49 protein-coding genes are annotated in these 45,214 nt (G+C 52.5%); 19 read left to right on the top strand and 30 right to left on the bottom strand.

Annotated features, from left to right (window positions below):
• Positions 1-371: 371 nt before the first annotated feature.
• The 4 genes from yqaB to luxS all read left to right on the top strand — a co-directional run bounded on the left by yqaB (position 372) and on the right by luxS (position 3,657).
• Positions 372-938 carry a fructose-1-phosphate/6-phosphogluconate phosphatase gene (gene yqaB / locus AC07UY_RS12175; RefSeq protein ID WP_494660854.1) on the top strand — a complete coding sequence of 189 codons (567 nt, stop codon included), beginning with the start codon at positions 372-374 and terminating at the stop codon, positions 936-938.
• Positions 935-1,363, top strand: a complete 429-nt coding sequence (locus tag AC07UY_RS12170; RefSeq protein WP_192613202.1) for a YqaA family protein — start codon at positions 935-937, stop codon at positions 1,361-1,363. Before yqaB ends, AC07UY_RS12170 begins: the two co-directional genes overlap by 4 nt.
• A gap of 72 nt (positions 1,364-1,435) precedes the next feature.
• Positions 1,436-2,992, top strand: a complete 1,557-nt coding sequence (gene gshA / locus AC07UY_RS12165) for a glutamate--cysteine ligase (RefSeq protein WP_494660855.1) — start codon at positions 1,436-1,438, stop codon at positions 2,990-2,992.
• Positions 2,993-3,141: 149 nt separating this feature from the next.
• Positions 3,142-3,657 carry an S-ribosylhomocysteine lyase gene (luxS, locus tag AC07UY_RS12160; protein WP_494660856.1) on the top strand — a complete coding sequence of 172 codons (516 nt, stop codon included), beginning with the start codon at positions 3,142-3,144 and terminating at the stop codon, positions 3,655-3,657.
• Positions 3,658-3,784: 127 nt separating this feature from the next.
• Here luxS and emrB read toward each other — a convergent pair whose 3' ends face one another.
• From emrB to AC07UY_RS12100, 12 genes are all read right to left on the bottom strand, one after another.
• On the bottom strand, positions 3,785-5,323 hold the full coding sequence (gene emrB, locus AC07UY_RS12155; protein WP_494660857.1) for a multidrug efflux MFS transporter permease subunit EmrB: 1,539 nt from the start codon (positions 5,321-5,323) through the stop codon (positions 3,785-3,787).
• Positions 5,324-5,339: 16 nt separating this feature from the next.
• Positions 5,340-6,512, bottom strand: a complete 1,173-nt coding sequence (gene emrA / locus AC07UY_RS12150; protein WP_203360263.1) for a multidrug efflux MFS transporter periplasmic adaptor subunit EmrA — start codon at positions 6,510-6,512, stop codon at positions 5,340-5,342.
• A gap of 129 nt (positions 6,513-6,641) precedes the next feature.
• Positions 6,642-7,172 (bottom strand): transcriptional repressor MprA, encoded by a 531-nt coding sequence (mprA, locus tag AC07UY_RS12145; RefSeq protein WP_203360264.1) that lies wholly within the window; start codon positions 7,170-7,172, stop codon positions 6,642-6,644.
• A gap of 460 nt (positions 7,173-7,632) precedes the next feature.
• Positions 7,633-8,817 carry an MFS transporter gene (locus AC07UY_RS12140; protein ID WP_494660858.1) on the bottom strand — a complete coding sequence of 395 codons (1,185 nt, stop codon included), beginning with the start codon at positions 8,815-8,817 and terminating at the stop codon, positions 7,633-7,635.
• A 133-nt stretch (positions 8,818-8,950) separates the two neighbouring features.
• Positions 8,951-9,946 (bottom strand): glycine betaine/L-proline ABC transporter substrate-binding protein ProX, encoded by a 996-nt coding sequence (gene proX / locus AC07UY_RS12135; protein ID WP_494701266.1) that lies wholly within the window; start codon positions 9,944-9,946, stop codon positions 8,951-8,953.
• Between the two features lie 68 nt (positions 9,947-10,014).
• Positions 10,015-11,070, bottom strand: a complete 1,056-nt coding sequence (gene proW, locus AC07UY_RS12130; protein WP_494701267.1) for a glycine betaine/L-proline ABC transporter permease ProW — start codon at positions 11,068-11,070, stop codon at positions 10,015-10,017.
• Positions 11,063-12,265 (bottom strand): glycine betaine/L-proline ABC transporter ATP-binding protein ProV, encoded by a 1,203-nt coding sequence (gene proV / locus AC07UY_RS12125; protein WP_203360268.1) that lies wholly within the window; start codon positions 12,263-12,265, stop codon positions 11,063-11,065. Before proV ends, proW begins: the two co-directional genes overlap by 8 nt.
• Positions 12,266-12,621: 356 nt before the next feature.
• The gene (nrdF, locus tag AC07UY_RS12120; protein WP_494660861.1) at positions 12,622-13,581 is read right to left on the bottom strand and encodes a class 1b ribonucleoside-diphosphate reductase subunit beta; all 960 of its coding nucleotides are present in this window, start codon (positions 13,579-13,581) and stop codon (positions 12,622-12,624) included.
• A 10-nt stretch (positions 13,582-13,591) separates the two neighbouring features.
• Entirely contained in the window at positions 13,592-15,736 is a 2,145-nt protein-coding gene (gene nrdE / locus AC07UY_RS12115; RefSeq protein ID WP_494660862.1) for a class 1b ribonucleoside-diphosphate reductase subunit alpha, read from the bottom strand.
• Positions 15,709-16,119, bottom strand: coding sequence for a class Ib ribonucleoside-diphosphate reductase assembly flavoprotein NrdI (gene nrdI / locus AC07UY_RS12110; protein ID WP_494701268.1), 411 nt, complete (start codon positions 16,117-16,119; stop codon positions 15,709-15,711). Before nrdI ends, nrdE begins: the two co-directional genes overlap by 28 nt.
• A complete protein-coding gene (nrdH, locus tag AC07UY_RS12105; protein ID WP_494701269.1) occupies positions 16,116-16,352 on the bottom strand; it encodes a glutaredoxin-like protein NrdH in 237 nt (78 codons plus the stop codon). Before nrdH ends, nrdI begins: the two co-directional genes overlap by 4 nt.
• A gap of 269 nt (positions 16,353-16,621) precedes the next feature.
• Positions 16,622-17,053: a carboxymuconolactone decarboxylase family protein gene (locus AC07UY_RS12100; RefSeq protein WP_203360273.1), complete on the bottom strand. Its 432-nt coding sequence runs from the start codon at positions 17,051-17,053 to the stop codon at positions 16,622-16,624.
• 91 nt (positions 17,054-17,144) lie between these two features.
• Between AC07UY_RS12100 and pdxR the strand changes: the two genes are divergently transcribed.
• On the top strand, positions 17,145-18,482 hold the full coding sequence (pdxR, locus tag AC07UY_RS12095; RefSeq protein WP_494701284.1) for a MocR-like pyridoxine biosynthesis transcription factor PdxR: 1,338 nt from the start codon (positions 17,145-17,147) through the stop codon (positions 18,480-18,482).
• A 50-nt stretch (positions 18,483-18,532) separates the two neighbouring features.
• On the opposite strand, the gene AC07UY_RS12090 is transcribed toward pdxR, so the two are convergent.
• A complete protein-coding gene (locus AC07UY_RS12090; RefSeq protein ID WP_203360274.1) occupies positions 18,533-18,859 on the bottom strand; it encodes an ElaB/YgaM/YqjD family protein in 327 nt (108 codons plus the stop codon).
• Positions 18,860-19,020: 161 nt separating this feature from the next.
• Between AC07UY_RS12090 and AC07UY_RS12085 the strand changes: the two genes are divergently transcribed.
• The gene (locus AC07UY_RS12085; RefSeq protein ID WP_192613190.1) at positions 19,021-19,377 is read left to right on the top strand and encodes a DUF2002 family protein; all 357 of its coding nucleotides are present in this window, start codon (positions 19,021-19,023) and stop codon (positions 19,375-19,377) included.
• Between the two features lie 35 nt (positions 19,378-19,412).
• Here AC07UY_RS12085 and alaE read toward each other — a convergent pair whose 3' ends face one another.
• Entirely contained in the window at positions 19,413-19,850 is a 438-nt protein-coding gene (alaE, locus tag AC07UY_RS12080; RefSeq protein WP_203360275.1) for an L-alanine exporter AlaE, read from the bottom strand.
• Positions 19,851-20,546: 696 nt separating this feature from the next.
• Between alaE and stpA the strand changes: the two genes are divergently transcribed.
• Positions 20,547-20,948 carry a DNA-binding protein StpA gene (gene stpA / locus AC07UY_RS12075; protein ID WP_203360276.1) on the top strand — a complete coding sequence of 134 codons (402 nt, stop codon included), beginning with the start codon at positions 20,547-20,549 and terminating at the stop codon, positions 20,946-20,948.
• A 94-nt stretch (positions 20,949-21,042) separates the two neighbouring features.
• Here stpA and AC07UY_RS12070 read toward each other — a convergent pair whose 3' ends face one another.
• The gene (locus AC07UY_RS12070; protein WP_494660866.1) at positions 21,043-21,570 is read right to left on the bottom strand and encodes a rhodanese family protein; all 528 of its coding nucleotides are present in this window, start codon (positions 21,568-21,570) and stop codon (positions 21,043-21,045) included.
• A 9-nt stretch (positions 21,571-21,579) separates the two neighbouring features.
• Complete coding sequence (locus tag AC07UY_RS12065; RefSeq protein WP_203360278.1) at positions 21,580-21,879, bottom strand: ArsR/SmtB family transcription factor; 300 nt, start codon at positions 21,877-21,879, stop codon at positions 21,580-21,582.
• A 183-nt stretch (positions 21,880-22,062) separates the two neighbouring features.
• Between AC07UY_RS12065 and AC07UY_RS12060 the strand changes: the two genes are divergently transcribed.
• Positions 22,063-22,221 carry a YqaE/Pmp3 family membrane protein gene (locus AC07UY_RS12060; protein ID WP_192613185.1) on the top strand — a complete coding sequence of 53 codons (159 nt, stop codon included), beginning with the start codon at positions 22,063-22,065 and terminating at the stop codon, positions 22,219-22,221.
• A gap of 105 nt (positions 22,222-22,326) precedes the next feature.
• Here the strand turns inward: AC07UY_RS12060 and csiR are convergent, their stop codons facing one another.
• The 10 genes from csiR to AC07UY_RS12010 all read right to left on the bottom strand — a co-directional run bounded on the left by csiR (position 22,327) and on the right by AC07UY_RS12010 (position 33,739).
• Positions 22,327-23,019 carry a DNA-binding transcriptional regulator CsiR gene (gene csiR, locus AC07UY_RS12055; RefSeq protein ID WP_203360279.1) on the bottom strand — a complete coding sequence of 231 codons (693 nt, stop codon included), beginning with the start codon at positions 23,017-23,019 and terminating at the stop codon, positions 22,327-22,329.
• Positions 23,020-23,070: 51 nt separating this feature from the next.
• The gene (gabP, locus tag AC07UY_RS12050) at positions 23,071-24,471 is read right to left on the bottom strand and encodes a GABA permease (RefSeq protein ID WP_494660867.1); all 1,401 of its coding nucleotides are present in this window, start codon (positions 24,469-24,471) and stop codon (positions 23,071-23,073) included.
• Between the two features lie 121 nt (positions 24,472-24,592).
• A complete protein-coding gene (gabT, locus tag AC07UY_RS12045; protein ID WP_494701270.1) occupies positions 24,593-25,876 on the bottom strand; it encodes a 4-aminobutyrate--2-oxoglutarate transaminase in 1,284 nt (427 codons plus the stop codon).
• Positions 25,877-25,911: 35 nt separating this feature from the next.
• Positions 25,912-27,360 (bottom strand): NADP-dependent succinate-semialdehyde dehydrogenase, encoded by a 1,449-nt coding sequence (gabD, locus tag AC07UY_RS12040; protein WP_494701271.1) that lies wholly within the window; start codon positions 27,358-27,360, stop codon positions 25,912-25,914.
• 23 nt (positions 27,361-27,383) lie between these two features.
• Positions 27,384-28,652 (bottom strand): L-2-hydroxyglutarate oxidase, encoded by a 1,269-nt coding sequence (lhgO, locus tag AC07UY_RS12035; protein WP_494660870.1) that lies wholly within the window; start codon positions 28,650-28,652, stop codon positions 27,384-27,386.
• Positions 28,653-28,675: 23 nt separating this feature from the next.
• Positions 28,676-29,653: a glutarate dioxygenase GlaH gene (gene glaH / locus AC07UY_RS12030; RefSeq protein WP_301699744.1), complete on the bottom strand. Its 978-nt coding sequence runs from the start codon at positions 29,651-29,653 to the stop codon at positions 28,676-28,678.
• Between the two features lie 290 nt (positions 29,654-29,943).
• A complete protein-coding gene (locus tag AC07UY_RS12025; protein ID WP_494701272.1) occupies positions 29,944-30,702 on the bottom strand; it encodes a DUF2272 domain-containing protein in 759 nt (252 codons plus the stop codon).
• Positions 30,675-31,295, bottom strand: coding sequence for a chitosanase (locus AC07UY_RS12020; RefSeq protein WP_494701273.1), 621 nt, complete (start codon positions 31,293-31,295; stop codon positions 30,675-30,677). The genes AC07UY_RS12025 and AC07UY_RS12020 overlap by 28 nt, the downstream gene beginning before the upstream one ends.
• Before the next feature lie 41 nt (positions 31,296-31,336).
• Positions 31,337-32,284, bottom strand: coding sequence for a hypothetical protein (locus AC07UY_RS12015; RefSeq protein ID WP_494701274.1), 948 nt, complete (start codon positions 32,282-32,284; stop codon positions 31,337-31,339).
• A gap of 543 nt (positions 32,285-32,827) precedes the next feature.
• On the bottom strand, positions 32,828-33,739 hold the full coding sequence (locus tag AC07UY_RS12010) for a LysR family transcriptional regulator (RefSeq protein ID WP_192613174.1): 912 nt from the start codon (positions 33,737-33,739) through the stop codon (positions 32,828-32,830).
• Between the two features lie 153 nt (positions 33,740-33,892).
• Between AC07UY_RS12010 and speB the strand changes: the two genes are divergently transcribed.
• From speB to AC07UY_RS11960, 10 genes are all read left to right on the top strand, one after another.
• Entirely contained in the window at positions 33,893-34,870 is a 978-nt protein-coding gene (speB, locus tag AC07UY_RS12005; protein WP_192613173.1) for an agmatinase, read from the top strand.
• 90 nt (positions 34,871-34,960) lie between these two features.
• Entirely contained in the window at positions 34,961-36,472 is a 1,512-nt protein-coding gene (locus AC07UY_RS12000; protein WP_494701275.1) for an aldehyde dehydrogenase family protein, read from the top strand.
• A gap of 142 nt (positions 36,473-36,614) precedes the next feature.
• Positions 36,615-38,156, top strand: a complete 1,542-nt coding sequence (locus AC07UY_RS11995; protein ID WP_494701276.1) for a purine-cytosine permease family protein — start codon at positions 36,615-36,617, stop codon at positions 38,154-38,156.
• 2 nt (positions 38,157-38,158) lie between these two features.
• Positions 38,159-39,847: a choline dehydrogenase gene (betA, locus tag AC07UY_RS11990; protein ID WP_494701277.1), complete on the top strand. Its 1,689-nt coding sequence runs from the start codon at positions 38,159-38,161 to the stop codon at positions 39,845-39,847.
• 389 nt (positions 39,848-40,236) lie between these two features.
• The gene (cspG, locus tag AC07UY_RS11985) at positions 40,237-40,449 is read left to right on the top strand and encodes a cold shock protein CspG (protein WP_192613158.1); all 213 of its coding nucleotides are present in this window, start codon (positions 40,237-40,239) and stop codon (positions 40,447-40,449) included.
• Positions 40,450-40,459: 10 nt separating this feature from the next.
• A complete protein-coding gene (gene ymcF / locus AC07UY_RS11980; RefSeq protein WP_192614395.1) occupies positions 40,460-40,648 on the top strand; it encodes a cold shock small protein YmcF in 189 nt (62 codons plus the stop codon).
• A gap of 80 nt (positions 40,649-40,728) precedes the next feature.
• Entirely contained in the window at positions 40,729-40,956 is a 228-nt protein-coding gene (locus AC07UY_RS11975; RefSeq protein WP_192613157.1) for a hypothetical protein, read from the top strand.
• A gap of 84 nt (positions 40,957-41,040) precedes the next feature.
• On the top strand, positions 41,041-41,160 hold the full coding sequence (locus tag AC07UY_RS11970; protein ID WP_192614394.1) for a hypothetical protein: 120 nt from the start codon (positions 41,041-41,043) through the stop codon (positions 41,158-41,160).
• A complete protein-coding gene (locus tag AC07UY_RS11965; RefSeq protein ID WP_203360291.1) occupies positions 41,150-41,323 on the top strand; it encodes a GnsA/GnsB family addiction module toxin in 174 nt (57 codons plus the stop codon). Before AC07UY_RS11970 ends, AC07UY_RS11965 begins: the two co-directional genes overlap by 11 nt.
• A gap of 135 nt (positions 41,324-41,458) precedes the next feature.
• Positions 41,459-41,632: a YnfU family zinc-binding protein gene (locus tag AC07UY_RS11960; protein WP_255565741.1), complete on the top strand. Its 174-nt coding sequence runs from the start codon at positions 41,459-41,461 to the stop codon at positions 41,630-41,632.
• Positions 41,633-41,725: 93 nt separating this feature from the next.
• On the opposite strand, the gene AC07UY_RS11955 is transcribed toward AC07UY_RS11960, so the two are convergent.
• A complete protein-coding gene (locus tag AC07UY_RS11955; protein ID WP_490469991.1) occupies positions 41,726-42,082 on the bottom strand; it encodes a hypothetical protein in 357 nt (118 codons plus the stop codon).
• Positions 42,083-42,263: 181 nt separating this feature from the next.
• Here AC07UY_RS11955 and AC07UY_RS11950 point away from each other — a divergent pair, with 181 nt between their 5' ends.
• A complete protein-coding gene (locus tag AC07UY_RS11950; protein ID WP_494701278.1) occupies positions 42,264-42,620 on the top strand; it encodes a DUF1294 domain-containing protein in 357 nt (118 codons plus the stop codon).
• Positions 42,621-42,656: 36 nt separating this feature from the next.
• Here the strand turns inward: AC07UY_RS11950 and AC07UY_RS11945 are convergent, their stop codons facing one another.
• The 3 genes from AC07UY_RS11945 to AC07UY_RS11935 all read right to left on the bottom strand — a co-directional run bounded on the left by AC07UY_RS11945 (position 42,657) and on the right by AC07UY_RS11935 (position 44,636).
• A complete protein-coding gene (locus AC07UY_RS11945; RefSeq protein ID WP_494701279.1) occupies positions 42,657-43,355 on the bottom strand; it encodes an RluA family pseudouridine synthase in 699 nt (232 codons plus the stop codon).
• Between the two features lie 88 nt (positions 43,356-43,443).
• Positions 43,444-43,830, bottom strand: a complete 387-nt coding sequence (locus tag AC07UY_RS11940; protein ID WP_494701280.1) for a DUF7079 family protein — start codon at positions 43,828-43,830, stop codon at positions 43,444-43,446.
• 299 nt (positions 43,831-44,129) lie between these two features.
• The gene (locus AC07UY_RS11935; RefSeq protein WP_494701281.1) at positions 44,130-44,636 is read right to left on the bottom strand and encodes a hypothetical protein; all 507 of its coding nucleotides are present in this window, start codon (positions 44,634-44,636) and stop codon (positions 44,130-44,132) included.
• Positions 44,637-45,214 lie beyond the last annotated feature (578 nt).

Here is a 45,214-nt window from a genome sequence, read left to right as displayed (position 1 = left end):
TAGCTCAGCTGGATAGAGTACTCGGCTACGAACCGAGCGGTCGGAGGTTCGAATCCTCCCGGATGCACCATCTTCTCGGAAATAACAGTCAATGTGTTGTTTCATGGTCTGCGGACATACCGCAAGTACCAGGGAGGATAACGTTGCTTTAGCAACGGCCCGCAGGGCGAACACCAGTGAGTCATCCTCCCGGATGCACCATCTTCTCAGAAATAATCCTCCCGGATCCCCCATCTTCTACAAAACACTTCATTTCTTCACACAAACACTTCTTTGCTTCACACACTGAACAATCCTCACTATCTCCATCAGCGACAAAATCAATCAATTACGATAAAGTAACGTCTGGTCATTAGGCTGGTGAGAACGCAATGTACGAACGTTATGCGGGTTTGATTTTTGATATGGATGGCACCCTCCTGGATACTGAACCGACGCACCGTAAGGCGTGGAGTGAGGTATTAGGACGCTACGGCCTGCATTTTGATCTTCAGGCAATGGTAGCACTCAACGGTTCTCCAACCTGGCGCATTGCTCAGTCGATCATTGAACTCAATCATGCCGATCTTGACCCCCATTCGCTGGCGCGAGAAAAAACCGATACGGTAAAAAGTATGCTGCTGGACAGCGTCGAACCGTTGCCTTTAGTTGAGGTGGTGAAGGCCTGGTATGGCCGTCGCCCGATGTCAGTGGGAACCGGTAGTGAAAGTGCCATCGCTGAAGCGTTGTTGGCTCACCTGGACTTACGTCGCTATTTTGATGCGGTCGTCGCGGCTGATCATGTTCAGCATCACAAACCCGCGCCTGATACGTTCTTACTGTGCGCGGAACGCATGGGCGTGATTCCAGCGCAATGTGTGGTGTTTGAAGATGCTGATTTTGGTCTGCAGGCGGCACGTGCGGCGGGAATGGATGCTGTGGACGTTCGATTATTGTGAGTGATGGACTGTCGCTCCTGTCACTGTTTGCCAGTAGTTTTCTCAGCGCCACGCTATTGCCCGGAAATTCAGAAGTTGTTTTAGCGGCGATGTTAGTTTCTGGGGTAAGTCATCCCTGGGTCTTAGTCTTAACAGCAACAATGGGTAATAGCCTTGGGGGGTTAACTAACGTTATCCTTGGGCGTTTCTTCCCGTTACGTAAAACGTCGCGCTGGCAAGAAAAAGCCACGGGCTGGCTTAAGCGTTATGGCGCAGTCACACTGCTATTAAGCTGGATGCCGGTCGTGGGGGATTTACTGTGCTTACTGGCGGGATGGATGCGCATCTCATGGGGGCCAGTGCTCTTTTTTTTATGTCTTGGTAAAACGTTGCGCTATGTTGTGGTCGCAGCGGCTACTCTTCAGGGCATGATGTGGTGGCACTAATTGTAGATTGACACACATGGTCACCATTACAATTATGCTAAATAAAACGATTTTGACAGGCGGGAGGTCAATTTGATCCCGGACGTATCACAGGCGTTGGCCTGGCTGGAAAAGCATCCTCAGGCATTGAAGGGGATTCAGCGCGGGCTAGAGCGCGAAACACTGCGTGTTAATGCTGATGGCACATTAGCAACGACGGGTCATCCAGAGGCGTTAGGCTCTGCGCTGACGCATAAATGGATAACGACCGACTTTGCTGAAGCGCTGCTGGAGTTTATCACTCCGGTCGATGGCGATATTCAACATATGCTGACATTGATGCGCGATCTGCATCGTTTCACGGCCAGAAACCTGGGCGATGAACGGATGTGGCCGCTGAGCATGCCTTGCTATATTGCCGAAGGGCAGGATATCGAACTGGCGCAGTATGGAACCTCTAACATCGGTCGTCTGAAAACGCTGTATCGCGAAGGGCTGAAAAACCGCTACGGCGCGTTGATGCAAACCATCTCTGGCGTGCATTACAACTTCTCGCTGCCGATGGCGTTCTGGCAGGCGAAGTGTGGCGTAACGGAAGGCGAAGATGCGAAAGAAAAAATCTCCGCCGGTTATTTCCGTCTGATTCGTAACTATTACCGTTTTGGTTGGGTGATCCCGTACCTGTTTGGCGCGTCCCCGGCTATTTGCTCTTCGTTCCTGCAGGGAAAACCGACCACGCTGCCGTTTGAGAAAACGGACTGCGGCATGTACTACCTGCCGTATGCAACGTCTCTGCGCCTAAGCGATCTCGGTTATACCAATAAGTCGCAAAGCAATCTCGGTATTACGTTTAACGATCTGCATGAGTATGTGGCAGGATTAAAGCGCGCGATCAAAACGCCTTCCGAGGAGTATGCGGAGATTGGGCTGGAGAAAGACGGCAAGCGCCTGCAAATTAACAACAACGTTCTGCAGATTGAAAACGAACTCTATGCGCCAATTCGTCCGAAGCGTGTAACGCGTAGCGGCGAATCGCCGTCAGATGCGCTTTTGCGCGGCGGTATTGAGTATATAGAGGTGCGTTCGCTGGATATTAACCCGTTCTCGCCGATTGGCGTGGACGAGCAGCAGGTGCGTTTCCTTGATCTGTTTATGGTCTGGTGCGTATTGGCGGATGCGCCGGAAATGAGCAGCGACGAACTCCTGTGTACGCGTACTAACTGGAATCGGGTGATTCTGGAAGGGCGTAAGCCAGGCCTGACGTTAGGTATTGGCTGTCAAACGGCGCAGTTCCCGCTGCCGAAAGTCGGTAAAGACTTGTTCCGCGATCTAAAACGTGTGGCACAAACGCTGGACAGCATCCACGGCGGAGAGGAATATCAGAACGTCTGCGATGAACTGGTAGCCTGCTTCGATAATCCGGAACTGACGTTCTCGGCACGTATTCTGCGGTCTATGATTGACACAGGAATTGGTGGAACAGGCAAAGCGCTGGGCGAGGCCTATCGTAATTTGCTGCGTGAAGAGCCGCTGGAAGTATTGCAGGAGCAGGACTTTATTGCTGAACGCGAGGCATCGAAACGTCGCCAGCAGGATGTCGAAGCGGCGGATACCGAGTCGTTTGCAGAATGGCTGGAAAAGCACGCCTGACAGAAAAGAAAAAGGCCACTCGGGAGTGGCCAAAATTTCATCTCTGAAAACAGGGATGATGATAACAAATGCGCGTCTTTCATATACTCAGACTCGCCCCGGAACAAAGAGTTCAGTTTATTTTTAAAATAATTATCGGAGGTGGCGAAATGCCGTTGTTAGATAGCTTCACTGTCGATCATACCCGGATGGAAGCACCTGCAGTCCGGGTCGCGAAAACGATGAACACCCCGCATGGCGACGCCATTACCGTGTTTGATCTGCGTTTCTGCATCCCAAACAAAGAAGTGATGCCGGAAAAGGGCATTCACACGCTGGAGCACCTGTTTGCGGGCTTTATGCGTAATCACCTTAACGGTAACGGCGTTGAGATCATCGACATCTCCCCGATGGGCTGCCGTACAGGTTTCTATATGAGCCTGATTGGTACGCCGGACGAGCAGCGCGTGGCGGATGCCTGGAAAGCGGCGATGGCGGACGTGCTGAAAGTGCAGGATCAAAACCAGATCCCGGAACTGAACGTCTACCAGTGTGGTACGTATCAGATGCACTCGCTGAGCGAAGCGCAGGAGATTGCGCGTCATATTCTGGAGCGCGATGTTCGCGTGAACAGCAATGAAGCGCTGGCGCTGCCAAAAGATAAGCTGCAGGAACTGCATATCTAGTTGCTGTGCCGAATGGCGATGCTGACGCATCTTATCCGGTCTACAATGAGAAATGTCCTCGTAGGTCGGGTAAGCGAAGCTGCCACCCGACACAAAAAAAGCCAGTTCAAAAGAACTGGCTTTTTTACTAGTGCGCACCGCCGCTGCCGCCACCCGCGCCAAAGGGTGGTTTGGCGAACCAGACCAGTCCGAGCAACACCAGAAATATCCCCGCCGACATCCAGAAAATTTCATTGGCAGAGATAATCAGCCCCTGGCTGGTTATCTGCTGGGCGAGCCAGCCAGAAGCCTGCTGTTCGGTCATGCCCAGCCCCTGGAGCTGATCGTACATGGCCCTTGCATTGGGGTTATACGGATTCACCGCCTCGGTTAACTGTGCATGGTGCATGGACTCGCGGCTGGTCCACATGGTGGTCGTAATTGAAGTACCAATGGAACCTGCCAGCGTTCGCGTAAAGTTCGACAAACTCGATGCCGCCGCCAGACGCTCAGGCGGTAAGCCGGAGAGGGTGATCGTTGTCAGCGGCATAAAGAAGCAGGCCACAGCGAAACCCTGAATAAACTGCGGCCAGGCCGATGCGCCGAAATCCATGCCCGGCTCGAACGTGTATGCGCGCCAGTAGAAGCAGACGGCGTACATAATAAAGCTGAACGTGACCAGCCTGCGCATATCCAGCTTGTGCGCGAAGCGTCCGATAATGGGCGACAGGATCACCGGAATAATCCCCACTGGCGCAGATGCCAGACCTGCCCACGTCGCGGTATAGCCATACACTTCCTGCAACAGCTGCGGCAGCAGGACTATAGCGCCGAAGTAGAGCATATAGGCCAGACTGATACACAGACACCCTATCGTGAAGTTTCGCGACTTAAACAGCGAGAGATCGACAATGGGGTTATCGTCCGTCAATTCCCAGACAATCAGGAAGCTAATGGCGACAACGGCGACCACGGTCAGAATGATAATCTCCTGCGAGGCGAACCAGTCCAGTTCTTTGCCGCGGTCGAGCATAATCTGTAGGCTGCCGATCCCGACCACCAACAGCGCGAGGCCGATGGCGTCAATCCGCCGCTGCTCGGTGCGGGTTTCCCGTCCGCGCAGGGTTTGCAGCGTCATCAATACGACCACCGCGCCGATAGGCACGTTGATGAAGAATATCCAGCCCCAGTGGTAGTTATCGCTGATATAGCCGCCGAGAATCGGGCCGCAAATCGGCGCGACAATCACCGTCATCGACCATAACGCCAGGGCGATAGAGCGCTTAGCGGGCGGATAGTTATTCAGCAACAGGCTCTGCGAAAGCGGAATTAATGGCCCGGCAACAATCCCCTGTATCACACGAAAGAAGATCAGCATATTGAGGCTGTTGGAGACGCCGCAGGCCCACGACGCAATGACAAAGGCGACGGTGGACCACATGAACAGCTTCACTTCGCCAACGCGTTTCGCCAGCCATCCGGTGATCGGAATCGAAATGGCGTTTGCCACCCCGAATGAGGTGATCACCCATGTTCCCTGGCTCAATGAAGAGCCAAGGTTTCCGGCGATAGTTGGGATCGCCACGTTAGCAATGGTGGAGTCCAGAACCTGCATGAACGTTGCCATCGACAACGCGATCGTCATAATGACGAGCTGTGCGCCTTCCAGCGGTTTTTGCTGTTGCATCACACGCACCTCAGGATTAACCCGCGTTGGCCAGGACTATCTCTTCGATCAGCTTATTGACCGGAGCGAGACTGATTTCTCGGGCATCGCTTTCAGAAACGGGCGTTGTGCGCACCTGGCTAGCCAACACCTGCCCATCGCGATTTGAGGTATCTACCGTCACTAATGTCGATAAACCAATACGCAGAGGATGTTGCGCCAGTTGCTGCGCATCCAGTTCAATACGGACTGGCAGACGCTGTACGACTTTGATCCAGTTACCGGTCGCATTTTGCGCAGGGAGCAGCGAGAAGGCGCTGCCTGTTCCCATATCGAGACCGACGACTTTCCCGGTATATTTCACGTCATCGCCGTAAATATCGCTGATGACGGTAGCCGGTTGGCCAATGCGCATATGCGCCAGCTGAGTCTCTTTAAAGTTGGCATCGACCCACAGATTGTTCGCCGGAACGACCGCCATCAGCGGTGTGGTCGGACTAATCTGGGCACCTGGCTGAACGGCGCGGCGAGACACGTATCCTGTCATCGGGCTGACAATTTTCGTACGTTCCAGCGCCAGCCATGCATTGCGGACTTCCGTCGCCGCTTGTTGCACGGCAGGCTGATCTTCCAGCCGACTACCGAGGATCATGGCCTGATTAGCATTATATTGTTGAATCGCGACGTCCAGTTGCGCCTGGGCGCTGGCGACGGCATCACGCGCGTGTTGCAGCTCTTCGCGGCCAATCAGGTTGGCGTTACCCAGCGGAACACGACGGTTAAAGTCGCTTTGTGCCTGGGCCAGCGCGGTTTTCTGCACTTCAATGCTCGCCTGCAACTGCTTGCTGTTGATCATTAACTGGTGTGTTTGACGCACGCTGGAGGCTAATGCTGTTTTGGCTTTTTCAAACGCCTGTTTGGCATCGGTCTGATCGAGCGTGACCAGCACATCGCCTTTTTTCACAAAGTCAGTGTTATCAGCCCAGACTTTCGTCACGCTGCCTGATACCTGCGCCATGATTTGCACCTGGTTCCCTGCCACGTACGCATCATCAGTCTCTTCGGCATGACGCAATACTAAAAACCAATAAATCCCATATGCCACGGCAATAATAATAAAGAGCAAGGTGAGAAGGATAAGCATACTTTTACGTTTGCCATTCTTCTTAACCGGTTGCTGCGGGGTTTGAGTCTCCGCATTTGCGCTCATGTTGTTCTCCACGATCTTATTTCTCACATCGGCTGAGCCGACCTGTTTGTCAGAAAGGCCAGCAGTGTCACGTGCTGGCCTGTCAGTTTTTTTCTTTTATAAATCTGGATTTTTGAGCGTGTCGACGCGTTAGCGTAGTGCCTCAAGAACGGCACCGTCCTTATCCATCTGATCGAGACGGGTCAGGAGTTTACGCGTGATGTGCTCAAGCTGATCTTTTTCGGCGGTGCTGAGTGATGACCAGAGCTGATGCAGGCAGTGGTGCTGAGGTGGGAGAACCTCACGCAAAAAATCATGCCCCTTTTCAGTCAATTGCAGGTGCAGACAACGACGATCGTTATCGCTTTCACGACGTTCGATCCAGCCGCGTTTTTCTAACTCATCCGCGATTCGTGTTGCGTTAGTACGGGACGAACCGAGTGCACAACTCAGTTCCGATGGCTGAATACTGTGGTTTTCCTGAGACTCCAGCGTAATCAACGCCATAAACAACGTCTCGTTAATCCCTTGAGCTTTCAGCATTTTATTGCGGTTTTCCAGCAACTTGCCCTGCATATGCATGCAAAGACGGGTCAGAAGAATTTCCTGATATGGGAAATCTTCGTAGCGGCTGGCGCGAAATTTTAGCATTTGTTCAATGGGCGTAAACGAACTATCCATTTGGGCATGACCTCATTAATTTCAGCCGATATAGTAACGACAGTGACAAATAAAGTAAATGTATTATTAAATTAAAACGATTCTTGCTGGTTATAAAATCGCCAGTATTTTCCGGGCTAATCCGTAGTCCGGAAAACGCAACGATGCGGGGAGCGAGCAAACAACGAATAAGCAGTACGGGAGGCATGAAACCTGACGTGACCCCAGCGGGGGGAAACCCCCGACGGGTAAACGCAAAAGCGAACGGGTTACCGCTGATGACTATCGGTACGCTGTCTTCACATCCCTCAGCGATCGTCGCCGGACTGGGATCAGACAGGTGGGCAGGGCTTTCCATAGGATTATATGATTCGTCACCGATGTTAAATAATCAGGATAAATAATTCCTATAACCTTAACAGACTGGGGGGCACCTTAACACCCTAAGGAGCCCAAACAGGCATAAACGCTTAGCGTCTGCTTAATTTACGGCTTCTTGTCGATGAAAACCTCGCCACCAGACCAGCAGGTTAAGTACGGCAACGGTCGTCCCCGCCAGACAAACGCCAGTCCACCCTGCATGTTGCCAGGCGGATGCGGAAACCAGAGAACCGGCAGCGCCGCCGATAAAATAGCAGGTCATGTAACCCGCCGTCAGACGGTTACGCGCATCCGGGTGAATACGATAGATAACCGTTTGGTTGGTGATGTGTACGCCCTGAACCGTCAGATCCAGCACCAGAATACCGACAATCAGCGCCAGCACGGAGGTGTGTCCATACCAGATAGCCAGCCAGGAGAGCAGCAACAGCGCCAGGCCGATGGTGGTCGTGAGATGGGATTTTCCTTTATCGGCAAAACCACCTGCAGGCCGTGCGCCCAACGCCCCTGCGGCACCTGCCAGACCAAACAGGCCAATCATCCCTTCGGAATAGTTAAACGGCGGCGCGGCAAGCAAAAAGGCCATTGAAGTCCAGAGGATGCTGAAGTTGGCAAAGGTCAGGCATCCTAACAGTGCGCGGGTGCGCAGCAGTTTGTCGTGGATAAACAGGCTGAATACGGAACCCAGCAGCTGCGGATAATTGAGATGGGTTTCCGGTTTCATCTTCGGCAGTCCACGCCACAGCGCGAGAGCCATCAGCGCCATCAACACGGAAGCGACCCAGAATACGGTTCGCCAGCCGCCGAGATTAGCGAGCAATCCGGCGACGGTTCGCGCCAGTAAAATCCCCAGCAGCAGACCGCTCATGATGGTGCCGACCACCTTACCGCGCTTATCCGGCGTGGCGAGGGTGGCGGCCAGAGGAACCAAAATTTGGGCGACGACCGAGAACAATCCGGTGAGCGCCGTCCCCAGGATCATCATGGCAAGCGACTGGCTGCTGGCGGTGATCAACATGCCGCCTGCCGCCAGCAGTGTCATTGAGACAATCAGCGTCCGGCGTTCAAACATGTCGCCCAGCGGAACCAGAAACAGTAACCCGGCCGCATAGCCCAGCTGTGCGGCTGTGACGATAAATCCGGCGGAGCTGGCCGAAAGCGAGAACGTGCGGGCGATGCTGTCGAGCAGCGGCTGCGCGTAATAGTTGCTGGCGACCGCCAGACCGGTGGCGACAGACATCAGAACAATCAGCGCCGGACTCAGGGGATGTGTGGGGTTATTCATTGTTATCAGTATGTTTTGATTGAGTGACAACAATCATAACGAATGAAAATGAATTCAGGTGATGGATTGTGCGGTTTAGCGGGGGAGGTGAAATGTGCCTGATGGCGTCTTGCCATCAGGCATAAAGCTTACATTACTTCTGCGCGGCCAACGCTTCTTTCACCCAGCCGTCAAATTGCTGCTGGTGAGCTTTGATCCAGCCGTCAACATGACCCTGAATATCACCTTCGGAAGCCTTACCTTCATGCATCATCGAGTTTTGGGCGTTGATATCCGCAACTGACAGTTTCATGACGGCAAACAGTTTCGCCGCCGCCGGGTTTTTCTCAGCCCAGGCTTTGTTGGCGACAATATGCATCGTACTCACCGGGAAGCCATAGTTCGCACCGTTCGGCAGTTTGGTGTCGATATCTTTCTGCACACCCGGCAGAGAGGAGAACGGGACCTGCAACCAGACCACATCTTTACCTGGTTTCAACACGTCGCTCACCCAGTACGGTGTCCAGGTGTAGTAAAGCACTGGCTTGCCTTCTTTATAACGGGCGATGGTATCGGCCATCATCGCCGCATAGTTACCCTGGTTGTGGTCAACGGTTTTCGTCAGGTCATAGGCACCTAACTGATGATTAATGGCCGCTTCACAGCCCCAGCCTGGGTTACAGCCGGTTAAGTCCGCTTTACCGTCGTTGTTGCTGTCGAACAGTTTGGCGATTTTCGGGTCTTTCAATTGCGCGATATTGGTGATGTTGTATTGTTCGGCGGTTTTTTTGTCGATCAGATAACCCTGGGCGGCGCCCGTGACGAATACCCCCTCGCGATAGAACTTCTTATCGCCACCCGCAGCGGCGTACATATCATCATGCAGCGGCTGCCAGTTCACGGCAGTAAACGTGGCATCGCCAGAGGCAATGGAGGTGTAACCCACGTTGTAGTCGACTTCACTCGGTTTACTGACGGTATAACCGAGTTTTTCCAGCGCCCGGCTGACCAGCAGTGTCTGGAAGGTTTCTTCGGAAATAGTGCTTTGAATTGGCTGTACGGTGACGCCTTTGCCCGGTAGGTCAGCAGCGAAAGCGCTGGTAGAGACAAGGGTGGCAAACGCTGTGGCAATGATTATTTTCTGTCGCATCGTTGTTCCTTAATTATTGGAGGGACACTGAGGCCCGGCAGGCATCGCGCTACCGGGCAACAGGTGAATTACTTGATGAAAGGGCGGGTAAAAAGCCCAACAGGACCGGTGGTATACCAGCGGCGGTTGCCACGGCTGCGCGCGTCGCGCCCCACGGCTTGTGTCAGACGATCCAGAATGATGGCGAGGATCACTATGCCCACCCCGCCGACAGTGGCCAGTCCCATATCGAGACGACCGATGCCGCGCAGAACCATCTGGCCCAGCCCGCCAACAGCAATCATGGAGGCGATCACGACCATGGAGAGCGCCAGCATCAGTGTCTGGTTGACGCCTGCCATAATGGTGGGCATTGCCAGCGGCAACTGAACTTTGAACAACATCTGGCGCGGACTGGCGCCAAATGAGCGCGAAGCCTCAATCAGATCCGCTGGCACCTGGTTGATCCCCAGAATGGTCAGACGCACAATCGGCGGCAGGGCGAAGATGATGGTCACCACCACGCCTGGCACATTGCCAATGCCGAAAAGCATCACAATCGGCACCAGATAGACGAACGCTGGCGTGGTCTGCATCGCGTCCAGCAATGGGCGGATAATCTTAGATGCCCTGGGGCTACGCGCCAGCCAAATTCCCAGCGGTAACCCGATAATGACGCAGAACAGCAGCGCGGTGAGCACCAGCGCGAGCGTAATCATCGCCTGCGACCAGGCACCGATGGCACCAATGGCAATCAGCGAGACCAGCGTGGCGATCCCCATGCCGAGGCTCGACATTTGCCAGGCGATCAGAGCAAAAAGAAGAATCGCTACCGGCGCTGGCATTCCCAGCAGCAGTTGCTGGAAGGCGCTCAGGATATAATCTACCGGCACACGGATCCCCTGAAAGGCTGGGCGGAGGTGCAGTACTATCCAGTCGATCCCCTGCGTCACCCAGCTATCCAGTGGGATCAGCGTCTTATGGAAAGGATCCATAATATTAAAATGTTCCGGCGCTGGCGCAGGCGCGCTGTTCAGCCAGTCTGCGCCGCCGCTGTTGGCAGGCGCGCTGCCCCAGGCATCAGCCGATTGTGCTGCGCTCTCTGTTGCCGGTGCGGTATCCCACGGATTGTTTTGATCAGCCATTGTTTGCCCCCTCGCGATCTAAAGCCTGTAGCAGCATGCGTTTCGAAATGATGCCGACATACTGTTGTTCCTCGTCGACGACCGGTACTGCACAGGGCGCCTGACCAACATGAGAAAGCAATTCGCTGAGTGGGGTTTGCGCATCTACGGCTAATGGCTGTTCGATCAACGCCGCTTCCATGCCTTGCGCCTGACTTAATGCCGATTTTAAGGAGTCAATTGACACCACGCCGACATACTTATTTCCGCGTTCAATGACGTAGCCGAATTCGCGGTCTTCATCCTGTAATAATTTCAGCGCAGAACGTGGACCGAACCCTGGGGTTTTACGAATTAATCCCACGGGACTACGGCGGGCAATATCTTTTGCGCTGAACACCTGGCTAATATCAACGCCGCGGAAGAAGGTGCGGACATAATCATTCGCCGGATTATTCAGAATCTCATCCGGCGTCCCGACCTGTACGACTTCGCCATTTTGCATAATGGCAATCCTGTCGCCAATACGCATCGCTTCATCCAGATCGTGGGAAATAAAGACCACGGTTCGCTGGTGTTTCGCTTGCAGTTTTACCAGTTCATCCTGCATCTCAGTACGAATTAACGGATCGAGGGCCGAGAAGGCTTCATCCATTAATAAGATGTCAGGATTGATGGCTAATGCGCGGGCGAGACCGACACGCTGACGCATGCCCCCGGAAAGTTCATCCGGGTAGCCGTGAGCATAATTCTCCAGTCCGACCTGGCGTAACGCATCGAGCGCTTTTTCCCGACGTTCATTCGCAGCAATACCGGCTAATTCCATGCCGAATGCTGTATTGTCCAGCACCGTCATGTGCGGCATTAATGCAAATGACTGGAACACCATCGCAATCTTTTTTCTGCGCACCTCGCGAAGTTCTGCATCGGATATTTTTGCAATATCGACACCGTCAATCAGAACTTGCCCGCGGGTGGGTTCAATCAGGCGATTGAGAAGGCGTACCATTGTGGATTTACCCGAACCGGATAATCCCATGATGACAAATATCTCGCCTTCTTCAATGGCCAGACTGGCGTCTTTAACGCCAAGCGATAGCCCCGTTTTATCCAGAATCTGCTCTTTCGAAAGTCCTTTTTCAATATATTTGAAAGCTCGCTGTGGATGCTCACCAAATATCTTATAGAGATTTTTAACTTCTAATTTAATTGCCATGCAATAGATTGTTTCCTGTTATTTATATATGTCAATATGTTACCTGATAGAAATAGTCACCTTTTTCTACCCTAACATACTGAGAATCTGAGACAACCCTGAATTTGTTAATGATGTTAATGCAATGGAATGCTATTCGGCAGGATTTCCCGTGATATAAGGGCTGAGCGCCAATGATTACGTGGCGATATTTTTTGTAAGGGGCATTTGAAATGCGCCTGAATTGTCAGTGTTCAGGCGGATAAGATGGAAGATAATGAGTGTAGATCACACAATAATAATTGAATGACAAAAATGTGATCGCGTTAAAAATATTAACGCAAATATCAGCGCGATATTTACGTCAATAGCCATTATCAGAAACTCCAGTCTTCGTCTTTGGTTTCTACCGATTTACCCATGACATAGGATGATCCCGACCCGGAAAAGAAATCATGATTTTCATCGGCATTGGGCGACAGCGCAGCAAGAATTGCCGGATTAACGTCGGCCATTTCTGCCGGAAACAATGTGTCATATCCCAGATTCATTAAGGCTTTATTGGCGTTGTAGCAAAGGAAGGCGTTGACCTCCTCGACCCAGCCGGTTTCTGCGTATAATTCTTGCGTATAGCGGACTTCGTTGTCATACAGTTCCATCAGCAGTTCAAGGGCAAAATCCTTCAGCGATTCACGTTCCGATTCTGAGGCTTTCTCCAGTCCTTTTTGGTACTTATAACCGATGTAATAGCCGTGGACCGCTTCATCACGGATGATCAGGCGGATTAGGTCGGCGGTGTTGGTCAGTTTGCCGCGGCTGGAAAAATACATCGGGAGCCAGAAGCCGGAGTAAAACAGAAATGATTCGAGAAATACGCTGGCAATTTTCTTCTTCAGCGGTTCCTCGCACGCGTAACAGGTCAGGATAATGTCTGCTTTACGCTGTAACGGTTCGTTGCGCTCACTCCAGGCATAGGCGGCGTCGACGTCTTTGGTCTGACACAGCGTCGAGAAGACAGAGCTGTATGAACGGGCATGTACGGCTTCCATAAAGCTGATATTCGACAGCACCGCTTCTTCATGCGGGGTCAATGAATCCGCCATCAACGAGGGCGCACCGGCGATATTCTGAATGGTGTCGAGCAAGGTTAAGCCGGTGAAGACGCGAATAGTCAGTTGTTGTTCAACGGCGCTCAGTGATTGCCAGGCTGGCGTATCGTTAGACAGCGGCACCTTCTCGGGCAACCAAAAGTTGCTGGTCAGGCGATTCCACACTTCCAGGTCTTTATCGTCCTGGATCTGGTTCCAGTTGATGGCGCTGATACGTGATAGTTTCACTTCGATCTCCTTACAGCGCGCATGACACGCAGCCTTCAATTTCAGTACCTTCCAGCGCCCTCTGGCGTAGTCGGATGTAATAGATTGTTTTGATGCCTTTGCGCCAGGCGTAGATCTGCGCTTTGTTGATATCGCGGGTGGTGGCGGTATCGGGGAAAAACAGCGTCAGCGATAGCCCTTGATCCACATGCTTTGTGGCTTCGGCATAGGTATCGATAATTTTCTGCGGGCCAATCTCATAGGCGTCCTGGTACATCGCCAGATTCTCGTTGGTCATAAACGGCGCCGGGTAGTAAACGCGCCCGGTTTTGCCTTCCTTGCGGATCTCCACTTTCGACACAATGGGATGAATACTTGATGTCGCATGGTTAATGTAGGAGATCGACCCGGTCGGCGGCACCGCCTGTAAATTCTGGTTATAGATACCGTAGCGCATCACATCATCGCGCAGTTGCAACCACATTTCGCGCGTCGGCAGCGTTATGCCGGCACGGGCAAACAGCGCCCGGACTTTCCCGGTTTTTGGTTGCCAGTCGCCGTGCAGATACTGCGCAAAATAGTCGCCGCTGGCGTAGCGGGATTGGGTAAACCCGGCGAAGGTTTTACCGCGTTCGCGCGCCAGCAACATCGAGGTATGCAGCGCATGCCAGGTGACGGTGTAGAAATAGAGATTGGTGAAATCCAGTCCCTCCGGCGAACCATAAGCAATCCCTTCCCGCGCCAGATAGCCGTGCAGGTTCATTTGTCCAAGTCCGATGGCATGTGAAGCGGCGTTGCCCACGTCAATTGAGGGGACGCTACGCATATGGCTCATGTCCGATACCGCCGTCAGAGCGCGAACGGCGATTTCCACGGTGCGGCCAAAGTGGGGAGAGTCCATGACGTGGGCGATGTTCAGCGAACCGAGATTACAGGAGATGTCGTGACCGATGTCCGCGTAATCCAGGTTTTCGTCATAGGTAGATGCGCTGTTGACCTGCAATATCTCCGAGCACAGATTGCTCATATTAATACGCCCGGCAATGGGACTGGCGCGATTGACCGTGTCTTCATACATGATGTACGGATAGCCGGACTCAAACTGGATCTCAGCAAGGCGCTGGAAAAAGTCGCGGGCGTTAATGGTTTTTTTACGGATGCGTTCGTCGGCAACCAGCTCATGATACAGCTCGCTTATCGCAATATCGCCAAACGGCTTACCGTAAATACGCTCCACGTCATAGGGTGAGAACAGCGCCATTTCGGCGTTCTCTTTGGCTAACTGAAAAGTGATATCCGGGATCACCACGCCAAGCGACAACGTTTTGATACGGATTTTTTCGTCGGCATTTTCACGTTTGGTATCAAGAAAACGCAGAATATCCGGATGATGCGCGTGCAGCCAGACCGCGCCTGCCCCCTGGCGCGCCCCAAGCTGGTTGGCATAAGAGAACGCATCTTCCAGCATTTTCATTACGGGGATCACACCCGAGGACTGGTTTTCAATGCGTTTAATTGGCGCGCCGGCTTCGCGCAAATTAGAGAGCAAAAACGCCACGCCGCCGCCGCGTTTAGACAGCTGAAGCGCCGAGTTTACCGCCCGCCCAATCGACTCCATGTTGTCTTCAATGCGCAGCAGAAAACAGGAGACCAGTTCACCCCGCTGGCGCTTCCCGCTGTTTAAAAAAGTCGGCGTGGCAGGCTGAAAACGGCCGGAGAGCATTTCATCGGCGAGCTGGATCGCCAGCGTTTCGTCGCCCTGCGCCAGCGTCAACGCCACCATGGTGACGCGGTCTTCAACGTCTTCCAGATAGCGTTTACCGTCAAAGGTTTTCAACGTGTAGCTGGTGTAGTACTTCCATGCGCCGAGGAATGTCTGGAAACGAAAACCGCTGGCATGTGCCCGGGCAAACAGCGATACCACGAACGCGCGGTCATAGCGGCTGAGCACGTGGTTATCGTAATAGCCTTCACGTAACAGATAATCCAGACGCTCATCCTGGCTGGCAAACGCCACGGAATTGGGCTTCACATGCGTGGTAATGAATACCTCTACCGCCTGGCGGTCTTTGTCGAACTGAATATGGCCCGCTTCGTCATACAGATTCAGCATGGCATTCAGGGCATGATAATCCGTGGTTGTCGGCGTCACGCGTTCTGCGGTTGTCGTTGCCAAAATTCGTTCACTCCTTTTCGGACATTATCGATATCGGCAGGCGTTCCCATCAGCTCAAAGCGATACAGGCAGGGCACGCCGCATTTTTGTGAAATAACGTCTCCGGCGCGGCCATACGCTTCACCGAAATTGCGATTGCCAGAGGCAATAACGCCGCGAATTAACGCCCGGTTGTGTTCATCATTTAAAAAGCGGATCACCTGTCGGGGTACCGCGCCCGCAGTACCTCCACCACCATAAGAGGGCACCACCAGAAGGTAAGGTTCGTCCACGCGGACTCGTTCCCGCTCATCGAGCGGGATACGGATGGCAGGCAACCCCAAACGCAGCATAAAGCGATGCGTATTTTCGGAGCTGCTGGAGAAGTAGACGAGCTGGCTCATGCGCGGGGTTCGGCGCGCAGACGATTGATCATGTCGGGGCGGAATCCAGACCAGCTGGTTTCCCCGGCAACCACGACTGGCAACTGGCGAAAACCCCGGGCACGCAGGGTTTCTGCCGCATCAGGGAGCCTGTCGACGTTCACCATCTCAAAATCAAAGCCACGGCTTTCCATCGCCCGTTTAGTTGCGTGGCACTGAACGCAATTATCTCGAGTGTAAATAGTTATGCGCATGATTCGTATTTCCATTTAAAGTTAGAGAACGGCGCGAAGGTATGCGTCGGGTTGTATGTGTTTCGATAAAGGAAATACTAGATGTAGTTGTAAAAAGATTCAACCATACAAGATATGGGAAATTTAGATTGATTACGCCCCGACTAATGCACTCAGCGGGGAGGGGGCGTTATTGGGGAAATTGCCGGATGGCGACACAAGCGTGTTATCCGGCCAAGAATGTGCTCTTTTGTAAACCTGATAGCGATAGCGCCATTCGGCAACAAAAGTTACATCCGCATGCTCACTGCCAGACGGTTAAAGCAGTTCATCAGGCCGATCGCAAAGGTCAGATCGCTTACCTCTCTGGCGCTAAAATGGTCGAGCAACGGCAGATAAACGTCATCTTCCGCGCGGGTGCCGACAATATCCGTGACGGATTCAGCCCAGGCGAGCGCTGCGCGTTCCTGTTCACTGAAACGATGGCTTACCCGCCAACCTGCCAGCGCATCCAGTTTGGTTTGCTCAACGCCGGATTTACGCAGCGCTTTGCTGTGCATTTCAAGGCAAAACGCGCAGCCATTGATTTGCGAAATGCGCAGATAAACCAATTCCATTAGCGTGGTATCCAGTGCGCTGTTTTCCAGTGCTTGTTTCGCCTGAACCAAAGCGTTATAGACTTCAGGGCTAAGTTCATAATAGGGCTGGCGTAATGTTGTCATGGTGTTTCTCCTCGTTTCAATGGCTGCACTGTAGCACTATAATGGACTGTTAAAGAGAGCCATATTTTCACATAAAAAGCAGGCCATAATGATGCCGCGCTATCAGCAAATCGCCCGTCAATTAAAAAATGCCATTGAACAAGGTGAACTCAAACCTGGCGCACGGTTGCCGTCCAGCCGCACGTGGGCGCAGGAGTTGGGCATTTCCCGCTCAACGGTGGAAAATGCGTACGGTGAGCTGGTGGCTCAGGGCTGGCTGGAACGGCGTGGACAAGCCGGAACGTTTGTCAGTGGTCATCTGCGTTTGGAAAAACCGCATGCCGCGCCGGCTGTTTTTGCCGGAGAAAGCCAGACGCCGCAGCCTTTTCAGATGGGATTACCCGCGCTGGATCTCTTCCCACGCGAGATATGGGCGCGTGTCATGGGACGCCGTCTGCGCACCCAGACGCGTTTTGACCTGGCGCTGGGCGAGGTTTGTGGCGAAGCCGTGCTGCGTCAGGCGATTGTCGACTACCTGCGGGTCTCACGCAGTATCGAGTGTGAGCCGGAGCAGGTGTTTGTGACGTCCGGATATGCGTCCTCGATGATGCTCATCCTGCGGGCGCTGGCACAACCGGGGGATGGCATGTGGGTGGAAGACCCTGGTTTTCCTCTGATTCGCCCGGTTATCGAGCAGGAGCGGGTTGAATTGTTGCCCGTGCCGGTCGATGGCGATGGTCTGGATGTGTCGGCGGGGATCCGCGCTTACCCACAGGCGCGTTTTGTCCTGCTAACGCCCGCGCATCAGAGTCCGATGGGCGTGGCGCTGTCATTGGCGCGTCGCCATCAGCTCCTGGAGTGGGCCGCCAGTTCACAGGCATGGATTATCGAGGATGACTATGACAGTGAGTTCCGCTATCACGGTAAGCCGCTGCCTCCGCTGAAAAGTCTGGATGCGCCGCAGCGCGTGGTGTATGCCGGAACATTCAGCAAGTCACTCTTTCCGGCGCTGCGCACGGCATGGCTGGTGGTGCCGATGAATCAGGTCGCGCGATTTCGTGAGCAGGCGGCATTGATGGCCAGCAGCGTACCGGTGTTATGGCAACAGACGTTGGCGGATTTCATTCGCGACGGCCATTTCTGGCGACATTTAAAAAAGATGCGTCAACATTACGCCGAGCGCCGCCACTGGATAGAAGAGGCGCTAACGGAGCAGGGCTTTCACGTGGTGTCGCAGGAAGGGGGCATCCAGATGGTGATTTCAGTAGAAGGTGATGATGTTTCTCTGGTAGAGAAGGCGAATCATGCCGGGTTGGCGGTTCAGGCGTTGAGTCGCTGGCGAATAAGAGAGGAAGGGCAGGGCGGATTGCTGCTGTCGTTTACCAATATCACCACCGCCGCGATGGCGAAACAGGTCGCGCAACAGCTCAGGCAGGCGATAGCGTCGTGAAGCAATGCCGGATAAGACGTTTTGGCGCCATCATCCGGCATATCGGCCTGTTAGCGACGCCGACTCAGTAGCGCGCCGAGAAAAATACCGACCGCCGCTGCGGTACCCACGCTGCACCAGGGTTTGTCGCGTACAAAAGTATCCGCGCAGCCAATGGCGTCCCGGGCTGCCTGCTGGACGCGAGTGCGACCATGCATACGTGCGCGAGTCTCTTTCAGCAAAGCCTGCGCTCTGCGTCGTGCGTCCTCCGCTTCGTCTTTGGCGTCACTCCCCCAGGACTTAAGCACCTCTTCCAGACTGTCAGCTAATCGACTGGCATCATTATGAATATCCTGTACATCTTCATCTACGTCGTTTCGGTTGGGTCTGTTAAACATATGATCCTCCATTGATTTCGATGTGCTTTTCAGTGTAGACCATAATTTTATCTTCCGACGTTCATCACGCTGTATTCGTATGTTTATGGACTTTTCTGAAAGCGCTGCTAATGCTGAATCAGGTATGGTAAGGCCGCGGTAAAAGATGACGAGGAAATTATATGTATTTACGACCAGATGAGGTGGCGCGCGTACTTGAAAAAGTAGGCTTTACCGTCGATGTAGTGACACAAAAAGCATACGGTTATCGGCGTGGCGAAAATTATGTCTACGTAAATCGAGAAGCGCGTATGGGACGAACCGCATTAGTGATCCATCCGACATTAAAAGAACGAAGCTCTTCGCTGGCAGAGCCTGCAACGGATATTAAAACCTGCGATCACTATCAGCAATTTCCACTGTATTTAGCGGGTGAAACGCACGAGCATTACGGTATTCCACACGGATTTAGCTCGCGTATTGCGCTGGAACGTTATTTGAATGGATTGTTTGGCGAGGCGAAACTGAACGCAAACTAATAAAGCGACTGGCGGGGCCAGTCGCCAGTGATGACTCAGGCGTAACTGCTGACCTTAAACAGGCGACGGCAGTAATCGAGAAAATAACCGTAGACTGCCCCCATCAACATTGATACCACGATATTCGAACTTACGGCAGCGGTGATCTGATGCCAGTCAGCGCCAACCGTCAGCAAAATAGCGACATAAACCGGCGACTGGAAGGTTACATAAGCCAGAATATCCGCCAGGTTTTTCACCCATCCTGCCGAACTTGCCTTGCGCGAAACGCGCATGAACAGATCCCGGTACATTCCATACGGCCATGCGATAAGGATGTTAACCGGTATAGCCACCAGCCTGGATGAAAGCGACTGTTCAAAGGTCATTCCGGAGAGGAATATCTCGATCAACATGTTCACGACAGAACAGTAAACAACCATCGCGAACGTGTCAGCGACAGCATGACGCAAGCGTGACTGCGGTGAGAACATGTTAATGCTCCTTGTCAAAGGGGATTAATCGTCGTTAAATACTGCCCTGTAGTGAATTAGCGAAGCCTTTTCGCTTTTGCATAGAGTATATCGCTATATAATAACTAGCAATTAGCGTAAAATTTTTATTTATACGCTTTTTGTCGATAAAATGCTCTGCAATGGTCTGTTTTTTGTACGTTTCGAGATTTTCGGTGTCCGTTTGCAGTAAATGTATTTTAAATCAAATCGTTATAGCGTCTTGTCTTTTCGGTTTTTTTGAGAATCATTGTGAAATGTATCAGATTCAACAGAGAACTCGGCGACGTTGGAGATTTTTGTCTTACCAGCATGTTTAATGCTGTATTGGGTTATTTTGCAGTATAAAACTCCATCTAAGCGATATGGCTAATTAATCGCTTTTTATAAATTTTTATTCATTGCAGCTCCAGCGGTGAGTGAGTGACATTCTCCGTCAGTCGCTTAGTTTTCGCGGATTTTCTGGTACACCACAGGAAAATATATTTTTTTATTTATTCACAAAATGCAATTCGGCTGCAATATATTCACTGGCGGGTGTTTGATAAATAATCATTATAAAGTGACATTTCATAATATTCTTAAACACGCCTGGGTCTGGAAATATCATTAAATATCGAATACACTTCCTTCTGTAATACTGTTTTTGGCTTTCTGCGTTAAAAGGTTTTTATTATTATGAATTTGATGTTACAGAACTTAAATAATATTCGTACGCTGCGTGCAATGGCTCGCGAATTCTCCATTGACGTTCTTGAAGAAATGCTCGAAAAATTCAGGGTTGTCACTAAAGAAAGACGTGAAGAAGAAGAAGAACAGCAGCGTCAACGTGCAGAGCAGCAAGAGAAAATTAATACTTTTCTCGAGCTGATGAAAGCGGACGGCATTAACCCAGAAGAATTACTGGGAATGCAAACTGCGGCACCTCGCGTTACGAAAAAACGTCAGCCGCGTCCGGCGAAATACCGTTTTATCGATTTTAATGGTGAAACGAAAACCTGGACCGGGCAGGGGCGTACGCCTAAGCCGATTGCTCAGGCGCTGGCAGCCGGTAAATCTCTGGATGATTTCCTGATTTAATACGGGTCGTGATATGCCGGATGGCAGCATTACACTGCCTCCGGTTTATTACCGGAAACCGGACTCCACATTACAATACTGACCTGCCGGGTTCTTAATGCGCACGACGGTTCCAGGGCATTTTATCGAGCAGACGCGCCATCCCGCAAAAACCGGTGAATCCGGCCAGCATCAGCCCCGCACCGACGAAACCGCTCAGCAGGAAGAAGCTCTGACTCACCGCGTATCCCAGCACAACCCCGAGCAAAATCAGCCCGCCAGCGGCAATCTGCACCTGACGCATTAGCGGCAACGGCTGCGATGTGTCCTTTGTGACGGGCAGCGACGCCGCTTTCCAGCCATCAATACCGCCTTCCAGCAGCCAGACTTTTGCTGGCGCAGCAACCGCCTGTAGCCTGGCTATATTGTTTTGTGTGCGCCGCCCCGACTGGCAATGAAAGATAACGCACTCCCCGCGCAGACGGTCGGGAAAGGCGCTCTGTTCAAGCGTAGTGAGCGGAACCAGATGGGCATCAGGAATATGTTCATGCAGATACTCATCGACATCACGGATGTCAATCAGATTCGCGCCCTGCGCAATGAGCGCCTGCGCCTCGCGTGGGGAAATCGTCCCGCTTGTCATAGTGGCTCCTTATGGGCAATACAGGGTTTTCAATGTGGCGATAAGTGAACCTACCGCCTCATTTTTGATGAAGTAATGAATACGCTGGGCATCCCGCTGGCTGTCGATAAGTCCTTCTTCACGCATACGCGCCAGATGTTGCGATGTGGCGGAAGGACTGAGTCCCGTCGCCCGCGCCAGTTCACCGGCACTGGTGCCCGGCGAGCCGCAGAGCATGCACAAAATCAACAACCGTTTTGGATTGCTCATGGCCTTTAGCAGGGCGGCAGCCTGTTCGGCGCTAGCCTGGAGTTGTTCGAGTTCAGTCATGGTTATTTAAGCATTATCTAAATTAAGATAATTCTAAAGTAATGGGCAACAGTATGCCAGCGTCAAGAGCGTAAAAGAGGGTAAACGAAAAGGGGTAAATTGGCAGAGTCGGCTAAACTGACTACGCTTAGAGAGAAAATCTCTTTTTTAAACAATGAGTAATTTTACTTTTTTGGAGTGTGTATGGGTTTCTGGAGAATCGTAATTACTATCCTTCTTCCTCCGCTTGGCGTGCTGCTGGGGAAAGGATTCGGCTGGGCATTTATCCTTAACATCATTTTGACGCTATTGGGCTATATCCCCGGCCTTATCCATGCTTTCTGGATCCAAACTCGCGACTGATTATTGCCGGGGGCGCTTCGCTTGCCCGGCCTACGATTATTTTCAATTTCAACAAATTACAGATGTTTGTAGGTCTGATAAGCGAAGCGCCATCAGACAATTTCCTCAGGTCTGCTCTTGCTGAAGTTTGCCGGACATCGCCTGTTGAATAATCGGGATTGGCGTCAGTAAGTGCTGGCGCATTAACTCGCTGGCGCGTTGTGCATCCCGCGCCAGAATCGCCTCGGTGAGCGTCTGGTGCTGAATGTGTTTGTCCTCCAGCATTTCGACCGACAGCACCGTTTCACGCAGCCAGATAAACCGGTAGCGCGCCGCAAGATCAAACAGGCGTTCACGCATTTGCAGCAGATAATGCGAACCACATCCGGCGACGATGGCGGAATGAAACGCCTGGTGACGCTGATCCCACTCATCCAGCATTCCTTCACTGGCATCGCTTGATTCCAGTTTATTCAGCATATGCGCTCTGGCGAGGATCTCGGCTTCCCATGCGTCGTCTCCACGCTCGATAGCCAGTCGAACCAGCATGGCTTCCGTATTGGCGCGGGCATCAAATATATCGAGCAGTTCCTGCCCGGACATCGATGCCACACGGTAGCCTTTCTGATTGACCACGGTCACCAGCCGTTCCGCCACCAGTTGGGAAAGGGCTTCTCGTAACGGCCCCACGCCAAGTTCATAGCGTGAGGTCAGTAAACTCATTCGCAGTTTTTCATCGGGCTGATAAATACCGCGAATGATGTCATTTTTAAGCCAGTGGTATCCATCTATGGCCGTCGGTTGGGAAGTGGCGGTCATGGGTACGACTCCTTAAGAAAATCACTATCCCGGCTTGCGCCGGGAACAGGTCTAACGTGTATTTTGTAACGGTGCCTTTTGCCACGATAGCAGTTTTTTCCAGCGTGACATAATCGGGACCGTACAAATGATCCCCAGGCCCAGAAGCCCTGTGGATATCACCTCAAGCTGCTGTGCAGGTCTGAACAACATGGCGATCAGCACGAAGGCGATAAAGGCAATTACCAGCCAGGTTAACCACGGATAGAGCCACATTCTCAGTTTAATGTCGCTCCCCTGCGCCAACAGAATTTTGCGCATCCGTAATTGAGAGACGGCAATAACCAGATACACCAACAGCGCGATGGCACCTGAACTGTCGATCAGGAATTTAAACACTTTCGCCGGGGCATAATAATTCACGACAACCGTTAAGAACGCCGCGCCCGTCGAGAGCAGCACCGCCACATAAGGCGTTTTGCTGCGGTTGGTTTTGCCCATAAACGCAGGCGCATCGCCGCGATGGCTCAGGGAGTAGAGCATCCTGGAGGCCGTATACAGCGCGGAGTTCAGGCAACTGGTGACCGACAGTAAAATGACGCAATCCATAATCAGTTTAGCGTATGGAATATTCAGCAGTTCCAGCACCGAACGGTACGACCCCACACTCTTCAGTCCCGGCATGTTCCAGGGGATCAGCGCTACCACCACGAAAATTGAGCACAGATAGAAGATAGAAATACGCCAGATAACCGAGTTACTCGCCCGCACGATGTGCTTATCCGGGGTGTCGGATTCCGCGGCGGCGATAGTGACGATTTCCGCCCCCATAAACGAAAACATCGTAATCAGCATGGCGCTCAGTACCGCGCCAAAGCCATTTGGCATAAAGCCGCCATGATCCCATAAGCGTGATACACCGCCCACGTCGGCATACGGATAAAAACCACTGATCGCCACCGCGCCCAGCGCAATAAACGCCAGAATGGCAACGACTTTGCACAGCGCCAGCCAGAATTCAAATTCGCCGTAGTTTTTGACGCTTAGCAAATTACTGCCCGTCAGAGCGAGCGTGATCACCAGTGAAAACACCCAGATAGGTATGCCCGGGATCCATGAATTCAGGATGATGGCGGCGATATTGGCTTCCAGCGGAATCACCAATACCCAGAACCACCAGTACAGCCAGCCAATGGTATACCCCGCCCACGGACCGATAGCTTTATCCGCATAGGTGGAAAAGGATCCGGTGTCTGGCGTGGCGACGGCCATTTCAGCCAGCATACGCATGATCATCACCACCAACAGACCGGCGAACAGATAGGCCAGCAGAACAGCAGGCCCGGCTTCAGCAATAGCGACGCTGGAACCGACAAATAAACTCGCGCCGATAACACCGGCAATAGATAACATGGTGACGTGGCGTGATTTCAGCCCGCCCCCTAAAGCATGTGATTCTGACGATTGCCCCATCTTCTATCCTCTCGAAAGTGTGTCACTTGGGAGAGCACCCCGACATTTCCCGCGTCGGGGCACGCGTATTATTGTTGTATTTACTGCATCGTCATCATTCCGTTAGCAACGAGGTATAGCCTTAGCGTTGTTTAACCTCATCGAAACACTGGGCGATAATCTCCAGCCCCTGGCTGATCTGCGCATCTTCAATGGTCAGCGGTACCAGAATACGCAGCACGTTGTAGTAAGGGCCGCAGGAGAGCAGGATCAGGCCTTTGTCGCGCGCGCGGGCGACGATTTCTGCGGTCAGCTTCGCATCGGGTTTGCTGTGATCGCCGTTTTCAAACAGCTCGATGGCGATCATGGCGCCCAGTCCGCGAACATCGCCGATTTCCGGGTGTGTTTCAGCAATCGCCAGCAGTCCTTCGCGCAGGGTTTTGCCCAACGTGTTGGCCTTTTGCAGCAGATTTTCCTGCTCGAAAATTTTCAGTACCGCCAGCGCGGCGGCGCAGGCAATCGGGTTACCGGCATACGTGCCGCCCAGACCACCCGGGGCAACGGCGTCCATCACTTCGGCACGACCGGTCACGCCCGCCAGCGGGAACCCTCCGGCAATGGATTTGGCAAAGGTTGTAATATCCGGGGCGACGCCCATTTGCTCCATGGCGAACAGCGTGCCGGTACGACCCGCGCCGCTCTGCACTTCATCGGCAATCAGCATGATGCCGTGCTCGTCGCAAATCGCGCGCAGGCGTTTCATAAAGGACGGGGAGGCGGCATAAAAACCGCCTTCGCCCTGGACAGGTTCGATGACGATGGCAGCAATGTCTTCCGGCGCAGCATCGTTTTTGAAGATGCGCTCAATGCTGGCAATCGCATCGTCATCGCTGATACCGTGCAGTGCGCAAGGGTACAGCGCGCGATAAACGTGGCCCGGCATCAGTCCCATCCCGGCAGAATACGGATTCACTTTCCCGGTCAGCGAGAGCGTGTAGTGGGTACGGCCGTGGTAAGCACCGCTAAACGCAATGGTGCCGCTGCGTTTGGTGGCGGCGCGGGCGATTTTCACCGCATTCTCAACCGCTTCTGAACCGGTGGTCACCAGCAGGGTCTTCTTGGCAAAATCCCCCGGCACTTTCTGGTTCATGATTTCGCACAGTTCCAGGTACGGCTCATAGGCCAGCACCTGAAAACAGGTGTGCGACAATTTTTTCAACTGCTCTTCTACTGCCGAGACGATCCCTGGATGCAGGTGTCCGGTATTCAGCACCGCAATGCCGCCCGCAAAATCAAGAAACTCACGACCTTCAACATCCCAGACGCGGCAGTTTTCTGCGCGATCGGCAAAGATGGGGTGAATCTGCCCAACGCCGCGAGGAACGGCGTTGCTGCGGCGCTGCATTAATTCTTTATTGGTGCTCATTCGCTTTCTCCAGTCTTCAATCAGGTAAGGTTTACTTAAAGGCCGATACACATGTATTTGATTTCTAAATAATCTTCGATACCGTATTTGGAACCTTCGCGGCCAAGGCCGGAGGCTTTGATCCCACCAAAGGGCGCGACTTCGTTAGAGATAATGCCGGTGTTGATCCCAACAATGCCGTACTCCAGCGCTTCGCCGACGCGGAAGACGCGGCTCAGATCGCGGGCATAAAAATAAGCCGCCAGACCGAACTCGGTGTCGTTGGCCTGGGCTATCACGTCAGCTTCATCGTGAAAGCGGAACAGCGGAGCGAGCGGGCCGAACGTCTCTTCTTTGGCTACTTTCGCATCACGAGGAACATCCGCCAGAATGGTGGGCTGGAAGAAGTTGCCGCCCAGCGCATGTGCCTGACCGCCTGTGACCACGCGCGCGCCTTTCCCAACTGCATCCGCGATATGTTCTTTCACTTTGGCGACGGCTTTCTCATCGATCAGCGGCCCGGTGGTGACGCCCGCCTGTAAGCCATCGCCGAGATGCAGTTTGTTCACCGCTTGCTGCAGTTTTTCCGCAAAGCGCTCGTAGACGCCGTCCTGCACATACAGGCGGTTGGCGCAGACGCAGGTCTGCCCGGCATTACGGAATTTTGAGGCCAGCGCCCCTTCCACGGCTTTATCCAGATCGGCATCGTCAAAGACGATAAACGGCGCGTTGCCGCCAAGTTCCAGAGAGACTTTTTTGATGTCTTTGGCGCACTGTTCCATTAACTGACGGCCAATTTCGGTGGAGCCGGTAAAGGAGAGTTTGCGCACCAGCGGGTTGCCGGTCAGTTCATTGCCGACGGCGCTTGCAGACCCGGTGACGACGTTAAAGACACCGGCGGGAACTCCGGCACGATGTGCCAGCTCCGCGAGAGCCAGCGCGGAAAACGGGGTCTGGCTGGCCGGTTTGAGCACCATGGTGCAGCCCGCAGCCAATGCCGGGCCGGCCTTACGGGTGATCATTGCCGACGGGAAGTTCCACGGCGTAATGGCGGCGGTGACGCCAATCGGTTGTTTGATGACGATCAGACGCTTGTCTGCCTGATGACCCGGAATGGTGTCGCCATAAATACGCTTGCCCTCTTCGGCAAACCATTCAATAAAGGAGGCGGCATAGACGATCTCGCCTTTCGCTTCCGCCAGCGGCTTGCCCTGTTCCAGGGTCATCAGGCGCGCCAGATCGTCCTGGTGTTCCATCATCAGGTTGTACCAGCGACGCAGAATATTGGCCCGCTCTTTGGCGGTCAGCGCACGCCAGGCGGGGAGGGCGCGATTCGCGGCTTCAATGGCCTCGCGGGTTTCGGTGGCCCCCATTTTGGGGACGCTGCCCAGCTGTTGGCCGTTTGCAGGATTGTTCACTGCGATCACGTCGCCGCTTTGGGCATCGCGCCACTGGCCTTCAATAAAAGCCTGCTGGCGGAACAAGGTTGGATCGTTAAGTTGCATGATTGCTTCCTGTCTCAAGGTGTTTAACGGGTAAATGCGGCGTGTAAGGTGTCCACGCTACGTGCCGCACGCAGCGTACGTCCGGTATTGTGTTGGCTCTCCAGTAGCGTCTGCACTTTGCTGACGATATGGGCGCCGATCGGAATGGCCGACGTCGCTGCCGGAGAAGGGGCGTTACAGGTATGGATCGAGCGCGGTGTGGTCACAAACAGAAAGTCGTCGATAAGCTTTCCGTCTGGCGAAACCGCCTGCGCCCGTACGCCCGCAGGCCACGGCTGGAGATCTTTTAATGTCAGGCTCGGGCAGTATTTTTGTACCAATCGCAGGTAGCCGCTTTTGCACAGCGAGTTTTTCATTTCACTGAGACCAGAACGCAGATTGTTTTGCAGTACACGACGGATCCCGGACGAACCGAGGATCTCCAGCGTGTCGCTGAAGGAGAAGTCGCGCTTGCGATAGCCTTCGCGTTTGAAGGCGAGCACGGCGTTGGGGCCGACCGTGACGCTGCCGTCGATCATACGGGTGAGATGCACGCCAAGAAACGGCATCGCCGGATCGGGGATCGGGTAGATCAAATGGTTGACGATGTGATTATGCTCGGGCGCCAGGCGGAAATACTCGCCACGGAACGGGCAGATGATAAAACCGGGATCGACCCCCAGCATTTTGACCAGTCTGTCGGCCATCAGCCCGGAGCAGCTAATCAGCGTCGAGGCTTCAAATTCTTGCCCCTGACGGGTGTGGACAACCACGCCGGTCGCGTGCTCTTTCAGGGCGCTAACCTCGGCGTGATAAACAATATCGCCGCCTTTCGCCTGGAAGATTTTCGCCATTGCTGCGGTGACTTCGCGATAGCTGACAATCCCGCTGGAAGGCACAAAAATGCCGCCCAGTCCGGTAATGTTTGGCTCGCGTTCGCGCAACTCGTCTGCACTGAGCCACTCGCGCTCAATCCCGTTGGCTGCCGTACGATCCCACAGCGCCTGCATCCGTTCCATTTCCAGTTCGGAGGTGGCGACCAGCATTTTTCCGCACTCGTCGTAGCGAATGCCGTTTTGATCGCAGAAGGCTTTGGTGGCCTTGTTTCCCGCCAGGCAAAACTGCGCTTTCAGGCTGCCAGGGGTGTAGTAAACCCCGGCATGAATTACGCCGCTGTTGTGGCCCGTCTGATGACAGGCCGGTGCAGACTCTTTTTCCAGCACCACAATTTTGGCGTCCGGGTAGACATCAATCAGCTGCATGGCGGTCGACATGCCGATAATGCCGCCGCCAATAATCACAAAATCATACATCCGCTCTGTTCCTCGGGTGGCGCTTATTGGTGCGTCTGGTAGCCATGAGTGGCGTAGGCGAAATAACCGCGCTGGCGCATCAGTTCACGACGTAAATCAGGATGCGCGGTAAAACGATCGCGTCCGTGCAGCCAGAACAGGTTGTTAATCAGCAGGAATTTGCCGACCGGTACGGGAACGGAAAGGATGTTTTTACTGGTTTCCAGCGCATCCGAAAGATCGCTAAGCCAGGTGCCTTCTTCAAAATCTTTCGGCTGGACGAACTGGTCGATGTAGCGCATGACCGGACGGCCCAGTGGGTCGACGTCGAACACCGGGTGAAAGACATCGTGACTGACGTTTTTGCTTGGCGGCGCTGCCCAGCGCATCGCCCGGCGCGCCAGCGGGTGCGAGAAGTACTCTTCCAGGTGTTCCCAGTCATCAAGGTGCAGCAGCAGCGAATTACCGCCTTCCATGTTCTGCTCATCGATTTTCATCATCAGCACGTAATCGGTTACCTCTTCGACGAAGGTTCCGTCGTTGTGCAATTCCAGTACGCGGTGAGGCTGGCGCAGGTAGCTGTCTGAACTGTCGACATTTTTCACCACAAACCGCGCATAGTATTGACCGCTCATCGCGTCATAATTGGAACGCCCAATCAGATGCGCCACGGCGGTGGCCAGTTTGACCATGTCGTCAGCCTGCGCCACGTTGTCGACCCCTTCTGCGCCGATCAACAGAGCGCCTTCGCCTCGCTCCAGCAGCGTTTTGATCAGCAGCGGTTGCAGTTGGTTGCCGCAGAGATCGTCGAGGATCTTGCTCACCTTAAAGCGTAAAAATGATTTGTATTCCAGCGCCTGCACCGGCCACTGCGCAACCTGCTGTAAGAATTGTTGGGTCGTGTCGGAGCTAAACGTCAGTTCCAGTAGTCGCGGTGATTGTGCGGACGGGGCGACGGTGAAACCGGTGTAGTTCCGGGCTGAATCCCCAGCGTTGGGTTTTACGGCAGTCAGTGCATTCATCAGAATCGATCCTCTCGGTAGATTGTCGTGGGAGACATGGCGATGCTCATTTCGTAGCCATAAATTAAAAATATCTACATTTTCAATAAACGCATACAAAACGACCAATTTGTTTAATTTTTGTGATCGACTGCAACAAATATTTAACAATGTGCTTTGTGTGGATAAGGGCGGGAGAGGGAGAGTGTGTTAGCTAAATATCATTTAAAACAGTGTATTAATTAGAGATAGCCGCTGGAGGGACGCTCCAGCGGTGTACTCATAGATAAGTCACAGGAGAGGGGATGCTCTCAGCCAGCGCGATAGCCCATAATGGCGAACAGCGTTTCACCGCCTTGTGCGCCACTGGCCAGAAAACCTTCAGCAGTGAGCGCTAACGGGCGTCGTGTCACCGAATTCCCGACATTACCGCCGATAATTTCAATTTCATCAGCACCGACGGAAACCACTAAATCCGTATGGCTGCTGTAATTGCCAAGATGCTGGTGATCGTAGTCGACGACTTTATCGGGGTCCCGATCCCAGCACACCAGATCGCCGACCTGGGGTTTACGCTCATTCAGTCTGTAGCCCCAATACAGCGCATTGGCGTTACCCTGATTTCTGTCCCGGATAGATTTACTGATGTAAGTCGCATGCGAGGCCGAATAGGCAAACCGATGATCGGCCCCCGCCTGGCGCATCACCCATGAGATAAATGCCGCTGACCACGGCCAGTCATGATCCCGCCCGTCCAGATCGTCTCGTCCGATCTTCGCCCAATACAGACCGACGCGCTGCCACCAGCCATCTTCACCCTCTTTACGCCCGGTATGGATAATGCCCCCGCTGCGGTTGTAACGCTGATCGCCGAAAAAGCGCCATTCTTCGGTTGCGATTGTCGCCGCACTGGCGGTAAAGCCTGAAACGGGGGAAACCGCAGGTTGGGTGTCTGACGCGGGTGCTGCTGCTCCGTTTCCACTTGTCGCTTCGTCAATAAACGGTACCGTGCCTTGCTCCGTGAGAGGCATCGCAACCGGAATTACCGGTATACCGGTCGCCGGTCCCACCGGTATGCCGTGGGATGCAGTACCGGGTTGCTATGGTTGGCTAACCATGAATTTCGCACCCTGACATACTCGGAAATCCACGTGCGTTCATTCCCTCCGCTGGCTGGAGGAACCTCACGAAACCGGGAACGCAGGAACGGCAAAATGCTGCCGCTATGGATAAAAGAGTCATAGATGACCAACATGGAAAGCGCTTCTTTAAAGCCAAATTTTTGTGCCCATTTCAGCGCGGGAGTGAAGTAGCGCTCATCAAAAAACAGGTCCTGAACGGTCTTCATTATCGGGTCGTCACTGCCTGCGCGACGAAGCAGACTCTTGAACTGCTCATGATCAACCAGCGGTGTATTTCCGATCAGGGGAACGAAGGGGGCAAGCTCGGCGCTGAATTGCCCGTTTGCGTTGACGTATCGGGCGACCAGATCTTTCAGTTTGCCGTATTCGGTGGTTTGCGAACGGCCAAACGTTATTTGTCGAATTTGATGCGGCCCATCAGGAAATATTGCGATGACGGAATAATTCCCTTCGGCTGAACCAGTTTCAAAAGCATTCAGAACGCGTTCACAAATACTTTTTTGCACGGGGGTGAGTATCATAAAACTCCTCCTGTTATCGAGAGTGAGTGAATGCACATCGCTCATTTTTTCTTACGGGCGGGCTGGTCTGGATCGGGGGGTTTTGGGCCGGTGGAGCGTATCTGCATGACGCGCTGAAGTGTGTCGAACCAGAATTGGCCGCCGAGCGAGACCGCGAAAATGGTGACCAGCAATCCCGCTGCTTTTGCCAGGTATTCCCACAGGGTGTGCGGCAAACCTTTCCATCCGAATGAGAGGCCAGTAGCCTCAAAGGTTGCCACTGCACGCTCATATTCTGCAGTGGCATCTGTGACCTTATCTTTCGCTTGTTTAACGTCGGTTTTCGGCGTGTTACTCGTCTTTTCCTCGGACTGCTTTTTCGCTTCATCCAGTGTCTGCTGCGCGATATTCACCATTTTTTCGCGAGCCGCAGGATTTAAGGCCAGTACGGTCGCGATTTTGAGGGTGTCGACATTTCCGCTGAGAACCAGAAGCGCGGCGACGATTAGCGTGATGGTCTGCGTTTTGCGTTTGTACCAACCGGAGGCGCGGTCCATCACGGCATCGAACTGTTTTGCGACGGCCTGGCGAAACTGAGTTGCATCGTTTTCAGTCTGCATCACAAATGTTTCAAGGATCCCTTTTATACGGTTATTTTCCGCCGTTCCCGGCAGCGAACTCACCCCTGCGGACAGCGTCGCCATGACGGTTTTCCCCACCACCAGCGATTCCACAACCTGTCCGACTATTTCTGGCGGAATATAAGAGGGGATACCGTTTTGGCCTTTGCTAAGGGATTGAATCAAAGGATGCGCATAAAATTGGGTAATAAACTGTTCCTTCGGTGCCAGCTCTCCTGAAAATAACTCTTTCAGCGCCAGGTCAAGATTTTTGCTGCGGATATTGGCCCAGGCAGAAATGGCTTCAACAATAGCGGTGCAGGCAATTCCGAACGTAAAGTATACGGTCATAAGCCCAATCAGTACGTCGAGCGTCTCCAGTCCAAACATGTTGTTTTCCTCACCATCAGGCGTGTTCAATCAACCGCTTTCGGAAATCGCATAGATTTCTCCCTGAAATATGAATCAGATACCATTAATAATCGTTAATATTTTCGTCGTAATTTATCGTGCGATATCAATCATTCGTCGCATCCCGCAGGGGTTCCCGTGTGGAAAACAGTGAGGATGGTGATGCGTCAGGGAAACTGAATAACAAAATGATAAGGCGCGCTGGCGCGGGGGAGGCAGGTCGTCGTCTGAACGATTGAGGTGTATTTTACGTTTATTACCTCTCTATTAGTTATAAATAAATTTATCTGTAAAAAGAGTTAATCACTTTTGGCATAAACTTAATCTTATCTCAATGCCAATATCAGAATAACGACGTGTTGCTTTGTTGATATAAATATCATTGCAGCGGTTGAATGTTTTAACTGAAAAATAAGGCGATAACCGGGGTGCGTTATTATTTGTCCGGCCAGGGCATCACCGGGAATTATCGGCTACTGCCCGCGCGTTGTCATTTCCGGTATTTTTTCTCAATGTTATCTATCAGGCTGACGCGGAATAAGAATGGCTCATCAGCTCCTCCAAAAACAGGCGAAGGATTGCCGGTTGTGTGGCTCCCCGTTTTGTTATCGAAGAAAACGGCCATTTAGAGCCAAATTGCTCAGGCTCCAGCTGGCGCATTTGACCCGCGTTGACCCACTGGCGGGCATAGTGCCGGGGGAGAAAACCGAGGTACGCGCCGGTAAGAATGAGAATGGCCTGCGCTTCGACATTGTCGACGGTGGCGGCGGCATAGCTTGATTTGAGCAATTGCAGATCGCGTTGTTGCAGAAAGCCGCGTGCGACAATTTGACTCTCACGGATCGCATCGATGAGGGCATCGCCGCGTGGAGGATTATCGAAAAGCGGATGATAGCGGCTGCAATACAGACCATCAGGCTCATCGTATAACTGCGTATAACTGAGCCCGGCCACCTCAAACGGGAAATGGCCAATGGCGACGTGCAATCGCCCGTCAAGGACGCGTCCTTCCAGCTCTGCGGGCGTGCCAATGTAGATATCCAGTTGCACATCGTGACCGTGGGAGACGAACTGGCGCAACGTACGCGATAGGACGCTGTCGTTGTCGGTGGCGGTATTGTCAATGATGCCCAGATAGAGCTTGCCGGAGATGTGCCGCTTGAGCGCGGAAGTATCCATACAAAACGTATCCACCGCCAGAAATAGCCGCTGTGCCGCCTCGTAGGTGGCGGTGCCGTATTCCGTCAGTCGAAACCCGCAACGACCGCGTTCGCACAATTTGACGCCGAGGCGTGTCTCCAGGCTGGTCATATGTTCGCTGATCGTGGACTGGCTCACATTCAACGCCGCCTGAGCTGCAGAAAAACCGTTACATTTCACTATGGTCATGAAAATTCTGAGTAGCTTAAGGTCAATATTCTGCAGTTGATTCACGTCTCTATCTCCTCATGCGTTACTTCGGAAAAGCCGATATGAATATCTGATGTTTTCTATTTTTATCATGCAAATTGTTGTCCATAGTCATTGTTATGGCAAGTCAACCTGTGCCAGGTCGTTTCAGAAAATTCACAGATTGGGGGAGAGAGTATGGGGAACAATAACTACGAGTCCGGACGATTGAATCTGCCGTTTGTCGGCCATTGTACTTTTGCCAAAGCGCCGGTATGCCTCAACTGGGAAGAGATTGATGCCGATGTCGCGATCCTGGGCGCGCCCAACGATATGGGGACGCAGTGGCGTTCTGGCGCCCGTTTCGGACCCCGCGGCATTCGCGAGGCGTCTACGTTATTTTCGTTTGGTCATGCTGGTGCCTATGATCATGAAGACGATGCGCTGTATCTGACGCAAGACCAGGTACGAATGGTCGATGTGGGCGATGCGGACATCGTGCACACCGATATGACCAGCAGTAACGCAAACATTGAACTGGCGGTACGTAAGATCCTGGCTTCCGGCGCGATGCCAGTGGTGCTGGGCGGCGACCATTCCATTCATGCCCCGGTCATTAAGGCCTATGAAGGGCGCGGGCCGATTCACATCGTCCATTTCGATGCCCACCTCGACTTCGTCGATGAGCGCCACGGCGTGCGCTATGGTCATGGCAGCCCGCTGCGCCGCGCGTCAGAAATGAATCACATCGCGGGCATGACGCAACTCGGTATCCGCAACGTCTCCTCATCCAACCGCAGCGACTACGACGCGGCGCGTGCGGCGGGTTCCAATATCCTGTCGGTACGCGACGTTCGCCGTTTAGGCGTCGAAGGCGTGCTGGAGCAGATCCCGCAGGGCTGCAACTACTACCTCACCATTGATATCGACGGTTTTGACCCGTCGATTGCCCCGGGCACCGGTACGCCGAGTCACGGTGGTTTCCAGTACTACGAGGTGCTGGAGATTATTCAGGCGCTGGCGAAACGCAGTGGCGGCAACATTATCGGTATGGATTTGGTCGAAGTAGCGCCCGCCTACGATCCCACCGGCGTGACCTCGATTCTGGCTGCCCAACTGCTGATGAATAGCATTGGTTTTATTTTCTACGAGCGTAAGCAATCCCAGGCACGCTAAGCAACAAGTGGGTGGTTAAACCACCCCTCTGAACCCTACCTGCATAACCCGTGAGTTAAAAATCGGGTGTAAAAAAAAGAGGATCATCAAATGGATGCAGCAGTAACGCACTATCTCAATCGTTACGGTATTTTAGACGCGACACGACGCTTTCTGAGTAAACCGCAGAAGATGTTTATTGGCGGAGAGTGGGTTGACGGTAGCGAAGGGGAGGTCAGCGCTGTTATCGAGCCTTCCACGCAGGGTGTGTTGACCACGATCCCGTTGGCTACCGCGTCTGACCTTGATCGCGCCGTGGCGGCGGCTCGCCAACAGTTCGACCACGGTGAGTGGCGTCGTCTTAAACCGCTGGAGCGCGAGCGTATGCTGCATCGCCTGGCGGATCTGATTGAAGCTAATGCTAGAGAACTTGCTGAGATCGAATCCATTGATATGGGGAAATCGGTGACGCAGGCGCGTGACGTTGATATCCAGGGCACCATCGACACCTTTCGCTACTTCGCGGGCTGGGCCTCAAAACTGCACGGCCGCACGGTAGAACCTTCGCTGCCGGGCAATTATCTGGCCTATACCCGCAAAGAGCCGATCGGTGTAGTGGCCGCCATTGTGCCGTGGAACTTCCCCCTGCAAACCATGGCGTGGAAATTGGCGGCGGCGCTGGCGGTGGGCTGTACTGCGGTGATTAAACCCGCTGAACTGACCTCATTATCGACGCTGCGTTTTGCTGAACTGGTTCAGGAAGCGGGTATTCCGGACGGCGTGGTAAATATTGTCACCGGATACGGCAGTGTGATTGGCGCGGCCATGACCGCGCATCCGGGGATCGACAAAGTGACCTTTACCGGTTCGACGCCTGTCGGGCGTTCCGTCGGGCAGACGGCGGTTGAAAACATCAAGCGCGTGACCCTGGAGCTGGGCGGGAAATCCCCGGTTCTGGTGCTGGAGGATGCCGATATCCCTGCCGCCGCACAGGCGGTGGCCAACGGGGTGTTTTTTAACTCCGGGCAGGTCTGTGACGCGGGGACCCGCGCCTATATTCACCGCAGTATTTATGACCGTTTCCTGGCGGCGCTCGCTGACTATACCGCCACGCTGAAAATGGCCCCGGGCCTCGATCCGGAATGTTTCATTAGCCCGCTGGTTTCCGCCAAACAGCAGGACACGGTGCTGTCATACATTGACGCTGGCGTGCGCGAAGGGGCGACGCTTTACTATGGCGGACGTCCCCAGGACAGAGACGGTTTCTTCGTCGAACCGACCATTTTTGCTCACTGTCGCAATGATATGCGCATCGTGCGCGAAGAGATCTTCGGCCCGGTGCTGGTCACCGCGCCGTTCGATACCGTCGAAGAAGCGGTTGAGCTTGCCAACGACTCGCCGTTTGGTCTGGCTGCGGCGATCTATTCGAACGATTTGGCCCGCGTGCATACCCTTATTCCTCAGCTAGAGGCCGGTTCGGTGTACGTCAACGCGCACAGCACCATCGACCCGGCGCTGCCGTTCGGTGGTTTCAAGGAGTCCGGCTTTGGTAAAGATCTCGGCCCAGAGCAGCTTGACTACCTGATGGAAACCAAAACCGTGTGGATCACCTTGCCTTCATAGTCTGACTTATCGGCCCTTCCGGTACAGCCTCATGCTGCCCGGAAGCGGCCAGGTACGGCACAACGCACTGAGCTAACGAGCCGGCAACCGCCTGGCTTAATGAATTCTTATTGCTTCACCCTTCTCTACCAAGGGGTACCTTATGCAACCAGAATCAACCGCAGTGAAAGGGACAAGCAGTGAACAAAGTCCAATAGAAGGACGCTCGATCGACTTTGTGCCAGAACAGGAACGCACCGATAAACTCTCCAGTCAGGGACCCTTCTGGTTTGTCGGCAATTTTACTTTTTTTACCATGACCATCGGCTTTGTCGGGCCGAGCGTCGGGCTTGATGCGCTATGGACCACGCTGGCGGGCACTCTGGGCATCATGTTCGGTACGCTGTTCATGGCTTTCCACGGATCGCAGGGACCGCACCTGGGGCTGCCGCAGATGATCCAGTCGCGCGCGCAGTTTGGCTATCGCGGCGTGGTGCTCGTGTTGTTAGCAACGCTGTTTGTGTTTGCTGGCTTCAATATTGTCAACCTGGTGCTGATGATGCAGGGGTTGAAAACGCTGTTTAGCTGGAACCCGTTCCAGGTCGCGCTGGCGGTGACGGTACCGGCAACCATTCTGGCCATCCTCGGCCACGACTGGATGCACAAAACCTTCAAATGGTCGTTGTTTTTATCGTTGCCGTTGTACGGTCTGGTGACGCTGGCGGTGCTGATGGGCTGGGTTCACGATGCTCCGGCCGTCGAAGGGGCGGCGAAGGCGGCACCTTTGGGTTTCAACTGGACGGGCTTTGTTGCTCAGTTTGCGGCCGCCGCCAGTTACAACATCGCTTATGCACCGTATGTGTCCGACTATTCGCGCTATCTGCCGAAAAATACCTCCAGCGGTAAATTGATCGCCGCGGTGTTTCTGGGGGCATCGCTGTCAGGGGCCTGGATGATCTCGGTGGGCGGCTGGCTGGCGTCTCATCTGCGCGCGACCGATGTGCTGGTGGCGCTCAATATGGTTGGCGCCAACTTTTCTCCTCATCTGGGAACTGCCGTCGTGGCCATCACTATCCTGGCGTTCCTGCCGGTGATTGCGATGAATATTTACAGCGCCAAACTGACCGCCATTACCAGCGTGGACTCCTTCAGGAAGATAGAGCCGACGGCCAAAGCTCGCATCGTGGCCATCATCTTTGTGGTGCTCCTGCAACTGGGCGTGGCGATGAGCATCTACAACTCCAGCTCGGGGTTGTCCGTGCTGAATATCTATCTGGTGGTGATGCTGTACTTCCTGGTGCCCTGGACGGCGGTCAACCTAACGGACTATTTCTTTGTACGCAGAGGGCGTTACGCCATCCCGCACTTCTTCCAGCCGCACGGCAACATTTATGGCCGTTGGGGGGCGCGTGGTTTGCTCTCTTACCTCGCGGGCTTTCTCGCGATGGTGCCGTTCTTCTGCATCTTTGACGGTGGTCGTGAGGTGTTTGTCGGGCCGATAGCCCGCGCGATGGGCAGCGTTGATCTGGCCTGGCTGGTGGGGCTTATCGCCTCCAGCATCGTCTACTACGTCTCCTGCCGTTCACTGAACCTGCATCATGAAGAAGCCGTGATTTCGCATATCGAATTACACATGCCGGAGTACACCACGGGTAATAAAGGTGTGCCTGTCGCAATTGTCCAGAACCAAAATGGAGCAAGCTAATAATGTCTACTAAACAGTTCGACTACATCATCGTAGGGGCAGGATCGGCCGGCTGCGTACTGGCAAACCGCCTGACTGAAGATCCGCGTGTGAACGTACTGGTGATCGAGTACGGCGGAAGCGATCGCAACATTATTATCCAGATGCCCAGCGCGTTTTCGATGCCGATGAACACCAAAAAATTTAACTGGCACTACGAAACCGAGCCGGAGCCGCATCTGGATGGGCGTCGTCTGCACTGTCCGCGCGGGAAAGTGCTGGGCGGATCGTCATCGATCAACGGCCTGGTCTACATCCGGGGTCACGCTTACGACTTCGATGAATGGGAGTCGTTAGGGGCCAAAAACTGGGGTTATCGCAACTGTCTGCCCTATTTCCGTAAAGCAGAGAACTACAAATTTGGCGGCGATGATTATCGCGGTTCAGAAGGCCCGCTGAGCACCAACAACGGCAACAATATGCAGAACCCTCTGTATGGCGCATGGGTTGAAGCAGGCGCACAGGCGGGCTACATCAAAACGGATGATACCAACGGCTATATGCAGGAAGGCTTTGGCGCGATGCACATGACGGTCAAGAATGGCGTGCGCTGGTCTACCGCAAATGCCTATCTGCGACCGGCTATGACACGACCTAATCTGACCGTCGTCACCAATGCGATGACGCGTAAGCTGGTGCTGGCAGGTAAACGCGTTGTCGGCGTTGAGTATGAGCAGGGGGGAGAAATCCACACCGTGCGCTGTACGCGAGAAGTGTTGATCTCTTCCGGTCCAATCGGTTCCCCGCACTTGTTACAGCGCTCCGGTATTGGCCCCGCCGAGGTTCTGCGTAAAGCCGGAATCGAGGTGAAACACGATCTCCCCGGCGTGGGGGAAAACTTGCAGGATCACGCCGAGATTTATATTCAGTTCCAGTGCAAAGAACCGGTCTCGCTGAACAGCAAAATGGGACTGTTTTCGAAAGCATTAATTGGCCTGCGCTGGCTGCTGTTTAAAGATGGTCTGGGGGCGAGCAACCATTTCGAAGCGGGAGGATTCATCCGTTCAGAAAAGGGGCTGCGCTGGCCGGATATTCAGTTCCATTTTTTACCTGCGGCAATGCGCTACGATGGCGATAAACCGTTCAAGGGACACGGTTTTATGGTGCTGACTGGCCCTAACAAACCGAAGAGCCGTGGCTATGTGCGGGTACGTTCTGCCGATCCGTATGAGCATCCGGAAATTCGTTTTAACTACCTGGAGCGCGAAGAGGATCGTGAAGGTTTTCGCCGCTGCGTGCGTCTGACGCGTGAGATCATCGGTCAGCCCGCGATGGACAGTTTTCGTGGCGAGGAGTTGGCTCCCGGCCCGAACGTTAACACGGACGAGGAGATCGATGCGTTTGTGCGCGCTAACATGGAAAGCACGATGCATCCGTGTGGCTCCTGCCGGATGGGGGAGGACTCGCTGGCGGTCGTCGATTCCGAACTGCGCGTACATGGACTGCAAGGGGTTCGCGTGATCGACTCTTCCGTGTTCCCAACGGAACCGAACGGCAACCTGAATGCACCGACGATCATGCTGGCGGAACGTGCGGCGGATCTGGTTCGCGGTCGTACGATGCTCGTGCCGTCAGAGGTTGAGGTTGGCCTGGCAGACAAGTGGGAAACGCAACAACGTACCCACGAACCTCGCCGCAAAGTGGCCGTCTGAACACATTTCGTAACGCGTACGGCGATGGCCGGTCCGGTGCGCAAATGGTGCTTCACATGGGAGGATACCCACGCGTGGATTAACAAAACGTACCCCACCCGCTAAGCGGGGGAGTGGCGGCAGTGATTAGGGTCATTGCCGCCCGTTTTGGATTTATCCCGGTATTGACGAGGAAAGATAAGAATTATTTTTAAGCAAAACTAAAGCTTGCTATGTTTGGTTAACCATGCGTTAATGACTGTGCGGTTTGATACAAAATTATCTGAAGTAGTCATTGTAATATTTCTCATCATGATTCCCTCTTGAGATTCCCTTTAGGTTTTTTTCTCTCTGATAAATTTTCTTTCGGACTATTTTGCCCAAGGGCTAACTCAATAAGGTAATAATTTATGTCTAATAAAATGACTGGTTTAGTAAAATGGTTTAATGCTGATAAGGGTTTTGGTTTCATTACTCCTAAAGATGGCAGCAAAGATGTATTCGTCCATTTTTCTGCAATTCAAAGTAACGATTTCAGAACGCTTAATGAAAATCAGGAAGTTGAATTTTCGGTAGAACAGGGCCCTAAAGGTCCAACGGCAGTCAATGTCGTGGCGCTCTAAGGTAACTGATATTACTAACCATATTCACTTCCGGTGTCCATGTTGTCATGGTTCACAATACAGAACATCAACGTTTGATGTCACTGAAAGCAATCCCTTCGGCGCAAAATGTATTTTTTGCAAGTCGACAATGATGACATTCGATAATGTCGCGTTGTACGTCCGTTCCGGTCAGGCTCCATTAGATTTCAGAAAATAATGCATATTGGCTCCGCACTGGAGCCATATTTGATTTCAGTATGCTAACAGATGGCCTGCAGAGGGCATCACGGTGGGGTTATGAAAAAAGTGATTGTATTTTTTAACGCAGAACCTGCTGCTGTTGTTTCCGTTATGAGTGGCATCACGACAATTTTACGTGAGTATCCCAATGGCGAGAAAACGCATTTACCGGTCATGTCTGCTGGATTTCCTTCCCTGACGGGCGATCATCAAGTCGTTCATGTCGCCTCCGATCGCGATATTAGCTCAGAAGAAATACTGGATGCCGCAAGAAAGTTTCTTTAGCGAAACCGTATATCCCTTCCTCATTCACTGCCGATCCCTAACCTGTTTTTGCCTAAAGAATGAGCATCGCCAGTTCTCGGGGTTATTGAATGTTTCAGCAGGATAGCTTATAAATATCTGTGCCTTACAGGCAAACTGAAATCATTAACCTTGCTGGCGCGTTGCTGCCTTTACAAACCAGAAGAGGTCAACAGTGAACATTGAAGACTTAAAAAGAAAAACAGAAGCGGATATATCGGAATTTATCACGAAGAAAATAGTGGAACTGAAAAAGAAGACCGGGAAAGAGGTCTCTGATATTCAGTTTTCCGCTCGTGAGAAGATGAGCGGTCTTGAAAGCTATGACGTAAAGATTAAATTAATTTAATTCTTTTTTCGTTCCTTGAATATTATTTATATAAAACATCACTTTTCTCTGAAGTGATGTTTTTTTGTTTTGTGTTGCATACGATTTGACCACCTCGTGATATGATGAAGCTCATTCATTGAAAGGTTAATCATCATGTCATTTTTCGATTACGCAATGAAATTCATTGGTGGCGCTTCTACAACTACCGTCACTTGCCCGGAGTGTGGTCTCAAGTCTTCCCAGTCCGCGTCTAAAATTCGTCTGAAGCAGGCAATGCTTTGCCCTGGATGTAAGGCCCTGTTTATTGTGCCGCGCTCAGGCTCGTGATGTGGATTCTGGTGGCGGTTAATAACGAGAGACGGGATTTCAGAACCGGGGTGCAATGGATGAAAAACCCAGCCCACAGGCTGGGTTAATGTATTAGCTGGCGTTTTCGCAACCGGGTAAACCACGGTCAATAATCAGATTACCCTCGACACGTAAACCGATTTTGCCGAACAGAAATGCGTGATTTAATTGAGTGACCACCACATCGGTTAAACCAACAGCGCACTTGTCTTTCTCAATAGCGCGGTCTGCTGCTGTTTTAACATTCGGGATCCCCGTAGGGAAGATGATCACCGGGTAGCTATCTTCCGCTGTTACCCGTTTCCCCTTATAGAAATGCCCACCGTTCAGGTTGTAGTTCTTGGTACTTGCGACAGTGAGATCTGCAACGCGCACCGTACAGCCTGACAATAAAAGCGCTCCCAGCGCTACAGCGATGATTTTTTTCATGTTTTGCTTCCATTGGTTGTATCCGGCGGTATTTTACCATTGGGATAACCCGCATCAACCGGTTGATGTCCGCCGCCTGGGTGATTAAGCGCGTTATGACGATGGGGGATTAACGAGTGAAATGAGGTTCATTTCTGGTTTATGCTTCGTAGCGGATTTATGGAGCGGGAAGGCCGTCAATATGAGAATTAATCAACTTTGTTACAGTGTACTGGTGCTCTCGTTGATAGCCAGCTATTTCGTTTTTCATTCGTTCTGGGCGTGGATGTTGCTGGTCAATATATTCACTTTTCTGCTCTATGGTGCAGATAAATATGCTGCACGTAGCGACTGGCAGCGCGTGCCAGAAAAGACGCTTCTGATCTTTGGCCTTGTAGGTGGGTGGCCAGGTGGAATGATCGCGCAGCAGTTGTTCCGACATAAAACCCAGAAACAACCGTTCAAAACCTGGTTTATGGTGAGTGTTATTGTGAATTTGGTCGTGTTGTTAGGTCTGGTATATCAAAGCGAATTACTTGGGCAAATAACAACACTGTGAGACGGGCATCTATTTCACGCATAGAGACTAGTGGCTTCAGAACGGGCTGGCATGGTGAGCTGTGATCTTTTCCAGGCTTATGGGATGAACAAAATGCAACTGACTGGCGTGCAGCATCAGCCGTGGCGTCTGCTCGGTGCCTGACAACAGGCGCCCGCCGTACAGGTCGCAGCCCAAAATAGGGTGGCCCAGTTGCTGGCAGTGAATGCGCAGTTGATGGGTACGCCCGGTCTCCGGGGTTAGCGCGACCCGCGTTACCGGCAGTAACGTTTGATCTTCCCGTTCGTAATACAAGTGCTCAATGACCCGATAGCGGGATCGGGCGGGTTTGCCGTTGATTGCGCAAATTGACATCAGCGGGAACAGCGCGGGGTCTTTGGCAATCGCCGCGTCTATTATCCCTTCATTGTCGTTGAGATGTCCGCAAAGCAGTGCGCTGTACACTTTGGTCACTGTACGTTGACTGAACTGTTGGCAGAGTGCGGCATTGATAGCCTTATTACGGGCAATCACCATCAGCCCGGACGTCCCGAAATCAAGGCGGTGGACCAGGGTGCAACCGGGGAATATCTGTACCAGCCGATGATGCACCGAATCGATATTTTGCGGATTTTTCCCCGAGAGACTGAGCAATCCTGTGGGTTTATTGATAAGGACCAGGTGATCGTCCTGATAGAGTATTTCTATCTTGTCATGGCACGGCGGGGCAATAAAGGAATCGAAAATCGTAGACATCAGGCTGCCCGGATGGAGAGTGAGGGCGGATAATAACCAATTTTTAGCTGACTGGCGAATCTTCAGTTTGATGATGTATCGGTTTTTTTCATGTGCCTTTATCCAGCTCAGCAGTGAGTTTTAGGATTTCATCCTGAATGAATTTTCGCCGCTGTTTGAATAAATAACGGGAAGGAATCACCCTCTCAATAAGGGTTGGTTTTCTGCTGACATATCGCGAAACCAGCTCTTTGATATCGTCCTCTGACCATTCGTCTATAACGGGAGTGGGGTTATAAAGAAGGTTTGTCTGCAGAGCGGGGGCGACTTCCTCATCCAGAATAGTAAAAATCTCTTCCCGACTTAGCCCGGAGTCCTTCAGCACTTGCGCTATCCATCTGTAGTCATAGTCCTGGAGATCACGCCAGGTGAAAAGTTCGGATAACGCAGACCAGACAGGGGCTCGGGTAATCAATTCGGCTTCGCTAAGCTGCATAGACATTTTTTCCCTGTGGTGAAATGTATCGGGTTCCCGCAGATGAAATACCGGGTCGGGCGCGAATGCATACGGCTAAAATTATGCTGTAAAAGCAACCGATGGCCAGAGTCAGAGTATCTGTCGATACTGCGATACAAGGTAGTCTACTGTATCACCGCGTTGTTATATATGCTGTACATCGTGGGATATAAGGTCTGCACGAAACAAAACCCGCCTCCGTGCGGGTTTTCGCTGCAATAAATCAGGAACGCGCTACAGCATATCGATGACTCAGGGGAGAATAACCAGAGTTTGGCTTACAGTTCGATTTTGCATGCATTAATGAATTTAGTTACGGATTTTTTGGCAAACGAGACAGATCCGGAGCCTGATGAGAGTTGATTCCCTTTGCTATCCATAACTCCAATTAAAAAGTCTTGTCTGGAGGTTTGAACCTGTAGTTGACGTAGAAGAGTCATAATTTTATCTTTTTCAGTGCTGGTAAGCGCTATAGACTCCGGGCTTCTTCTTATCAATGTCGTGTTCAAGGCTACAGGCTGGTTATCATCAATCTTGATGAGCGTCTGATAACTCCCTTTTCCTGTGACAACCGTATTTCTATCTGCTTCAACCTGACTGATCGCTAACTTTCCTTCAGAACAATCAAATACAACCGACTGATTTTCATGCGATATTTCTCCAATGAGTTCAGCTTTTTTACCAGCAGAGAATATATCGTTCTCGACAACCGTTTTCCATGATGCCTGTGCAACGGGTAAGTATGTAAATGAAAATAAACTTATAAGCACTATTTTTCTTAACATTTAAGACGCCTTTTTTTGGTTGTCTGGCGGTTCGTGTAACATGTTTCCGCAGTAGAGTAGAGAGTGGTTCTGGTATTGAGTCCTGCAAACCGGAAACATTTTAATCAATGTATTGGAATTTATTTTGCTTTTAAGTGGCTTACCGAAGCGGGGCGGTTGCTAACCAAACACAGTCAGACCAACGATAAACACCGGGGTTGTAACGGTACTGGTTGTTACATCTCCTGGGAGCCGTTGGTTCAGTTTAATGTCTGGTGGTACGACGTCATTACTGTTCATTATTAAACCAGTATATATAAGCCAACTCTATGTTGATAAGGTTACATTACTGCCTGTTTTTAATAATTTAAAAGTGTGGCTTTGTGTATTATTGAATCTGAATGTGTAATTCAAATTTATGATGAGTGAATTTAATTTTAATGATTTTCTGTTTGGATTGTTTTTCAAGATTTATTATTTTGGGGTAAGGTTTGTTAATTATTGGCAAGAGGAACGATCGCTTGTAAGTATCCCGCATAATCGTGCCATTCACATTTAGAGATCATCCGGCATACTCAATCTGCCAACGAAGGAGATCG

It is taken from the genome of Citrobacter sp. GW821-FHT02E08 (assembly GCF_059421685.1).
Note: the sequence above shows the minus strand (reverse complement) of the source record. Positions and strands in the feature narration are given on the sequence as shown.

Excerpts from the sequence above, each read along its gene's own strand:
- yqaB (WP_494660854.1), top strand. The coding sequence starts at position 372 with ATGTACGAACGTTATGCGGGTTTGATTTTTGATATGGATGGCACCCTC.
- luxS (WP_494660856.1), top strand. The coding sequence starts at position 3,142 with ATGCCGTTGTTAGATAGCTTCACTGTCGATCATACCCGGATGGAAGCA.
- emrB (WP_494660857.1), bottom strand. The coding sequence starts at position 5,323 with ATGCAACAGCAAAAACCGCTGGAAGGCGCACAGCTCGTCATTATGACG.
- emrA (WP_203360263.1), bottom strand. The coding sequence starts at position 6,512 with ATGAGCGCAAATGCGGAGACTCAAACCCCGCAGCAACCGGTTAAGAAG.
- mprA (WP_203360264.1), bottom strand. The coding sequence starts at position 7,172 with ATGGATAGTTCGTTTACGCCCATTGAACAAATGCTAAAATTTCGCGCC.
- AC07UY_RS12140 (WP_494660858.1), bottom strand. The coding sequence starts at position 8,817 with ATGAATAACCCCACACATCCCCTGAGTCCGGCGCTGATTGTTCTGATG.
- proX (WP_494701266.1), bottom strand. The coding sequence starts at position 9,946 with ATGCGACAGAAAATAATCATTGCCACAGCGTTTGCCACCCTTGTCTCT.
- proW (WP_494701267.1), bottom strand. The coding sequence starts at position 11,070 with ATGGCTGATCAAAACAATCCGTGGGATACCGCACCGGCAACAGAGAGC.
- proV (WP_203360268.1), bottom strand. The coding sequence starts at position 12,265 with ATGGCAATTAAATTAGAAGTTAAAAATCTCTATAAGATATTTGGTGAG.
- nrdI (WP_494701268.1), bottom strand. The coding sequence starts at position 16,119 with ATGAGCCAGCTCGTCTACTTCTCCAGCAGCTCCGAAAATACGCATCGC.
- nrdH (WP_494701269.1), bottom strand. The coding sequence starts at position 16,352 with ATGCGCATAACTATTTACACTCGAGATAATTGCGTTCAGTGCCACGCA.
- AC07UY_RS12100 (WP_203360273.1), bottom strand. The coding sequence starts at position 17,053 with ATGACAACATTACGCCAGCCCTATTATGAACTTAGCCCTGAAGTCTAT.
- pdxR (WP_494701284.1), top strand. The coding sequence starts at position 17,145 with ATGCCGCGCTATCAGCAAATCGCCCGTCAATTAAAAAATGCCATTGAA.
- AC07UY_RS12090 (WP_203360274.1), bottom strand. The coding sequence starts at position 18,859 with ATGTTTAACAGACCCAACCGAAACGACGTAGATGAAGATGTACAGGAT.
- AC07UY_RS12085 (WP_192613190.1), top strand. The coding sequence starts at position 19,021 with ATGTATTTACGACCAGATGAGGTGGCGCGCGTACTTGAAAAAGTAGGC.
- alaE (WP_203360275.1), bottom strand. The coding sequence starts at position 19,850 with ATGTTCTCACCGCAGTCACGCTTGCGTCATGCTGTCGCTGACACGTTC.
- stpA (WP_203360276.1), top strand. The coding sequence starts at position 20,547 with ATGAATTTGATGTTACAGAACTTAAATAATATTCGTACGCTGCGTGCA.
- AC07UY_RS12070 (WP_494660866.1), bottom strand. The coding sequence starts at position 21,570 with ATGACAAGCGGGACGATTTCCCCACGCGAGGCGCAGGCGCTCATTGCG.
- AC07UY_RS12065 (WP_203360278.1), bottom strand. The coding sequence starts at position 21,879 with ATGACTGAACTCGAACAACTCCAGGCTAGCGCCGAACAGGCTGCCGCC.
- AC07UY_RS12060 (WP_192613185.1), top strand. The coding sequence starts at position 22,063 with ATGGGTTTCTGGAGAATCGTAATTACTATCCTTCTTCCTCCGCTTGGC.
- csiR (WP_203360279.1), bottom strand. The coding sequence starts at position 23,019 with ATGACCGCCACTTCCCAACCGACGGCCATAGATGGATACCACTGGCTT.
- gabP (WP_494660867.1), bottom strand. The coding sequence starts at position 24,471 with ATGGGGCAATCGTCAGAATCACATGCTTTAGGGGGCGGGCTGAAATCA.
- gabT (WP_494701270.1), bottom strand. The coding sequence starts at position 25,876 with ATGAGCACCAATAAAGAATTAATGCAGCGCCGCAGCAACGCCGTTCCT.
- gabD (WP_494701271.1), bottom strand. The coding sequence starts at position 27,360 with ATGCAACTTAACGATCCAACCTTGTTCCGCCAGCAGGCTTTTATTGAA.
- lhgO (WP_494660870.1), bottom strand. The coding sequence starts at position 28,652 with ATGTATGATTTTGTGATTATTGGCGGCGGCATTATCGGCATGTCGACC.
- glaH (WP_301699744.1), bottom strand. The coding sequence starts at position 29,653 with ATGAATGCACTGACTGCCGTAAAACCCAACGCTGGGGATTCAGCCCGG.
- AC07UY_RS12020 (WP_494701273.1), bottom strand. The coding sequence starts at position 31,295 with ATGATACTCACCCCCGTGCAAAAAAGTATTTGTGAACGCGTTCTGAAT.
- AC07UY_RS12015 (WP_494701274.1), bottom strand. The coding sequence starts at position 32,284 with ATGTTTGGACTGGAGACGCTCGACGTACTGATTGGGCTTATGACCGTA.
- speB (WP_192613173.1), top strand. The coding sequence starts at position 33,893 with ATGGGGAACAATAACTACGAGTCCGGACGATTGAATCTGCCGTTTGTC.
- AC07UY_RS12000 (WP_494701275.1), top strand. The coding sequence starts at position 34,961 with ATGGATGCAGCAGTAACGCACTATCTCAATCGTTACGGTATTTTAGAC.
- AC07UY_RS11995 (WP_494701276.1), top strand. The coding sequence starts at position 36,615 with ATGCAACCAGAATCAACCGCAGTGAAAGGGACAAGCAGTGAACAAAGT.
- betA (WP_494701277.1), top strand. The coding sequence starts at position 38,159 with ATGTCTACTAAACAGTTCGACTACATCATCGTAGGGGCAGGATCGGCC.
- cspG (WP_192613158.1), top strand. The coding sequence starts at position 40,237 with ATGTCTAATAAAATGACTGGTTTAGTAAAATGGTTTAATGCTGATAAG.
- AC07UY_RS11975 (WP_192613157.1), top strand. The coding sequence starts at position 40,729 with ATGAAAAAAGTGATTGTATTTTTTAACGCAGAACCTGCTGCTGTTGTT.
- AC07UY_RS11960 (WP_255565741.1), top strand. The coding sequence starts at position 41,459 with ATGTCATTTTTCGATTACGCAATGAAATTCATTGGTGGCGCTTCTACA.
- AC07UY_RS11955 (WP_490469991.1), bottom strand. The coding sequence starts at position 42,082 with ATGAAAAAAATCATCGCTGTAGCGCTGGGAGCGCTTTTATTGTCAGGC.
- AC07UY_RS11950 (WP_494701278.1), top strand. The coding sequence starts at position 42,264 with ATGAGAATTAATCAACTTTGTTACAGTGTACTGGTGCTCTCGTTGATA.
- AC07UY_RS11945 (WP_494701279.1), bottom strand. The coding sequence starts at position 43,355 with ATGTCTACGATTTTCGATTCCTTTATTGCCCCGCCGTGCCATGACAAG.
- AC07UY_RS11940 (WP_494701280.1), bottom strand. The coding sequence starts at position 43,830 with ATGCAGCTTAGCGAAGCCGAATTGATTACCCGAGCCCCTGTCTGGTCT.
- AC07UY_RS11935 (WP_494701281.1), bottom strand. The coding sequence starts at position 44,636 with ATGTTAAGAAAAATAGTGCTTATAAGTTTATTTTCATTTACATACTTA.